Source organism: Pseudomonas sp. RC4D1, from assembly GCF_018390395.1.
Taxonomy (GTDB): Bacteria; Pseudomonadota; Gammaproteobacteria; order Pseudomonadales; family Pseudomonadaceae; genus Aquipseudomonas; species Aquipseudomonas danubii.
This window is the reverse complement of the sequence record NZ_JAHBAW010000001.1, coordinates 2,694,056-2,749,329: the sequence shown is the minus strand read 5'-3', so window position 1 is coordinate 2,749,329 and position 55,274 is coordinate 2,694,056. Positions and strand designations below refer to the sequence as shown.

General features: G+C 61.9%; 56 protein-coding genes (2 of these 56 running past the window's edge). 29 read left to right on the top strand and 27 right to left on the bottom strand.

The window, feature by feature from the left end:
• Together KHO49_RS12690 and KHO49_RS12685 are read right to left on the bottom strand one after the other, a co-directional pair.
• On the bottom strand, positions 1–658 hold the 5' portion of the coding sequence (locus KHO49_RS12690; RefSeq protein WP_213665087.1) for a C13 family peptidase. It extends 1,061 nt beyond the left edge of the window; the window shows 658 of its 1,719 coding nt (coding positions 1–658); it begins with the start codon at positions 656–658; its stop codon lies beyond the left edge, outside the window.
• Positions 659–761: 103 nt separating this feature from the next.
• Entirely contained in the window at positions 762–1,217 is a 456-nt protein-coding gene (locus KHO49_RS12685; protein WP_102865338.1) for a MaoC family dehydratase, read from the bottom strand.
• 178 nt (positions 1,218–1,395) lie between these two features.
• On the opposite strand from KHO49_RS12685, the gene KHO49_RS12680 reads away from it, so the two are divergent.
• Genes KHO49_RS12680 through KHO49_RS12670 form a run of 3 tightly spaced genes read left to right on the top strand, consistent with a single transcriptional unit; the run spans position 1,396 to position 3,072 of the window.
• Positions 1,396–1,758 carry a CidA/LrgA family protein gene (locus KHO49_RS12680; RefSeq protein WP_213665086.1) on the top strand — a complete coding sequence of 121 codons (363 nt, stop codon included), beginning with the start codon at positions 1,396–1,398 and terminating at the stop codon, positions 1,756–1,758.
• Complete coding sequence (locus KHO49_RS12675; protein ID WP_170002120.1) at positions 1,755–2,471, top strand: LrgB family protein; 717 nt, start codon at positions 1,755–1,757, stop codon at positions 2,469–2,471. Before KHO49_RS12680 ends, KHO49_RS12675 begins: the two co-directional genes overlap by 4 nt.
• A 10-nt stretch (positions 2,472–2,481) precedes the next feature.
• A complete protein-coding gene (locus KHO49_RS12670; protein WP_102865341.1) occupies positions 2,482–3,072 on the top strand; it encodes an LON peptidase substrate-binding domain-containing protein in 591 nt (196 codons plus the stop codon).
• A gap of 43 nt (positions 3,073–3,115) precedes the next feature.
• On the opposite strand, the gene KHO49_RS12665 is transcribed toward KHO49_RS12670, so the two are convergent.
• Positions 3,116–4,432: a bifunctional DedA family/phosphatase PAP2 family protein gene (locus KHO49_RS12665; protein WP_213665085.1), complete on the bottom strand. Its 1,317-nt coding sequence runs from the start codon at positions 4,430–4,432 to the stop codon at positions 3,116–3,118.
• 47 nt (positions 4,433–4,479) lie between these two features.
• Positions 4,480–5,166: a DNA-3-methyladenine glycosylase gene (locus tag KHO49_RS12660; RefSeq protein ID WP_110652038.1), complete on the bottom strand. Its 687-nt coding sequence runs from the start codon at positions 5,164–5,166 to the stop codon at positions 4,480–4,482.
• Positions 5,167–5,341: 175 nt separating this feature from the next.
• Here KHO49_RS12660 and KHO49_RS12655 point away from each other — a divergent pair, with 175 nt between their 5' ends.
• From KHO49_RS12655 to KHO49_RS12595, 13 genes are all read left to right on the top strand, one after another.
• Positions 5,342–6,607, top strand: a complete 1,266-nt coding sequence (locus KHO49_RS12655; RefSeq protein WP_213665084.1) for a glutamate-5-semialdehyde dehydrogenase — start codon at positions 5,342–5,344, stop codon at positions 6,605–6,607.
• On the top strand, positions 6,607–7,251 hold the full coding sequence (gene nadD / locus KHO49_RS12650) for a nicotinate-nucleotide adenylyltransferase (RefSeq protein ID WP_102865345.1): 645 nt from the start codon (positions 6,607–6,609) through the stop codon (positions 7,249–7,251). Before KHO49_RS12655 ends, nadD begins: the two co-directional genes overlap by 1 nt.
• 60 nt (positions 7,252–7,311) lie before the next feature.
• Positions 7,312–7,734, top strand: a complete 423-nt coding sequence (rsfS, locus tag KHO49_RS12645; RefSeq protein WP_015637171.1) for a ribosome silencing factor — start codon at positions 7,312–7,314, stop codon at positions 7,732–7,734.
• 9 nt (positions 7,735–7,743) lie between these two features.
• The gene (gene rlmH / locus KHO49_RS12640; RefSeq protein WP_011063671.1) at positions 7,744–8,211 is read left to right on the top strand and encodes a 23S rRNA (pseudouridine(1915)-N(3))-methyltransferase RlmH; all 468 of its coding nucleotides are present in this window, start codon (positions 7,744–7,746) and stop codon (positions 8,209–8,211) included.
• Between the two features lie 12 nt (positions 8,212–8,223).
• Entirely contained in the window at positions 8,224–10,119 is a 1,896-nt protein-coding gene (gene mrdA, locus KHO49_RS12635; RefSeq protein ID WP_102865346.1) for a penicillin-binding protein 2, read from the top strand.
• A gap of 31 nt (positions 10,120–10,150) precedes the next feature.
• Positions 10,151–11,254 (top strand): rod shape-determining protein RodA, encoded by a 1,104-nt coding sequence (rodA, locus tag KHO49_RS12630; protein ID WP_102865347.1) that lies wholly within the window; start codon positions 10,151–10,153, stop codon positions 11,252–11,254.
• Positions 11,255–11,271: 17 nt separating this feature from the next.
• Positions 11,272–12,282 (top strand): lytic murein transglycosylase B, encoded by a 1,011-nt coding sequence (mltB, locus tag KHO49_RS12625; protein WP_102865348.1) that lies wholly within the window; start codon positions 11,272–11,274, stop codon positions 12,280–12,282.
• Complete coding sequence (locus KHO49_RS12620; protein WP_102882333.1) at positions 12,282–13,283, top strand: septal ring lytic transglycosylase RlpA family protein; 1,002 nt, start codon at positions 12,282–12,284, stop codon at positions 13,281–13,283. The genes mltB and KHO49_RS12620 overlap by 1 nt, the downstream gene beginning before the upstream one ends.
• A gap of 177 nt (positions 13,284–13,460) precedes the next feature.
• Positions 13,461–14,618: a D-alanyl-D-alanine carboxypeptidase family protein gene (locus tag KHO49_RS12615; RefSeq protein ID WP_110596247.1), complete on the top strand. Its 1,158-nt coding sequence runs from the start codon at positions 13,461–13,463 to the stop codon at positions 14,616–14,618.
• An 80-nt stretch (positions 14,619–14,698) separates the two neighbouring features.
• Positions 14,699–14,974: a DUF493 domain-containing protein gene (locus KHO49_RS12610; protein ID WP_011063665.1), complete on the top strand. Its 276-nt coding sequence runs from the start codon at positions 14,699–14,701 to the stop codon at positions 14,972–14,974.
• Complete coding sequence (gene lipB / locus KHO49_RS12605; protein WP_102865351.1) at positions 14,974–15,621, top strand: lipoyl(octanoyl) transferase LipB; 648 nt, start codon at positions 14,974–14,976, stop codon at positions 15,619–15,621. The genes KHO49_RS12610 and lipB overlap by 1 nt, the downstream gene beginning before the upstream one ends.
• A gap of 1 nt (position 15,622) precedes the next feature.
• On the top strand, positions 15,623–16,645 hold the full coding sequence (gene lipA / locus KHO49_RS12600) for a lipoyl synthase (RefSeq protein ID WP_102865352.1): 1,023 nt from the start codon (positions 15,623–15,625) through the stop codon (positions 16,643–16,645).
• A gap of 162 nt (positions 16,646–16,807) precedes the next feature.
• The gene (locus KHO49_RS12595) at positions 16,808–17,755 is read left to right on the top strand and encodes a S66 peptidase family protein (protein ID WP_102882331.1); all 948 of its coding nucleotides are present in this window, start codon (positions 16,808–16,810) and stop codon (positions 17,753–17,755) included.
• Between the two features lie 43 nt (positions 17,756–17,798).
• On the opposite strand, the gene KHO49_RS12590 is transcribed toward KHO49_RS12595, so the two are convergent.
• The 5 genes from KHO49_RS12590 to leuS form a co-directional block, all read right to left on the bottom strand.
• Positions 17,799–19,121, bottom strand: coding sequence for a lytic murein transglycosylase (locus tag KHO49_RS12590; protein ID WP_110596246.1), 1,323 nt, complete (start codon positions 19,119–19,121; stop codon positions 17,799–17,801).
• Between the two features lie 63 nt (positions 19,122–19,184).
• Positions 19,185–19,346: an alternative ribosome rescue factor ArfA gene (arfA, locus tag KHO49_RS12585; protein ID WP_007927093.1), complete on the bottom strand. Its 162-nt coding sequence runs from the start codon at positions 19,344–19,346 to the stop codon at positions 19,185–19,187.
• A gap of 156 nt (positions 19,347–19,502) precedes the next feature.
• Positions 19,503–20,540, bottom strand: a complete 1,038-nt coding sequence (holA, locus tag KHO49_RS12580; protein ID WP_102882329.1) for a DNA polymerase III subunit delta — start codon at positions 20,538–20,540, stop codon at positions 19,503–19,505.
• 39 nt (positions 20,541–20,579) lie between these two features.
• Positions 20,580–21,185 (bottom strand): LPS-assembly lipoprotein LptE, encoded by a 606-nt coding sequence (locus KHO49_RS12575; RefSeq protein WP_102865356.1) that lies wholly within the window; start codon positions 21,183–21,185, stop codon positions 20,580–20,582.
• An 89-nt stretch (positions 21,186–21,274) separates the two neighbouring features.
• Positions 21,275–23,881 (bottom strand): leucine--tRNA ligase, encoded by a 2,607-nt coding sequence (gene leuS, locus KHO49_RS12570; protein WP_213665083.1) that lies wholly within the window; start codon positions 23,879–23,881, stop codon positions 21,275–21,277.
• 260 nt (positions 23,882–24,141) lie between these two features.
• Between leuS and KHO49_RS12565 the strand changes: the two genes are divergently transcribed.
• Positions 24,142–24,462 (top strand): hypothetical protein, encoded by a 321-nt coding sequence (locus KHO49_RS12565; protein WP_102865358.1) that lies wholly within the window; start codon positions 24,142–24,144, stop codon positions 24,460–24,462.
• A gap of 123 nt (positions 24,463–24,585) precedes the next feature.
• On the top strand, positions 24,586–25,347 hold the full coding sequence (locus tag KHO49_RS12560) for a YdcF family protein (protein WP_102865359.1): 762 nt from the start codon (positions 24,586–24,588) through the stop codon (positions 25,345–25,347).
• Between the two features lie 45 nt (positions 25,348–25,392).
• Here the strand turns inward: KHO49_RS12560 and lnt are convergent, their stop codons facing one another.
• From lnt to miaB, 5 genes are all read right to left on the bottom strand, one after another.
• Positions 25,393–26,916 (bottom strand): apolipoprotein N-acyltransferase, encoded by a 1,524-nt coding sequence (gene lnt, locus KHO49_RS12555; RefSeq protein ID WP_102882407.1) that lies wholly within the window; start codon positions 26,914–26,916, stop codon positions 25,393–25,395.
• Positions 26,917–27,106: 190 nt separating this feature from the next.
• On the bottom strand, positions 27,107–27,946 hold the full coding sequence (locus KHO49_RS12550) for a CorC family transporter (RefSeq protein ID WP_011063653.1): 840 nt from the start codon (positions 27,944–27,946) through the stop codon (positions 27,107–27,109).
• A gap of 42 nt (positions 27,947–27,988) precedes the next feature.
• Positions 27,989–28,447: an rRNA maturation RNase YbeY gene (gene ybeY / locus KHO49_RS12545; protein WP_102865360.1), complete on the bottom strand. Its 459-nt coding sequence runs from the start codon at positions 28,445–28,447 to the stop codon at positions 27,989–27,991.
• Positions 28,440–29,459 carry a PhoH family protein gene (locus KHO49_RS12540; RefSeq protein ID WP_102865361.1) on the bottom strand — a complete coding sequence of 340 codons (1,020 nt, stop codon included), beginning with the start codon at positions 29,457–29,459 and terminating at the stop codon, positions 28,440–28,442. The genes ybeY and KHO49_RS12540 overlap by 8 nt, the downstream gene beginning before the upstream one ends.
• Before the next feature lie 199 nt (positions 29,460–29,658).
• Positions 29,659–30,987, bottom strand: a complete 1,329-nt coding sequence (gene miaB / locus KHO49_RS12535) for a tRNA (N6-isopentenyl adenosine(37)-C2)-methylthiotransferase MiaB (protein ID WP_162884095.1) — start codon at positions 30,985–30,987, stop codon at positions 29,659–29,661.
• Positions 30,988–31,121: 134 nt separating this feature from the next.
• On the opposite strand from miaB, the gene KHO49_RS12530 reads away from it, so the two are divergent.
• Positions 31,122–31,448: a DUF1820 family protein gene (locus KHO49_RS12530; protein WP_007927079.1), complete on the top strand. Its 327-nt coding sequence runs from the start codon at positions 31,122–31,124 to the stop codon at positions 31,446–31,448.
• A gap of 47 nt (positions 31,449–31,495) precedes the next feature.
• Here the strand turns inward: KHO49_RS12530 and KHO49_RS12525 are convergent, their stop codons facing one another.
• The 4 genes from KHO49_RS12525 to KHO49_RS12510 all read right to left on the bottom strand — a co-directional run bounded on the left by KHO49_RS12525 (position 31,496) and on the right by KHO49_RS12510 (position 35,013).
• The gene (locus KHO49_RS12525) at positions 31,496–32,050 is read right to left on the bottom strand and encodes a tetratricopeptide repeat protein (protein WP_102865363.1); all 555 of its coding nucleotides are present in this window, start codon (positions 32,048–32,050) and stop codon (positions 31,496–31,498) included.
• Between the two features lie 221 nt (positions 32,051–32,271).
• Positions 32,272–33,555 carry a glutamate-1-semialdehyde 2,1-aminomutase gene (hemL, locus tag KHO49_RS12520; protein WP_102865364.1) on the bottom strand — a complete coding sequence of 428 codons (1,284 nt, stop codon included), beginning with the start codon at positions 33,553–33,555 and terminating at the stop codon, positions 32,272–32,274.
• Between the two features lie 18 nt (positions 33,556–33,573).
• Entirely contained in the window at positions 33,574–34,197 is a 624-nt protein-coding gene (gene thiE, locus KHO49_RS12515) for a thiamine phosphate synthase (protein WP_102882323.1), read from the bottom strand.
• An 18-nt stretch (positions 34,198–34,215) separates the two neighbouring features.
• On the bottom strand, positions 34,216–35,013 hold the full coding sequence (locus KHO49_RS12510) for a hydroxymethylpyrimidine/phosphomethylpyrimidine kinase (RefSeq protein ID WP_042941299.1): 798 nt from the start codon (positions 35,011–35,013) through the stop codon (positions 34,216–34,218).
• Between the two features lie 290 nt (positions 35,014–35,303).
• Here KHO49_RS12510 and KHO49_RS12505 point away from each other — a divergent pair, with 290 nt between their 5' ends.
• From KHO49_RS12505 to KHO49_RS12490, 4 genes are all read left to right on the top strand, one after another.
• Complete coding sequence (locus tag KHO49_RS12505; protein WP_213665274.1) at positions 35,304–37,670, top strand: hybrid sensor histidine kinase/response regulator; 2,367 nt, start codon at positions 35,304–35,306, stop codon at positions 37,668–37,670.
• Between the two features lie 74 nt (positions 37,671–37,744).
• Entirely contained in the window at positions 37,745–39,397 is a 1,653-nt protein-coding gene (locus KHO49_RS12500) for an acyl-CoA dehydrogenase family protein (RefSeq protein ID WP_102882321.1), read from the top strand.
• Between the two features lie 137 nt (positions 39,398–39,534).
• The gene (gene amn, locus KHO49_RS12495) at positions 39,535–41,007 is read left to right on the top strand and encodes an AMP nucleosidase (RefSeq protein ID WP_181430847.1); all 1,473 of its coding nucleotides are present in this window, start codon (positions 39,535–39,537) and stop codon (positions 41,005–41,007) included.
• Between the two features lie 146 nt (positions 41,008–41,153).
• Positions 41,154–41,720 (top strand): pseudouridine synthase, encoded by a 567-nt coding sequence (locus tag KHO49_RS12490; protein ID WP_162884158.1) that lies wholly within the window; start codon positions 41,154–41,156, stop codon positions 41,718–41,720.
• Here KHO49_RS12490 and KHO49_RS12485 read toward each other — a convergent pair.
• Positions 41,715–41,924, bottom strand: a complete 210-nt coding sequence (locus tag KHO49_RS12485) for a DUF2788 domain-containing protein (protein ID WP_003228500.1) — start codon at positions 41,922–41,924, stop codon at positions 41,715–41,717. The genes KHO49_RS12490 and KHO49_RS12485 overlap by 6 nt on opposite strands.
• Positions 41,925–42,028: 104 nt before the next feature.
• Positions 42,029–42,508: an Lrp/AsnC family transcriptional regulator gene (locus tag KHO49_RS12480; protein ID WP_102865370.1), complete on the bottom strand. Its 480-nt coding sequence runs from the start codon at positions 42,506–42,508 to the stop codon at positions 42,029–42,031.
• Between the two features lie 413 nt (positions 42,509–42,921).
• On the opposite strand from KHO49_RS12480, the gene KHO49_RS12475 reads away from it, so the two are divergent.
• The gene (locus KHO49_RS12475; protein ID WP_213665082.1) at positions 42,922–44,001 is read left to right on the top strand and encodes a DUF6515 family protein; all 1,080 of its coding nucleotides are present in this window, start codon (positions 42,922–42,924) and stop codon (positions 43,999–44,001) included.
• On the opposite strand, the gene KHO49_RS12470 is transcribed toward KHO49_RS12475, so the two are convergent.
• Together KHO49_RS12470 and pmcY are read right to left on the bottom strand one after the other, a co-directional pair.
• Positions 43,995–44,891, bottom strand: a complete 897-nt coding sequence (locus tag KHO49_RS12470; protein ID WP_213665081.1) for a cation diffusion facilitator family transporter — start codon at positions 44,889–44,891, stop codon at positions 43,995–43,997. The two genes, KHO49_RS12475 and KHO49_RS12470, sit on opposite strands and share 7 nt — an antisense overlap.
• A 26-nt stretch (positions 44,892–44,917) precedes the next feature.
• The gene (pmcY, locus tag KHO49_RS12465; protein ID WP_123390353.1) at positions 44,918–45,337 is read right to left on the bottom strand and encodes a periplasmic Zn2+ metallochaperone PmcY; all 420 of its coding nucleotides are present in this window, start codon (positions 45,335–45,337) and stop codon (positions 44,918–44,920) included.
• 130 nt (positions 45,338–45,467) lie between these two features.
• On the opposite strand from pmcY, the gene hrpB reads away from it, so the two are divergent.
• Positions 45,468–47,987: an ATP-dependent helicase HrpB gene (gene hrpB, locus KHO49_RS12460; protein ID WP_213665080.1), complete on the top strand. Its 2,520-nt coding sequence runs from the start codon at positions 45,468–45,470 to the stop codon at positions 47,985–47,987.
• Between the two features lie 7 nt (positions 47,988–47,994).
• Here the strand turns inward: hrpB and KHO49_RS12455 are convergent, their stop codons facing one another.
• Entirely contained in the window at positions 47,995–49,071 is a 1,077-nt protein-coding gene (locus KHO49_RS12455) for an endonuclease/exonuclease/phosphatase family protein (protein WP_102882316.1), read from the bottom strand.
• Between the two features lie 87 nt (positions 49,072–49,158).
• Positions 49,159–49,821 (bottom strand): DUF7847 domain-containing protein, encoded by a 663-nt coding sequence (locus tag KHO49_RS12450; RefSeq protein WP_110596237.1) that lies wholly within the window; start codon positions 49,819–49,821, stop codon positions 49,159–49,161.
• Between the two features lie 180 nt (positions 49,822–50,001).
• On the opposite strand from KHO49_RS12450, the gene KHO49_RS12445 reads away from it, so the two are divergent.
• The 3 genes from KHO49_RS12445 (at position 50,002) to KHO49_RS12435 (ending at position 52,022) form a co-directional block, all read left to right on the top strand.
• Entirely contained in the window at positions 50,002–50,766 is a 765-nt protein-coding gene (locus KHO49_RS12445) for a DUF2076 domain-containing protein (RefSeq protein ID WP_213665079.1), read from the top strand.
• Positions 50,767–50,903: 137 nt separating this feature from the next.
• Positions 50,904–51,383 (top strand): LabA-like NYN domain-containing protein, encoded by a 480-nt coding sequence (locus tag KHO49_RS12440; RefSeq protein ID WP_102882313.1) that lies wholly within the window; start codon positions 50,904–50,906, stop codon positions 51,381–51,383.
• Positions 51,384–51,410: 27 nt separating this feature from the next.
• Positions 51,411–52,022, top strand: a complete 612-nt coding sequence (locus KHO49_RS12435) for a 3'-5' exonuclease (RefSeq protein ID WP_123390359.1) — start codon at positions 51,411–51,413, stop codon at positions 52,020–52,022.
• A gap of 14 nt (positions 52,023–52,036) precedes the next feature.
• On the opposite strand, the gene KHO49_RS12430 is transcribed toward KHO49_RS12435, so the two are convergent.
• The gene (locus KHO49_RS12430; RefSeq protein WP_016963834.1) at positions 52,037–52,489 is read right to left on the bottom strand and encodes an Lrp/AsnC family transcriptional regulator; all 453 of its coding nucleotides are present in this window, start codon (positions 52,487–52,489) and stop codon (positions 52,037–52,039) included.
• 160 nt (positions 52,490–52,649) lie between these two features.
• Between KHO49_RS12430 and yedA the strand changes: the two genes are divergently transcribed.
• Positions 52,650–53,558: a drug/metabolite exporter YedA gene (gene yedA, locus KHO49_RS12425; RefSeq protein WP_102865379.1), complete on the top strand. Its 909-nt coding sequence runs from the start codon at positions 52,650–52,652 to the stop codon at positions 53,556–53,558.
• On the opposite strand, the gene KHO49_RS12420 is transcribed toward yedA, so the two are convergent.
• Positions 53,559–54,614, bottom strand: a complete 1,056-nt coding sequence (locus KHO49_RS12420) for an alpha/beta hydrolase family protein (protein ID WP_213665078.1) — start codon at positions 54,612–54,614, stop codon at positions 53,559–53,561.
• A 178-nt stretch (positions 54,615–54,792) separates the two neighbouring features.
• Positions 54,793–55,274, bottom strand: the end of a protein-coding gene (locus tag KHO49_RS12415) for a discoidin domain-containing protein (protein WP_213665077.1). 2,728 nt of this gene lie beyond the right edge of the window; only the last 482 of its 3,210 coding nucleotides appear in the window; its start codon lies beyond the right edge, outside the window; its stop codon occupies positions 54,793–54,795.

Below are 55,274 nucleotides of genomic sequence, written 5' to 3'. Positions count from 1 at the left end.
GGCCGATCCAGACGTCGCCGTCGGAGTTTTCGTAGCGGCCCTTGCCATTGAGCTGGTTGTGTTTGAAACCACCGACATAAATGTCGCCTTCGGCGCTGTTGAAGGTGCCGTTGCCTTCCAGTTGGCCGTTGACGAAGTTGCCGCTGAACTGGTTGCCGCTGGCATCGCTGCGCTGGCCTTCGCCATTGGGCTTGCCCTTGGCGAATTGCCCCTGGAACTGGCTGCCGTCCTCCAGTTCCAGGCGGCCCAGGCCCGAGTACAGGTCGGCCTTGAACTCGCCGCGATAGGTCATGCCGTCTTCTTTTAGGGTGCCTTCGCCGTCCCGGCGGCCTAGTTTGAAGCCGCCGCTGTAGCTGCTGTCCTTGGTGGTCAGGGTGCCTTGTCCGTGGAACAGCCCTTGCTGGAACTGGCCGCGATAGACCTCGCCATTGCTGCCATGCCATTCGCCCTGGCCATGCCATTGGCCCTTGTCGAACTGGCCGGCGTACCAGCTGCCGTTGGGGTAGTCGATGCGTCCCTGTCCCTGGAGCAGGCCATTGACCAGGTCGCCGCGATAGCGCCCGCCGTCGGGCAGTCGGGCATCGGGCGGCAACAGCGATTCGCCGTCTCCGCAAGCGCTGAGCAAGAGAGTCAAGACCAGGGGTACAAGTGGGCGCATAACGGGTTCCGGATAATTAGGGGACCGAGTATGCCGCAGCGGTGTGACTTATATATAGAGAGGTTGAGCGAAACAGCATGAGCTGTTTCGCATCAGGGACATTTCAGACGAAGCAGAGCGAAAGAGGCTCAGCGATATAGGCAGGTTTTTCCTCGCCGTCGATTTCCAGGGTGGCCGTGGCCTTGAGCAGCCATTGGCCGGGCTTCTTCTCGGTGACGTCGGTCAGTTCGACCTTGAGACGCACCTTGGAGTCGACTTTCACCGGCTGGATGAAGCGCACGCTGTCCAGACCATAGTTGACCACCATCTTCAGGCCCTCGGGCAGCACGAGTATGTCTTCCATCAGTTTGGGGATCAGCGACAGGGTCAGGAACCCGTGGGCGATGGTGGTGCCGAACGGGGTTTTCGCTGCCTTGACCGGGTCCACGTGAATGAACTGGAAGTCGCCAGTGGCTTCGGCGAACAGGTTGATACGCTCCTGGTCAATGGTGAGCCACGCGGAACGTCCGAGTTCCTTCCCGACATAATCTTTGAGCTCTGCAACAGGAACATAGGGCATTGAGACTCTCCTTGGTTCAACGAATTTTTAGTATTCGACCCAGTGCTTTGTGGTCTGAAGTATCCACTTTAGATCATCATGGCGATCCTTCCCGGTAAACATCCATGCTTTTGGCGAATGCCGGTTCATAGCGCCTGCGTGCTTATAATGCGCCACGGGATCTGGCTGGAGAGGCGGTATGTTGTTACGCGGTTTGACATGGCTGGTGCTGTTCCAATTGCTCGGCACGGCGCTCAATCATCTGCTGTTGCCCGTACTTCCCGGGCCGATCATCGGCCTGTTGTTGCTGCTGGTTTTTCTGGTGGTGCGCGGCGAAGTGGGCGAGCCGTTGAACCTGGCAGCCAGCAGTTTGCTGCGTTACCTGCCGCTGTTACTGGTGCCGCCTGCTGTCGGGGTCATGATCTACGCCCGGGATATCGCCGCGGACTTCTGGGCGATCAGCGGTGCGCTGGTGCTCTCGCTGGTGATCTCCATGGCCTTTGTCGGTGTGCTGATGCAGCGCCTGGTCAAGCGCCAGTCCCGCCGGGAGGACAATCAATGAATGTCGATTGGCAGGGCGCCTGGGCGGCGGTGATTCACCATCCGCTGTTCGGCATCGGCATCACCCTGGGCGCCTACCAACTGGTGTTGGCGGCCTTTGAGAAAACTCGTTGGATGTTCCTGCAACCGGTACTGGTGTCCATGCTGCTGGTGATCGGTGTGCTGCTTGGCTGTGGTTTGAGTTATGCGGAGTACCGCAAGAGCACCGAGATTCTGAGCATTCTGCTGGGCCCGGCCACTGTCGCCCTGGCGGTGCCCCTGTACCTCAACTTGCGGCGCATCCGCCAATTGTTCTGGCCGATATTGACTACGCTGGTGGTGGGTGGAGTGCTGGCCACTAGCCTGGGGGTACTGCTGGGGTGGTGGTTCGGTGCTGAGCACATGATCCTCATGACCATGGCACCCAAGTCGGTGACTTCGCCGATCGCCATGCTGGTGGCCGAGCAGATTGGTGGCGTCGCGGCTCTGGCGGCGGTGTTCGTGCTGATTACCGGGGTGATCGGGGCGATCTTCGGCCCGAGTATCCTCGACCGCCTGGGCGTTCATGGGCCTGAGGCGCGAGGCATGGCCCTGGGCATGACCGCCCATGCGGTGGGCACTTCGGTGGCCTTGCAGGAGAGTGAGGAGTGCGGCGCCTTTGCGGCGCTGGCCATGAGTCTGATGGGCGTGGCCACGGCGGTACTGCTGCCGTTGGCGGTGTCTTTGCTGGTTTAAGGATGGGTGTATGAGCCTGGCGCTGTTTCCTTTGAATACCGTGCTGTTCCCTGACTGCATCCTCGATCTGCAGATTTTCGAGGCGCGCTACCTGGACATGATCGGCCGCTGCATGAAGCAGGGTTGCGGCTTCGGGGTGGTGTGCATCCTGGAGGGCGAGGAGGTCGGTACAGCCGCGCCGGGCTATGCCCTGGTGGGTTGCGAAGCACTGATTACCGATTTTCACCAGCAGGACAATGGACTGCTGGGAATCAGGGTCAAGGGTGGTCGACGCTTCCGCGTGCTGGAGAGCGAAGTGCAGAAAGACCAACTGACGGTGGCCCAGGTCCAGTGGCTGGCGGAGGCTGCGGAGCAACCATTGCAGGATGAGGACGCAGACCTGATCGCGCTGCTCAAGGCTCTGGCCGAGCATCCGATGGTGGAGGCCCTGGACATGGGCAGCGAGGCCCAGGGGCAATTGTCCCTGGCCAATCAACTGGCCTACCTGTTGCCCTTTTCCGAGCAGGACAAGATCGACCTGCTGCAACTGGATGATCCGCAGCAGCGTCTCGATGCCATCCAGCAACTGCTGGATGAACTGCAGGGCGAACTCTTCGCCTGAGTCCTGAACCTCTAGCGGCAGCTACAGGTTGCCGCCTGCACGCTTAATAGGCGTATCGCAGCAGGGCGTAAGGCAGATGCCGTGTCGCCATGAACCCGCACATCAACAGCATGACTGGCAGTAGCAGCCACCAGACCTTGGCCGACATCGGCTTGAGCGATTCTTGCCATTGAATCAGGGTCAGGCTGGCGGCGCAGACACAGGTCGCGAGCATGGCGCCGGCGAGAATGTCGGTTGGCCAATGGGCCCCCAAGTAGACCCGGGACAAGGCAATGGATGCCGCCGGCAGGCAGCCCAGCAGCAGCCAGGTCAGGCGCATTCGTGGTGGTTGGCCACGGCCTGCCAATACCGCCAGGGTCAGGAACAGGGCGAAGGAGCCAGAAGAGTGCCCGCTGGGCATGCTGAAACTGGTGAGGGGCTCGGTCAGGACCTCGGGACGTACCCGCGCAAAGAACCATTTGCTGCCAGTGTTGGCCAGTGCAGTGCACATCAGGGTGGCACCGGCGAACACGGCGTGACGCCATTGGCGCAGGGCCAGAAGTAGCAGGGTCAGTACCGCGCTGATGATGAACATGGCGCGAAACTCGCCGATCTGGGTGACCATCACCATGATCTTGTCCAGGGTCGGGTTCCGGTGTTCCTGCACCAGGGCAATCAGCCCCTGGTCGAACTGCGTGAGATAGGGGTAACCGATGAACAGCCCTGCCAGGATCAACAGGCTCAGGCCGGACATCAGCAGGGTAGCCCGACGATGGCGGCGCAGGCTGCTGGCAACGCTCAAGCCGATCAGTATCGCGAGGCTGCCGGCTACGACACCGGCTTGTGGCCAGAAGCCTTCGGGCAGCGGCAGGCGAATCGCCGCACCCGTGGCCCAGCCTGGCAGCAGGTAAGCCACCGACCAGCCCGCGGCTGCCAGCAGGCTGACGGCGAAAAATCGTACAAATGGCATGTCGAACATGCCGGCAACCATTGGCAACATTGGCCGCAGCGGGCCGATGAAGCGTCCTACCAGCAGACTGGCGATACCGTAACGCTGAAAATAGGCTTCGGCACCGTTGATCCATTCCGGATGATGGCGCAGTCCCGGCAGGCGCCGGATGCTCTGGTGAAAGTGACGCCCCAGCAGGTAGGACACCACGTCCCCGAGCAAACCGCCGAACAACCCCAGAAGCAGGGTTTCTCCCAGTGACAGCGCGCCGTTGCCGGCCAGCACGGCAATCGCGAACAGCAGCACCGTTCCCGGAACGATCAGGCCGGCAATGGCCAGGCACTCCACGCAGGCCACAATAAATACAGCGGCGGCCAGCCACTGCGGGTTGGTGGTCAGCCAGGCGGTCACGCTGTCGAGCCATGGGCCCATAATTTCAACTCCATTGTCAGTGTCTGGCGGGTACGGGGTTGCGCTAATCAGTCGAGGATCAGGTAGTCGCGACCTTCGACTTGGCCACGGCGCAGCGGGTTCCGTGTGCAGTAGGGCGCATAGGCGGCATCGACGAAGCGGTACATCAGGTGTTCGTCACGACCGCGGGGGATACCCAGGCGGGTGGTCTGGATGATGTGCGGCACTGCGCTGCCGACGTCCTCGACGAAAAGGGTTTCGTGATCGAAGCGCTTTGCATCCCAGACTGGGACTTTCAAGCCCATGGCCTTGCACAGCAGGGTCTGGCCGGCGCAGAGCTTTTGCGAGGGGCGCGGGCGGCCACTGGCGTCCGGGTTGTTCAGCAGCATCTGCGCCAGGCTGGCCGGGCCGGAGACGGCGTCGACCCAGGGATAGGCGGACTTGATCAGTACCGCATTGCCGGGCCCCTGGGCGCTGAAGTTCAGCGAGTCGCCACCGCGTGCGTAATACATATAGATGTGGCCGCCATCGAGAAACAAAGCCTTACGTTTTTCTGTGTAGCCGAGGGAGGCGTGGCTGCCTTTTTCCTCGCAGTAATAGGCTTCGGTTTCGATAATGCGCGCGGATAACCACAGCTCGCCGACTTTATGGCGAATGACTTTGCCCAGCAGTTCACGGGCCAAAAGCTCGGCGTCACGGTCGAAAAAGCCGTCAGGCAAGGCTTTGGGCGGGTTCGCAGAGGTCAGGATGGACATGGTGACGAGGGTTATGGCGGAAAAAGTGACGTAATGGTAACAACTCCAGGCTTAATTCAGGCTGAACTGCGGGTATTTACACTCCATTTCGACCATCCGCCTGTGACCGCTGTCCGTGAACGGGCGCGACAGCTATAATCAGCCGCTTTCCTCTTTGCCAAGACCACACCAGACCATGACTGAGTCCGTTCTTGACTACATGACCCGTTTGGGTCGCGCTGCCCGCCAAGCTTCCCGGGTGATCGCCCGTGCCACCACTGCGCAGAAGAACCGTGCGCTGTTGGCGGCTGCCGATGCCTTGGACGCTGCGCGACCGGAGCTGACCGCAGCCAACGAGCAGGACCTGGCCAACGGCCGGGCCAATGGTCTGGAACCGGCTCTGCTGGATCGTCTGGCGCTGACTCCGGCGCGTATCGATGAAATGATCGAAGGCCTGCGTCAGGTGGCCAAGCTGCCTGACCCCATCGGTGAAATTCGCGATATGCGCTACCTGCCTTCGGGCATCCAGGTGGGCAAGATGCGCGTGCCCCTGGGCGTGATCGGCATTATTTACGAGTCCCGTCCGAACGTGACCATCGATGCTGCCAGCCTGTGTCTGAAGTCTGGCAACGCCACCATCCTGCGGGGTGGTTCCGAGGCCATTGATTCCAACCGTGCCATTGCCACCTGTATTCAGCAGGGATTGGCGGCTGCCGATTTGCCGCCTCACGTGGTGCAAGTGGTGGAAACCACCGATCGCGCCGCGGTGGGCGCGCTGATCACCATGCCCGAATTTGTCGACGTAATTGTGCCTCGTGGCGGCAAGAGCCTGATCGAGCGGGTCAGCCGTGATGCCAAGGTGCCGGTGATCAAGCACCTGGACGGCGTCTGTCATGTGTTCATCGACGTGGCGGCGGACCTGGACAAGGCGATTCGTATTGCCGATAACGCCAAGACCCAGCGCTACGCGCCGTGCAACACCATGGAAACCCTGCTGGTTCACGCCGCCATTGCCGAGCGCGTATTGCCGCCATTGGCTGCGATCTATCGCTACAAGGGTGTCGAGTTGCGTGGCTGCGAGCAAACCCGAGGAATTCTTGGCGCCGATGTGCTGCAAGCGACCGAAGAAGACTGGCGTACCGAGTACACCGCGCCGATCCTCTCGATCCGGGTGCTGGACAACCTGGAACAGGCCATCGAGCACATCAACACCTACGGCTCGCACCATACTGACTCCATCGTCACTGAGAACTTCAGTGACGCTCGGCGCTTCCTCAATGAAGTGGACTCCAGTTCGGTCATGGTCAATGCCTCTACGCGCTTTGCCGACGGTTTCGAATATGGCCTGGGCGCTGAGATCGGCATTTCCACCGACAAGCTGCACGCCCGTGGCCCGGTGGGCCTGGAAGGCTTGACCAGCGAGAAGTATGTGGTTTTCGGCGACGGTCACGTGCGCACTTGATGGGCAAACGAATCGGTCTGCTGGGCGGCACCTTCGATCCAGTGCATATCGGCCACTTGCGTGGTGCGCTGGAGGTGGCTGAATCCATGCAACTCGATGAGCTGCGCCTGACACCCAGTGCCAGGCCGCCGCATCGGGATACACCGCAGGTGTCTGCGCTCGATCGTCTGGCGATGGTCGAATATGCGGTGGCGGGCGTTTCACCCCTGGTGGTGGACGACCGTGAGCTGAAACGGGACAAGCCGTCCTACACCATCGACACCCTGGAGCAGATGCGGGCCGAGTTGGCCGCGGATGACCAGTTGTTTCTGTTACTGGGCTGGGACGCGTTTTGCGGCCTGCCCACCTGGCATCGTTGGGAAGAATTACTCCAGCATTGCCACATCCTGGTGCTGCAACGCCCGGATGCCGACAGCGAGCCACCGGATGCCTTGCGCAACCTGTTGGCGGCGCGCTCGGTGAGCGACCCACTGGCCCTGCAAGGGCCGGGGGGACACATTGCATTCGTCTGGCAGACGCCGCTTGCGGTGTCCGCCACCCAGATCCGTCAACTGCTGGCCAGCGGTAAGTCGGTACGTTTCCTGGTGCCTGACGCGGTCCTGGCCTATATCGATGCTCACGGACTTTACCGTGCGCCGAACTGAAGGAACGCTGCCGGCCTGTGCTGAGCGGCGCTCCAAACATACGAGCTGAACGAGTTTTATATGACTAACCAAGTAATGAAAGGCGAAGATCTGGTCAAGGTGGCTGTTGCCGCGCTGGAAGACGTCAAGGCCCAGGATGTCCTGGTGATCGATGTTCGCGACAAGCAAAGCATCACTGACTACATGATCATCGCCACCGGTACCTCCAATCGCCAGATCGGCGCGATGCTGGAAAAGGTCCGCGAAATGGTCAAGGCCCAGGGCGTGCGTCCGCTGGGTGAAGAAGGCAAGGGCGACAGCGACTGGGTGCTGCTGGACCTGGACGATGTGATCGTGCACATGATGACTGCCTCGGCTCGTCAGTTCTATGACCTTGAGCGTCTGTGGCAGGGCGCCGAGCAGAGCCGCGCGGCCGATGGCAAGCACCACAGCCCGGAGCATGGCCACGAGCACTTCACCAAGCTCAACAAAGACCAGCAATAAGGGACAGCTGTGCGCCTGCGTCTGATCGCTGTTGGTTCACGCATGCCCAAGTGGGTGGAAGAGGGTTGGCACGAGTATGCCAAGCGTCTGCCCTCCGAGCTGGCGCTGGAACTGGTGGAAATTCCGCTCAATACCCGGGGCAAGAACGCCGACGTGGCTCGCTTTATCCGTCAGGAAGGCGAAGCCATGCTGGCCAAGGTCGGGCATAACGAGCGCATCGTCACCCTCGAGGTGCACGGAAAACCCTGGAGCACCGAGCAGTTGGCGGTGGAACTGGATCGTTGGCGTCTCGATTCGCGCACCGTGAATTTCATGGTCGGCGGCCCGGAAGGGCTGGCGCCGGAAGTCTGTGCGCGAGCGGATCAGCGCTGGTCGCTGTCGCCGCTGACCTTGCCGCACCCGCTGGTGCGGATTCTCATCGGTGAACAGCTGTATCGCGCCTGGACCGTGTTGTCCGGGCACCCTTACCACAAGTAGCCCGCGCCCCTAATGTCCCAGCCGATCCGCATCAAGGACCACGAAAAAGACGCCCGTCTGGTGCGTAGCCGGGTCGTGTTCGGCGCCATTATGGTGGTCTGCCTGATTGGCGTGCTGATTGCCCGGCTGTATTACCTGCAGGTGATTCAGTACGACTATCACTCCACGCTGTCGGAGAACAATCGGGTGCATGTGCAGCCGATTCCTCCGACTCGCGGACTGATTTTCGACCGCAATGGCGTGGTAGTTGCTGATAACCGGCCCAGTTTCAGCCTGAGCATGACCCGCGAACGTTCCGGCAACTGGCAGCAGGTCCTCGATGTGATTGTCGAGGTGCTGGAACTGACCCCGGAAGACCGGGTGCTGTTCGAAAAGCGCATGAAACAGGGGCGGCGCCCTTTCGAACCGGTGCCGATCCTGTTCGAGTTGACGGAAGAGCAGATAGCCCGCATTGCGGTGAACCAGTTCCGTCTGCCCGGGGTGGAAGTGGTTGCGCAACTGGTCCGGCACTACCCGCAGGGCGCGCACTTTGCGCACTCCGTGGGCTATATGGGACGGATCAACGAGAAAGAGCTGAAGTCCCTGGACCCGGTGAACTACAGCGGCACCCACCATATCGGCAAGACTGGCATCGAACGCTTCTACGAGCCGGAATTGCATGGCCAGGTGGGTTACGAGGAAGTTGAAACCAACGCCCGTGGCCGAGTGCTGCGGGTGCTCAAGCGCACCGATCCGATTCCCGGCAAGGACATTGTCCTGAGCCTGGATATCAAGTTGCAGGAGGCCGCGGAGCTGGCTCTGGGCGGCCGCCGCGGTGCGGTGGTGGCGCTGGACCCGAGCACCGGTGAAGTTCTGGCGATGGTCAGCCAGCCAAGTTTCGATCCGAACCTGTTCGTCACCGGTATCAGCTTCAAGGCTTATGCCGAATTGCGTGATTCCATTGATCGGCCGCTGTTCAACCGGGTGCTGCGCGGTCTGTATCCACCGGGTTCGACCATCAAGCCGGCGGTGGCGATTGCCGGGCTGGATGCCGGGGTGGTGACGGCCTCGTCCCGCGTCTACGACCCGGGCTACTACCAACTGCCCAACTACGATCACAAGTACCGCAACTGGAACCGAAGCGGTGACGGTTATGTCGACCTGGACACCGCGATCATGCGGTCCAACGACACCTATTTCTATGACCTGGCCCACAAGCTGGGGATCGATCGGCTCTCGGCCTACATGACCAAGTTCGGCATCGGCCAGAAGGTCTCCCTGGACATGTTCGAGGAATCCCCCGGGCTGATGCCGACCCGCGAGTGGAAGCGCGCCACCCGGCGTCAGGCCTGGTTCCCGGGAGAAACCCTGATTCTCGGGATCGGCCAGGGCTACATGCAGTCGACGCCGTTGCAACTGGCCCAGGCGACCGCTCTGGTTGCCAGCAAGGGCAAGTGGAACCGACCACACCTGGCCAAGAGCATCGAAGGCGAGAAGCCGGTGGATCACAACCCGATGCCGGACATCGTCCTGCGCGACCCGTCGGATTGGATGAGGGTCAATCACGGCATGCAGCAGGTGATGCACGGCGCCCGCGGCACTGCGCGCAAGGCTGCGGTTGGTTCGCAGTACCGGATTGCCGGCAAGAGTGGTACCGCCCAGGTGGTGGCGATCAAGCAGGGCGAGAAATACGACCGCTCCAAGGTTCAGGAGCGCCATCGCGACCACGCCCTGTTTGTCGGCTTCGCTCCGGCGGAAAACCCCAAGATCGTGGTTTCGGTCATGGTCGAGAACGGCGAGTCGGGCTCCGGCGTCGCGGCTCCCGTGGTGCGCCAGGTGATGGATGCCTGGCTTCTCGGCCAGGACGGCCAGCTCAAGCCTGAGTTCGCCAGCCCTATCAGCGCGGAGGCTACGGCCCGTGAAGAGTAATTTTGACCGCATCCTCTCCAGTGAGGATGTGATGCGCCGTCGTGCGACGCTGTTGCAGCGCCTGCATATCGATGGTCCCTTGCTGGTGTTGCTGTTGACGCTGGCCGCCGGCAGCCTGTTCGTGCTGTATTCCGCCAGTGGCAAGAGTTGGGATCTGCTGGCCAAGCAGGCCACGTCCTTCGGTATCGGCTTGGTGTCGATGATTGTCATCGCCCAGTTCGAGCCACGTTTCATGGCGCGCTGGGTGCCTCTGGGCTATGTGTTCGGCGTGGTGTTGCTGGTGGTGGTGGACGTCATGGGTCACAACGCCATGGGCGCGACCCGCTGGATCAACATTCCCGGGGTGATTCGCTTCCAGCCGTCGGAGTTCATGAAGATCATCATGCCGGCGACCATCGCCTGGTACCTGTCCAAGCGCACCTTGCCGCCCCATCTCAAGCATGTGGGGATCAGCCTGATACTGATCGGCATTCCGTTCATCCTGATCGTGCGTCAGCCGGACCTGGGCACCGCCCTGCTGATCCTGGCCGGTGGCGCCTTCGTGCTGTTCATGGGTGGCCTGCGCTGGCGCTGGATTCTGAGTGTGCTGGCGGCCGCGGTGCCGGTGGCCATCGCCATGTGGTTCTTCATCATGCATGACTACCAGAAACAGCGAATCCTGACTTTTCTCGACCCCGAGAGCGACCCCCTGGGCACGGGCTGGAACATTATCCAGTCCAAGGCGGCCATCGGTTCCGGCGGGGTTTTCGGCAAGGGTTGGCTGTTGGGTACGCAGTCGCACCTGGACTTTTTGCCGGAGAGCCACACCGACTTCATTATTGCGGTCATGGGCGAGGAGTTCGGCCTGGTGGGCATTTGTGCGCTGCTGCTGATCTACCTGCTGTTGATCGGGCGCGGGTTGGTGATCACCGCTCAGGCGCAGACGCTGTTCGGCAAGTTGCTCGCAGGCAGCCTGACCATGACGTTTTTTGTTTACGTTTTCGTCAACATCGGTATGGTCAGTGGCTTGTTGCCGGTAGTGGGGGTTCCGTTGCCGTTCATTAGCTACGGAGGAACTTCGCTGGTGACGCTACTGTCAGCGTTTGGGGTTTTGATGTCGATCCATACCCATCGCAAGTGGATCGCGCAGGTTTGATTAAGGTGAAGAAATCAATGCAAGTAATGCGTGGCTGGGCTGCTCGGCATGCGCCGTGGGTCGGCCTGGTAAGCATCCTTGGTGCAGCGCAACCCGCGTTCGCCGGTGATTACGAAGGTTCGCCGCAAGTGGCCGAATTCGTTGGCGAAATGACCCGGGACTATGGTTTTGCCGGGGAACAGCTGATGGGGGTGTTCCGCGAGGCCGAGCGCAAGCAATCGATTCTTGACGCCATTTCCCGGCCTGCCGAGCGGGTCAAGCAGTGGAAAGAATACCGGCCGATGTTCATCACCGACGCGCGCATTGCCCGCGGTGTGGATTTCTGGCGTCAGCATGAGGCGGTTCTGGCTCGCGCCGAGCAGGAATATGGCGTACCGGCCCAGGTCATAGTGTCGATTATCGGTGTTGAGACCTTTTTTGGGCGTAATACCGGCAATTACCGGGTGATCGATGCGTTATCTACCCTGGGCTTCGATTATCCGCCCCGTGCCGAATTCTTCCGTAAGGAACTGCGCGAGTTCCTGCTGCTGGTCCGTGAAGAGCAACTTGATCCCTTGAGCCTCAAGGGCTCCTACGCGGGAGCCATGGGGCTGCCGCAGTTCATGCCGAGCAGTTTTCGCGCCTATGCGGTGGACTTCGACGGTGATGGCCACATCAATATCTGGACCAACCCGGACGATGCCATCGGCAGCGTTGCCAGCTACTTCAAGCGTCATGGCTGGGTGGCCGGCGAGCCGGTGGTGAGTCGCGCCGACGTGCGTGGCGATCGCGTGGACGAAGGCTTGACCACAGGGATAGAGCCGACCAAGACGGTCGGGGAGTTGCGGGCCCTGGGCTGGTCGAGTCATGATGCGCTGCGCGATGATCTGCCGGTCACCGCTTTCCGTCTGGAAGGTGACAGTGGCCCGGAATACTGGATGGGCCTGAAGAACTTTTACGCGATCACTCGCTATAACCGCAGCGTGATGTATGCCATGGCCGTACATCAGTTGTCTGAACAACTGGTCCAAGCACGGGGCGTCAAGTAATGCTGGCAATGCCAATCCGCAAACCCCTGAAGCTGGTGGCTTTTGCCGCGTTGTCCTTGTTGTTGGTCAGTTGCTCGACGAGCCGCTCGCCGCAGCAGAAGTCCACGAGTGGCGTGCGCTCCATGCCGGGCCTGGACGTCAACCGTGCGCACAAGGATGGCGCGCCCTGGTGGGACGTCGACGTCTCGCGCATTCCCGATGCGACCCCGACCCTGCACACCGGCCCGTACAAGGCCAACCCCTATACGGTACTGGGCAAAACCTATTTCCCCATCCAGGAGTCCAAGAACTACGTGGCCTCCGGTACGGCGTCCTGGTACGGCACCAAGTTCCATGGTCAGAACACCGCCAATGGCGAGGTCTATGACCTGTACGGTATGAGTGCCGCACACAAGACCCTGCCCTTGCCCAGTTACGTGAAGGTCACCAACCTGGACAACAATCGCAGCGTGATCCTGCGGGTCAACGATCGTGGTCCGTTCTACTCTGACCGCATCATCGACCTGTCCTACGCGGCTGCAAAGAAGCTCGGTTATGCCGAGACCGGCACCGCTCGGGTCAAGGTCGAAGGCATCGATCCGCAGCAGTGGTGGGCCCAGCGTGGCCGTCCGGCGCCGTTGATGCTCAATGAGCCGCAAGTGGCGCAAAATAGCGCGCCGGTGATCACGGCTTCGGCCGGTACTGTCGAGCAATGGACGCCGCCGCCCCAGCAACACGCTGCCGCAGTGGTTCCCGTACAAGTTAAAAACACTCCTGCAGCCGCCTCAGGCCAGTATCTGCAGGTGGGGGCCTTCGCCAACCCGGACGCTGCGGAGCTGTTGAGGTCTAAATTGAGCAGCATGGTGAGCGCCCCGGTGTTCATCAGCTCGATCGTACGTAATCAGCAGACGCTGCATCGGGTACGCCTGGGGCCATTCGGCACGCCGGGTGAGGCTCAGCAAGCGCAGAACAGTGTGCGCTTGGCTAACCTTGGCCAGCCCAGCGTGGTCACTGCCGAGTAAGAAGATTGAAGGTCCGCTTGCGGTATTGGGGGGCGGACCCTGGTTGTTGGCTCGTCGAACAACAAAAGCCCGGCAAGGGTCAGTGAGTGAACAACTGAACACGCGACAGCCCTTTAGAAGGCTGTCTGAAATAGTTTTGCCCTCGGGCAAGTTTCCATTAGCAACTTCGAGAGACGGATGAACATCACCACCTTTGCCAAACGCCTGTGCCTGCTTGTCCCGCTGATCATCACGCCCGCCGCCTGGGCGGTCGAAGCGATGCCGTCGCCACCGCAACTGGCCGCCAAATCCTATGTGCTCATGGACGCCAGCAGCGGTAACGTGCTGGTGGAGAACAATGGTGACCAGCGCCTGCCACCGGCCAGTCTGACCAAGCTGATGACTGCCTACATCGCGACCCTGGAAATCCGTCGCGGCCAGATCGGCGAGAACGATCCGGTAACCGTCAGCGAGAACGCCTGGCGTACCGGCGGGTCGCGGATGTTCATCAAGGTGGGTTCGCAAGTCACCGTCAGCGACTTGCTGCACGGCATCATCATTCAGTCGGGCAACGACGCCAGCGTTGCGGTTTCCGAGCACATTGCCGGCAGCGAAGACGCTTTTGCCGACATGATGAACAAGACGGCTGCCGATCTGGGCATGAGCAACAGCCACTTCATGAACCCGACCGGTCTGCCGAACCCTGAGCACTACTCGTCGGCCCACGATATGGCGGTGCTGGCTCGCGCGATCATCCATGAAGACCCTGCCCACTATGCGATCTACTCGCAGAAGGAGTTCTTCTGGAACGGCATCAAGCAACCTAACCGTAACCTGCTGCTGTGGCGCGACAAGACCGTCGATGGTCTGAAAACCGGCCACACCGATGAAGCCGGCTACTGCATGGTGTCTTCGGCAGTACGTGATGGCATGCGTCTGATCGCCGTGGTGTTCGGCACCAACAGCGAGCAGGCCCGCGCCGCCGAAACCCAGAAGCTGCTGACCTACGGTTTCCGCTTCTTCGAAACCCAGACCTTCTACCAGAAAGGCACCGAGCTGGCTCAGGCGCCGGTGTGGAAGGGCACCACTCATCAGGTCAAGGCCGGTCTGGCTGAAGATCTGACCATGACCATGCCTAAAGGCCAGTTGAAAAAGCTCGCCGCCAGCATGACCATGAACCCGCAACTGGTTGCGCCGATCGCCAAGGGCGACGTGATTGGTAAAGTCGAAGTGAAACTGGACGACAAGGTGGTGCACAGCGCCGACCTGATCGCCCTGGAAGCGGTCGACGAAGGTGGTATCTTCCGCCGCATGTGGGATAGCATCCGTCTATTCTTCTACGGCTTGTTCAACTGATATTGTCGACCTGCATGGCCCTCGCTCCGAAGTGGAGCGGGGGCCATGTCCGTCGTCCGGCTTACGAGGCCGTTACTGCCATGACAGACACTGACGTTAAGTCGCACAAGATTGAATTCCCCGTCGATGACTACCCGATCAAGGTGATCGGTGACACGGTTGTCGGCTTCAAGGACACCGTGATCGAGATCCTCGCCAAGTACGCCAAGCTGGACATCAAGTCCCTGGCCGAGCGTCAGAGCAGCAACGGCAAGTACACCACGGTACAACTGCACATCACCGCCACCGGTGAAGACCAACTGCGTGATATCAATAGTGCCCTGCGTGCTACCGGTGTCGTCCACATGGTGCTGTGATGCCACAGACGCTGGGCTTTCGTGAGCTTGGCCTGATGGCTTACGAGCCGGTCTGGCAGGCCATGCAGCGCTTTACCAATGAACGTGGCACCAGCGCCCCAGACGAAATCTGGCTGGTGCAGCATCCGCCGGTGTTTACCCAGGGCCAGGCGGGCAAGGCCGAGCATCTGCTGCTGCCGGGAGATATACCGGTGGTGCAGGCCGATCGCGGCGGACAGGTGACTTATCACGGTCCCGGCCAGTTGGTGGCTTACTTGCTGCTGGATGTACGCAGGCTGGGATTCGGCGTGCGTGACCTGGTCAGTCGCATGGAGCAATGCCTGGTGGAGTTGTTGGCCAGCTACGGCGTGCCGGCGGCGGCCAAGCCCGATGCACCGGGTGTCTACGTCGAAGGGGCGAAAATCGCCTCCCTGGGCCTGCGTATCCGCCATGGATGTTCCTTTCATGGCCTGGCCTTGAACGTGGACATGGATTTGCAGCCGTTTCGACGGATTAACCCCTGTGGTTATGCCGGGTTGGCGATGACCCAGCTGAGCGACCATGCAGGGCCGATTGAATTTGCCGAGGTAAGTGCCCGGCTGCGTGCGCAGCTCGTCAAACACCTCGACTATGCTGAGCAGACGACCCTAACGGGCGGAATCGACTGATATGACTACTGCGCAAGACGCTGTTCAAACCCTGATCCCGACGGTGGATGTCTCCGAGCGGGCGCCACGTCCGAAAGTTGAAGCCGGCGTCAAATTGCGCGGTGCGGAAAAGGTTGCGCGCATTCCGGTGAAGATCATTCCGACCACCGAACTGCCGAAGAAACCGGACTGGATCCGGGTACGTATTCCGGTATCCCCGGAAGTCGACCGGATCAAGCAACTGCTGCGCAAGCACAAGTTGCACAGCGTCTGCGAAGAAGCATCCTGCCCGAACCTGGGCGAATGCTTCTCCGGCGGTACCGCAACCTTCATGATCATGGGCGACATCTGCACCCGTCGCTGCCCATTCTGTGACGTTGGCCATGGCCGTCCAAAACCTCTGGATGTCGACGAGCCGATGAACCTGGCGGTGGCCATTGCCGACCTGCGCCTGAAGTATGTGGTGATCACTTCGGTGGACCGCGACGACCTGCGTGACGGCGGTGCCCAGCACTTTGCCGACTGCATTCGCGAGATCCGCAAGCTGTCGCCGAACGTACAGTTGGAAACCCTGGTGCCCGACTACCGCGGTCGCATGGATGTAGCCCTGGAAATCACCGCTGCCACGCCACCGGATGTGTTCAACCACAACCTGGAAACCGTGCCGCGCCTGTACAAGGCTGCGCGTCCGGGCTCGGATTACCAGTGGTCGCTGACCTTGCTGCAGAAGTTCAAGCAACTGGTGCCCCATGTACCGACCAAGTCCGGCTTGATGCTGGGCCTGGGCGAAACCGACGACGAAGTCATCGAAGTCATGAAGCGCATGCGTGAGCACGACATCGATATGCTGACCCTTGGCCAGTACCTGCAGCCGTCCCGCAACCACTTGCCGGTTCAGCGTTTCGTGCATCCGGATACCTTCGCCTGGTTCGCCGAGGAAGGTTACAAGATGGGCTTCAAGAATGTCGCTTCGGGCCCGCTGGTACGTTCCTCGTATCACGCCGACGAACAAGCGAAACTGGCCAGAGAAGGCCTGGTTTCCTGATTTGCCTGCCCGCAAGGCTTGGGTCTTGCGGGCAGTTTCCCGGCTCTTTCGAGCACCTCTGCAGTCTCGGTTGTTTTTCGCCCCTCCGGTCGCGTCCTCCTCTTCTGTTTAACGAGATTCATGGCTACTGTGCTTGAGTGAATTCACACAGGGAGAATCTGCATGCCCATCCAACCGACTGCTGCCCTTCATGCTCATCTGCCGGTGCCGGCACTGGCTGCGGAAGGCGTCATCGGCCTTATTGCCCCCGCCGGTCCCGCAGTGCTGGATACCGAAAAAGCCTTTCAATGGATGCGTTCCCGTGGCTATACGCTGCGGATCTTTCCCGGCGTCGGGCAGCAGGAGGGATATCTGGCTGGCAGCGACGAGGTGCGCCTCGATGACTTGCACAGCGCCTTTGCCGATAGCCAAGTCGACGCCATTGTGTGCCTGCGCGGGGGCTATGGCAGCCCGCGTTTGCTGGACAAGATCGACTTTGAGTTGCTGCGGCGCAACCCCAAGCCCTTTGTCGGCTACAGCGATATCACCGCCCTGCACCTGGCGATCAACCGCTATGCCGGGTTTGTGAGTTTTCACGGTCCCATGCTCAATGCCGACCTGCTGGGTGACAAGCAACCGCCAACCGAGGCGTCCTTTTTCAACCTGCTCCGGGGCCAGGTAAAGGCGGGCAGTCTGCTGTCTCATCCCGTGGCTTTCCCATTGACCACTGTGGAGCCGGGCATTGCGTTGGGTGCGCTGTTGGGGGGGAATCTGTCGATGATTGCCTGCACGCTGGGCACGCCTTACGAAATCAATACCGACGGCGTCATCCTGTTTATCGAGGACGTCAACGAGCCGTTGTACCGTATTGACCGCTTGCTCAATCACCTGCGGCTGGCCGGCAAACTGGACAACCTGCGGGGCGTCTTGGTGGGGGATGTGGCCGGTGTGGACTTCAGCGCATTGTGCCGCCTGCTCAAGCAGACCTTCGAGCCGCTGCGGATTCCAGTGCTGGCAGGATGGCGCAGTGGCCATTGTGACCCGAACCTGACTTTGCCCATGGGCGCTCTGGTCAGGCTGGACGCAGGGGCGAGGGAGTTGACCCTGGCACAGGACGTGGTGTTCAAGTAGGAGTGGCCCTGGCGAAGGGGGAACCCCTTCGCCAGCTCCGGGCTTAGCGGTTGCGCAGGCTGTCCAGCAACTTGTGAGTAGGGTAGCCGTCTGCGGGCCAACCCAATGCTTGCTGGGCGCTACGAATGGCTTTGCGGGTGTTGGCTCCGATGATGCCGTCGGGGTTGCCGGCGTCATACTGGTTGGCGTTGAGCAGGGTCTGCAATTCGATGCGCTCGGACCGGCTCAGGGGCAGGTCGTCCTTGGGCCAGTCGCCACTGATCAGGCCGGCGCCGCCGAAGCGTTCGGACAGCAGGTTGACTGCCAGGGCGTAGGACGATGAGTTGTTGTACCTGAGCACCGCTCTGAAGTTATCCAGGATCAGGAACGCCGGCCCCCGATAACCCGCAGGCAGCAGCAAGGAGGCAGACAATTGCTCTGATCCGTAAGGCAGCGCCTTGCCATTGGCGGTTGTCATCCCCAGGCGCATCCATTCGGCCACGGTCTTGCGGGTGGAAGCATCGGCCAGGGCATAGTCGAAGCCGCTGTTGAGCTGGACTTCAACACCCCAGGGCTGGCCCTTTTGCCATCCTGAGCTTTGCAGATAGTGGGCGGTGGAGGCCAGGGCGTCGGCCGGGCTGTTCCAGATATCGCGACGACCATCGCCGTCGAAGTCCACAGCGTGGGTGTTGTAGGTGGTTGGAATGAATTGGGTCTGGCCCATGGCCCCGGCCCAGGAACCCAGCATCTTCTCTGGCTGGATATCGCCGTGTTGAATGATCTGCAAGGCGGCAATCAGCTGGCTGTTGGCAAAGGCCGGGCGCCGTCCTTCATACGCCAGGGTTGCCAGGGAGCGAATCACCGACTTGTTGCCCTGGAAGTCACCGAAATTGCTCTCCATGCCCCAAACGGCCACCAAGGTCTGGCGATCAACGCCATAGCGCTGTTCGATCCGTTGCAGGATGTCGCTGTACTGGACCAGCAGTGCCTTGCCCTTGCGTACCCGTACCGGGGACAGCGCGCCATCCAGGTATTCCCAGACGGGGCGGGTGAATTCCGGTTGGCTGCGGTCGGCCTTGATCACGCTCATATCCGGGGTGACCCCGGCGAAGGCGCGGTCGAATACATCGGCGCGAATCCCGGCACCCAAGGCTTCGGCGCGGAACGCGTTCATCCATTCATCGAAGGTCTGAGTGGGCTGGATGTCCAGATTGTCGACGGCCAGTGGTGCGACGGTGGCAGGTGCGGCAAGGGGGGCTGTCTGGAGGTTGGGTAGCGGCTGGGCGTCGGCGGCAGTGGGTTTCTCCGCGCAGGCGACGAGTAGAACAAGGCTGGAGGCAGCGATCAGTTGGCGCATGTGCCAACGACGAGAAAGACAAAAGGGCATGCACGGGTCCAGAGAGAATAACAATCAGGTGCAGACCTTATCATGCCAACGGGGTTCAGGGCTTTAGGCGGCCAGAAAGTAAGAAGCCTCCCAGCTTTTAGACTGGAAGGCTTCGCGGCGGTAGCTGCCTTTGCCCTTGGCCGGGCGTTCCTGACGGCTGCGGAACAGTGGCTGGGCGATGATGGATTTGGCCTTGTTGGGGCCATGCTTGGATGGCTTGCTCATGGTGAGTGCTCGCTGTTTCAGGATGAGAAGTGTTGCGGTGCGAATCATCGGCCAGAGTGGCGTTGCTGTCTAGGGGCTGTTCCCGTTTGGTGACGAGCCGCGTTGCTGGGTCAAACGAGAACAGACCCTAGTGCAAGCAAAAGATAAGTAGCGCGATTATTCGGCAGGCAGGGCCAGGCGTTGGCCGGCCATCAGCAGCGATAGGCGGCTCAGGCTGCTCCAGGGCGAACCACTGGCTTGGCCCTTGATCTGGGCATCGATGCGCTGGGCATCCAGTAGCAATTGACCCCAACGTTGCGCCGAATAGCGCTGCAAGGCTTTGCTCATCAGGGGTTTGCGCTTGTCCCAGACGGGAGGGCGAGCCTGACTGAACACCTTGTCCAGAGGCACACCCTGGCTGAATTGCAGTGCCAGGTTGGCCAGCAGTCGCAGTTCCCGGGACAGGGCCCAGAGAATGACCGGCGGTTCGACGCCTTCGCCTCTCAGTCCTTCAAGCATGCGCAAGGCATGGGCGGCCTCGCCGTTGAGAATCGCATCCACCAGCCCAAACACGTCGAAGCGAGCACTATCGGCCACGGCGGCCTGTACCGTTTCGACGGTGATCTGCCCACCTTCGGCCATCAGCTTGAGCTTTTCGATTTCCTGTGCGGCCGCCAGCAGGTTGCCTTCTACCCGGGCGGCGATCAGCTCGACGGCGTCCTGGCTGGCGGACAGGCCGGCCTGTGACAGGCGCTGGCGAATCCACTGTGGAAGCTGGTTGGCGTCCACCGGCCAGATCTGCACGAACTGAGTCTGGGCACCTTCGACCAGGGCCTTGCCCCACTTGGTCTTCTGTGCGCTGCCGTCGAGCTTGGGCAGGCTGATCAACAGCACCGTGTCTTCGGCCGGACGCGAACAGTATTCGATCAGTGCTGCTGCACCCTTGTCCCCAGGCTTGCCCGAAGGCAGGCGCAACTCCAGCAGGCGCTTTTCTGCGAACAGCGACATGCTGGCCCCTGCTTGCAGCAGGGTGCCCCAGTCGAAGTTGGCATCGGCGCTGAAGACCTGGCGCTCGTCGAATCCCTGCTGGCGCACGGCAGAGCGAATGGCGTCGGCGGCTTCCTGGCACAGCAGGGGATCGTCGCCGCTGATCACGTAGACCGGCGCTAGTGTGCCTTGCAGGTGTTTGCCGAGTTGGGCGGGGGCGAGTTTCATAGGCGGGGGCCAGAGGGGCGCCTGAGCGCCCCGCAAGGCTTACTGGTTCGGCAGTTCCAAGGGAGACTGTTGCGGAGTTTCCGCCTCAGCCTTGCGTGCGGCTTCCAGGGCCTCGGCTTCTGCCTTGGCTTTGGCCTCGGCGGTCGCCTGCAACTGAGCAAGCTGTTCCGGGGTCAGCAGTTGCAGACGGATCAGCATGCGCTGGATCAGGTCGCGACGCATTTCCTTGCGGGTTTCCGACGATTCCTGATCCGAACCGGTGATGTTGTTGCCGTCGTGCAGGAAGACTTTCTGCACTTCCAGCTTGTCGTTGAGCAGGTGCAGGTTGTCGTGAGTCAGGATCTCGTACCTGAGGGTTGTGCTGATCTCGTATTCGGCCGAGCTGCCACCGCCGGTGTAGCTGAGCGTGCGCTGGGAGTTTTCCTCATTCAGCAGCACCAGCTTGTAGGGCGCGCCGGCATGGACCCGCACGCCACTGTTTTCCAGTTGCTGCTGGAGCATTTTCACTGTGGTGCCGTAGGCGTCCCGAGCACTCAGGTCGAGCTCCTTGATGGTCAGCTCCTGGGTTCCCGTGCCGCGCAACTGGAAGCCACAGGCGCTCAGCAGAACAGCCAGGCCCATCACCAGCAGGTTACGTTTGATCATGTATTGCTCCCCTTGAAACCATATGGGCCAACCTTGTGGCCCTGAAGGTTTTGTTCGGCACCCGGTCCCGGACCGGGCGCCTGATCCAATTAGCTGGCGACGATGTTGACCAGTTTGCCAGGCACCACGATGACCTTGCGGATGGTCAGGCCTTCGGTGAAGCGCAGCACGTTCTCGTTGCTGCGCGCCGCGGCTTCGACTTCTTCACGGCTGGCGCTGGCCGGCATTTCGATCTGGCCGCGCAGCTTGCCGTTGACCTGGATGACCAGTTGCAGGCTGTCCTGAACCAGGGCGCTTTCGTCCAATACCGGCCAGCCTGCGTCGATCACCGGGTCGGCGTGACCCAGGCGATTCCACAGTTCGTGGCTGATGTGCGGGGTGATCGGCGCCAGCAGCAAGGTTACGGTTTCCAGACCTTCCTGAACCAGTGCGCGATCCTGCTCGGTACCTTGCGGGGCTTTTTCCAACACGTTCATCAGCGTCATCACCTGGGCGATGGCGGTGTTGAATTTGTGGTTCTGGCCCACGTCGTGGCTGGCCTGCTTGATGGCTTGGTGGATCGAGCGGCGAATGGCTTTCTGCTCGTCGTTCAGGCTGGCGATATCCAGTGTGCCCGGCAGGCCCTGGGTGACATGTGCTTGAGCCAGACGCCAGACGCGCTTGAGGAAACGGTGCGAGCCTTCAACGCCGGAGTCCGACCATTCGGCACTCATGTCAGGTGGCGAGGCGAACATCATGAACAGGCGGCAGGTGTCTGCGCCGAACTGGTCAATCATCGACTGTGGGTCGACGCCGTTGTTCTTCGACTTGGCCATCTTCTCGGTGCCGCCGATTTCCACCGGCAGGCCGTCCGCGATCAGCTTGGCGCTGATGACCTTGGCCTTGCTGTCGCGTTCGAGCTCGACGTCCGCCGGGTTGAACCAGGTGTAGGCACCGTTGGCTTCACGACGGTAGTAGGTCTCGGCGATCACCATGCCTTGGGTCAGCAGGTTCTTGAATGGCTCGTTGGAGCTCACCAGGCCTTCGTCACGCATCAGCTTGTGGAAGAAGCGCGCGTAGAGCAGGTGCAGGATGGCGTGTTCGATACCGCCGATGTACTGGTCCACCGGCAGCCAATGGTCGGCTGCCGATTTTTCCACCAGGCCGCCTTCATAGTGCGGCGAGGCGTAGCGGGCGTAGTACCACGACGATTCGACGAAGGTGTCCATGGTGTCGGTTTCACGCTTGGCCGGTGCGCCGCATTTCGGGCAACTGCACTCGTAGAACTCGGGCATGCGTGCCAGGGGCGAACCGGCGCCGTCCGGCACCACATCTTCCGGCAACACGACCGGCAATTGGTCTTCCGGCACCGGCACATCGCCGCAGCTGTCGCAGTGGATGATCGGGATCGGGCAGCCCCAGTAGCGCTGGCGGCTGATGCCCCAATCCCGCAGGCGGAACTGGGTGCGCGATTGGCCGAGGTTCTTCTTCAGCAGGGCCACTTCGATTGCGTCGAACGCGCCAGGGAAGTCCAGGCCGTTGAATTCGCCGGAGTTGATCAGTTCGCCGTGCTCGCCGTAAGCGTCCTGCCATGGGGCAGGCGTCTCATCGCCGGCGCTGGTGCGCACCACGGCCTTGATCGGCAGGCCGTACTTGCTGGCGAATTCGAAGTCGCGCTCATCGTGGGCCGGCACTGCCATTACTGCGCCATCGCCATAGTGCATCAGCACGTAGTTGGCGACCCAGACCGGAAGCTTCTCGCCAGTCAGTGGGTGCTCGACGAACAGCGAGGTCGGCAGGCCCTTTTTCTCCTGGGTCGCCATGTCGGCTTCGGCAACGCTGCCGCCTTTGCATTCGGCAATGAACGCCTGCAGCTCGGGGTTGTTCTGTGCGGCCAGGGTGGCCAGCGGGTGTTCGGCCGCGACGGCGACGTAAGTCGCGCCCATCAGGGTGTCGGGACGGGTGGTAAAGACTTTCAGGGTGCCGGTTTCGCCGATCGACGCCTGATCGTAAGGGAACTGCACTTCCATGCCACGGGACTTGCCGATCCAGTTGCGTTGCATGGTCTTGACCTGCTCGGGCCAGCCCGGCAGCTCGTCGAGACTCTCCAGCAGCTCATCCGCGTAGGCGGTGATCTTGAAGTAGTACATCGGGATTTCGCGCTTTTCGATCAGCGCGCCGGAGCGCCAGCCGCGGCCATCGATCACCTGTTCGTTGGCCAGGACGGTCTGGTCGACCGGGTCCCAGTTCACGGTGCCGTTCTTACGGTAGATCACGCCTTTTTCGAACAGGCGGGTGAACAGCCACTGTTCCCAGCGGTAGTAGTCCGGCTTGCAGGTGGTGACCTCACGAGACCAGTCCACCGCCAGGCCCAGGCTGCGCAGTTGGGTCTTCATGTAGGCGATGTTTTCGTAGGTCCACTTGGCCGGTGCGACGTTATTCTTCATCGCGGCGTTTTCCGCCGGCATGCCGAAGGCGTCCCAACCCATGGGTTGCAGGACGTTTTTGCCTTGCATGCGCTGGTAGCGGGAAATCACGTCGCCGATGGTGTAGTTGCGCACGTGCCCCATGTGTAGCTTGCCGCTGGGGTAAGGGAACATCGATAGGCAGTAGTAAGTTTCCTTGCCTGGCTGTTCTCTGACTTCAAAGGACTTTTGCTCATCCCAGAACGACTGGGCGGCGGCTTCGATTTCACGGGGCTGATAGTGTTCGTGCATGGCTACTTTTGTACTGAATAGGGGTGGCCTAATCCTCTTCAACGCAACCTCGGGTAGTGATGGCGCCAAATACGGCGTTTTTCAGGGCCCGGTGGAGCTGGAAGTGGAGTTACAGGAAGCGCCGTAGCATACATGACCGCACTCTGCCGAGGGAAACCCTGATTGCTCGCGCGGGCCGTTGGTCGCGGCGGCGCGTCGCTTCCAGCTGTCCGACTAAGCTCAAAAAGGGGAGTGATTCTTATCTTCGATGAGGTGAACGGATGCTTGAGTCGCAGCGAAAAGTAACAGAACCGGAGGTGTATGAAAGGCTGCTGAATCGACTGGCTCTGGCCCTGGATGCGGCAAGAACTGCGGATCGACTGCGCAATGAACGGCCGGTCGAGTTGGAGCTGCGGGGGTTGAGCCCTGCTGAGTTCGAGTTGATCAGGGCCTACCTGGCCCGCAGTCAGCATGAAATGCAGGTCAATGTATCGGGCAGTCCGCAACACCAGGAAAGGCCCCGTTCGGCCAAGGTCATCTGGTTGAAGGATCAGGCGCCCCTCAGGGATTCGGTAAGCGTCCGGTCCCAGCAGTTCAAGTAGGTCCCGAGCCCTTCATTGGGTTGAGAGGTCGTTGCCGAGGACCTCGAAAGCGAAAGTGTCTGGCAGCGGTTGTTGCCGCATGGGTATCCCCTTTAGGCTTCGAGCATCTTTTGGAGATGCTCGATGCCTTTTCGTTATTTCATCAAACAGTTACTGCTGCCGCCCGGCATTCTCTTGCTGTTGCTTCTACTGGCCTGGAGTCTGCGTCGGTCCAGGCCTCGGCTGGCGCGATGGTGCTTTGTCCTGGGGTTGGGCGGCTTCTGGTTGATGAGCCTGCCGGTAATGGTGGAGTGGGGTGCCCGTGGGCTTGAACGTTTGCCGCCCTTGCCACAGAGCCAATGGGCCAGCCTGGCAGAGCAGGCGGACGCGATCGTGGTCCTGGGTTCCGGCCGTGAGCGGGGTGATCCGGCTTGGGGTTCTGATCAGCCCACGGGCGTGGGGTTGGAGCGCGAGCGTTATGCCGCGCGGCTGGCCAAGGCTTCCGGGCTGCCCCTATTGACCAGCGGCGGCCTGCATTACGGTACGCCGCCCACCGAAGCTGCGCTGATGGCCGAATCGCTGCTCAATGACTTTGGCGTGAGCGTGCGCTGGCAGGAAGGTCGTAGCCGCACCACCTGGGAAAACGCCCAGTTCAGCGCCGAAGTCTTGCAGCCACTGGGTATCAAGCGCGTGGTGGTCGTGACCCAGGCCTGGCACATGCCACGTTCGGTCTGGAGTTTTGAGCGCGCAGGGTTTGTTGTGGTGCCAGCACCGGTAGGTTTTCTGGGCGTGGACAACGCCCGGCCGTTGGGAGGCTGGATGCCGGAGTTCAAGTCAATCTGGCAGAGCGGCCAGTTGCTGAACGAGGCGGTGGGCCAGTTAGGTTATCGCCTCTTTTATCGCTGATCACAGGGCCGACTCCAGTCGGAGCCGGCTTGCGGGCGAAGGTTTCTAAACGGTCTTGGCGATGCGGCTGGCCAACAAGGCCCAGCCAAACAGCAGGGCGCAGAGCACTGCCAGTGGCCATGAGCGCCACTGCAAGTACGGTGTCAGGTTATGCATGGGCACCACTTCGCCATAGAGAATGCCCCGTTCGAACTGTGGAATCTGCACGGTGATCTTGCCGAACGGATCAATCAGCCCGGTGACTCCGTTGTTGGTGGCGCGGATCATCCAGCGTCCGGCTTCCAGAGCGCGCATCTGCGCCATCTGCAAATGCTGAAGAGGGCCGATGGAGGTGCCGAACCAGGTGTCGTTGCTGATGGTCAGCAGCAGGTCGCTGCGGGCCGAAAGACCGGCGGCGAACTCAGGGTAGACCACTTCGTAACAGATGAACGGCGCAATCTGATACCCCTTGGCTTGCAGTAACGGCTGGTCGGCCGGACCGCGGGCAAAATCCGACATTGGCAGGTTGAAGAAGTCGATCAGGCCACGCAGCAGCTCCTGCAGGGGCACATACTCGCCAAAGGGCACCAGTTTTTGTTTCAGGTAGGTGCCATCGCCTTCGCCGGTCACGGTGATGCCGTTGAAGTAGCGTTTTTCATGGTGCACCAGTTGGCGCACCGGAACGCCGGTAATCAGTGCGGAATGACGGTCGGCGGCAAAGTTGCCCATCATCGTCAGGTAGCCCTCGGCGGACTCCTTGAGCACCGGAACCGCGGTTTCCGGCCAGACCAGCAGGTCTACCCGCTTGCTGCTGAAACTCATGTCGCGGTACAGAGCCAGTTGGGCATTGAGCTCGGCCGGGTCCCATTTCATGCTTTGTTCGATATTGCCCTGAATGGCGGCGACCGAAAGCGGATCACCCGAAGGGCTGGTCCAGGCGTGACCTTTGAGTGCCAGGCCAACTGCCCAGGGCGCAGCCAGCAGCAACAGGCCGGCGGCGATAAACCCCTTGCGTCCGGCCTTGATCAGGCGCGGCAGGTTGTAGAGCAATGCAGCGGTCAACGCCAGGGAGAAGGAAATCAGCCAGATGCCGCCCACAGGCGCGAGTCCGGCCAGGGGACCGTCGAGCTGGCTGTAGCCGGAGTAGAGCCAGGGGAAGCCGGTAAGGAACCAGCCGCGAAACGCTTCCTGCCCCAGCCACAGGGCAGCGAAAGCCAGAGCATCCGCCAGCGGTGCTTCGTTGCGCCGCAGCCAGCGGGCCCAGAGCCAGGCGGGCAGGGCAAAGAACCAGGCAATGGCGGCGATGAAGGCCAGCATCAGCACACCGGCGAGCAAAGCCGACGCGCCGCCGTAGGTGTGGATGCTGACGTAGATCCAACTGGTACCGGCGCCGAACAGGCCGAAGCCGAAGCACCAGCCACGGCCCAGGGCCTGGCGGGGCGTGAGCTCCCGCAGACCGGCATAGAACAGTCCTACCGCCAGCAGCGCCAGCGGCCAGATGTCATAGGGCGCCAAGGCCAGGGTGGTAATGGCGCCGGCTGCAACGGCCAGCAGGTTGCCGGGCCAGCCGGGTCGGGTTGAGCGCTGCAAGAGGCGTTTCATCAGCTCTTTCCTGTTTCGCGCCGGGCGGGGCGCGAGGAGATGGGGTGGGTGGATTCAGATGAGCGGCGAATCCTGCAGCGCTGTTTGACAGTCCGCCCCCGAGATCTGTCGTCCCCAGGCCAGGTCGTTGGCCTGGGGACGATGATTCTGTGCGGGGGAGGGCTGATGCCCCTTGTCCCTAGCGGGAGATAGGGGTCAGGCGCAGCAGATGAATCCGCCGGCTGTCGGCGTTGAGCACGCGGAAGCGATAGGCGCCGATTTCAGTGATTTCGTTGCGTTTTGGCAAGTGGCCGAAAGCACTCATCACCAGGCCGCCCACGGTATCGAACTCGTCATCGGAGAAGTCGCTGTCGAAAAACTCGTTGAAGTTCTCGATCGGCGTCAGCGCCTTGATCAGGAAGTCGCCGCTGGGAAGCGGTTTGATGTAGCTGTCTTCCTCGACGTCATGCTCGTCCTCAATGTCGCCGACGATCTGTTCCAGCACGTCTTCGATGGTCACCAGGCCCGCCACACCGCCGTATTCGTCGATGACGATGGCCATGTGGTTGTGGTTGGCGCGGAACTCGCGCAGCAGCACATTCAGGCGCTTGGACTCGGGGACGAAGGTCGCCGGGCGCAGCAGGTCCTTGATGTTGAAGCTGTCGCCATTCTCCTTGAGGATCAGCGGCAGCAGGTCCTTGGCCAGCAGGACGCCCATCACGTCGTCATGGCTTTCGCCGATCACCGGGTAGCGCGAGTGCGCCGAATCGATGACTGCAGGCAGGAACTCCCGGGGTGTCTGGGTCGCCTTGATGCTGATCATCTGCGAGCGCGGAACCATGATGTCCCGGACTTGCAGGTCAGCTACCTGAATGGCGCCTTCAACGATGGCCAGCGCTTCGCTGTCCAGCAATTTGTTCTGATGGGCTTCGCGCAGCAGCTCCAGCAGCTCCTGGCGGTTTTTCGGCTCATGGGCAAAAGCCTGGGTCAGTTTGCCCAGCCATGACTTTTGCCCGTTGCTCGATCGATCTTCGCTCATAGCGATTGCTCTGAATCCTTGGTTGTTACAGGTGGTTGTTGATCAGCTTTCGTCGTCTGCATACGGGTCGGGGTGACCCAGCTCAGCAAGCAACGTTCGTTCCAGTGCTTCCATTTCTTCGGCTTCGTCATCATCTATATGGTCGTAACCCAACAGATGCAAGCAGCCGTGAATGACCAGATGGGCCCAGTGGGCCTTAAGTTCCTTGCCTTGTTCGGCGGCCTCGCGTTCGACCACCGCAATGCAGATCACCAGGTCCCCCAGCAAGGGGATATCCAGCAGTTCATCCGGCACGTCGGCAGGAAATGACAGCACATTGGTTGCGTAATCTTTGTGACGCCAGGTGTGATTCAGCTCACGGCCTTCGTCTTCGTCCACCAGGCGGATGGTCAGTTCCGAATCGGCGGTGCGCTGGCGCAGAGCCAGCTCGCACCACTGGCGGAACTCTTCATCGCTGGGGGCCGGCTGCTGGCTGGCGCGTTGCAGGTCAAGCTCAAGCATCGCGGCGGTTGCCTCTGTCGGCTGAAGCCTTGGCGGCCTCGTCCTCGGCTCGCAGCTCGAAGCGTTCATAGGCTTCGACAATGCGTTGCACCAGTGGATGGCGCACCACGTCCTTGGGCATGAAGTGAGTGAAGCTGATGCCGGGTACATCCTTGAGCACGTTGATCACTTGGGCCAGGCCCGACTTGGTGCCCTTGGGCAGGTCGACCTGGGTGATGTCGCCGGTGATCACTGCGGTGGAGCCGAAACCGATTCGGGTGAGGAACATTTTCATCTGTTCCACGGTGGTGTTCTGGCTTTCGTCGAGGATGATGAAGCTGTTGTTCAGGGTCCGGCCGCGCATGTAGGCCAGAGGCGCGATCTCGATGACCTGACGCTCGATCAGCTTGGCCACCTGTTCGAAACCGAGCATTTCATACAGCGCGTCATACAGCGGGCGCAGGTACGGGTCGATTTTTTGTGCCAGATCGCCGGGCAGGAAACCGAGCTTCTCGCCCGCTTCCACGGCTGGCCGCACCAACAGGATGCGCCGCACTTGCTCGCGCTCCAGGGCATCTACGGCGCAAGCCACCGCGAGGTAGGTCTTGCCGGTACCGGCCGGGCCAATACCGAAGTTGATGTCATTGCCGAGGATTTCTTTGACATAGCGCTGCTGATTCAGGCCGCGAGGGCGAATCATGCCTTTCTTGGTGCGCAGGGCTATGGCGGCATCGGCCACCGATGGGTTGTCCAACTCTTCCACGGCGGATTCCTGGAGGAACAGGTGTACCAGGTCCGGCGATAGCTCGGTGCCCTTGGTTTCCCGGTAGAGACGGCGCAGAAGATTTTCCGCGGAGGTGGTGTGCTTGGGTTCGCCAATCAGCTCGAACTGATTGCCGCGGTTGCGGATCTCGATCATCAGGCGCTGTTCGATCAAGCGCAAATGCTCGTCGAATTGCCCGCACAGATTGGCGAAGCGGCGAGCCTCGAAGGGCTCGAGGATGAAACGATGAGGTTCTATGGGTGCGTTCAAGGTCGTTTTTTAGCCGCCCAACGGCAATTAAGATGAATTCAAGGATAACGCCAGCGGCCTGGGTGCGAAAGCTCTTATGCGGTGCAATGGCCGGTGATGCTTTCTTTGTAGGAGTCGGCTCGCCGGCGAAGGTGCTCTTGAAGGTTTCTTCGCCGGCAAGCCCGCTCCTGCACAAGCCCGCTCCTACACAAGTCAGTGCTTACGATAACAGCGAGCCGCGTAGCGAATGGGGCTGAGCCGAATCGATGTGCACGTCGGCGAACTGGCCGATCAGTGTGGGATTGTCGCAACGGAAGTTGACGATTCGGTTGTTCTCGGTACGGCCCTGCAATTCGCCAGGGTCTTTCTTGGAGTAATCGGTGACCAGAATGCGTTGGGTCGAGCCGACCATTTGTCGGCTGATCTCGAATCCTTGCTGGTTCAGGCGATGCTGCAGTGCGTTCAGGCGCTCCTTCTTCAGCGCTTCGGGTGTGTCGTCGGCGAGGTCTGCAGCCGGGGTACCTGGGCGCTGGCTGTAGATAAAGGAGTAGGAGAAGTCGAAGCCTACGTCCTCGATCAGCTTCATGGTCTGCTGGAAGTCTTTCTCCGTCTCGCCGGGGAAACCGACGATAAAGTCCGAACTGATGCAGATTCCCGGGACTGCCGCCCGTAGCTTGCGCAGCTTGGACTTGTATTCCAAAGCTGTGTGGTTGCGTTTCATCGCCGCCAGAATGCGGTCCGAGCCCGATTGCACCGGCAGGTGCAGGTGTTTCACCAGCTCTGGTACTTCGGCATGAGCCTGGATCAGGCTGTCGGAGAACTCCAGAGGGTGCGAGGTGGTGTAGCGAATTCGTTCGATACCATCGACAGCGGCCACTACGCGGATCAACTCGGCCAGGTCCGCCATGCGTCCGTCGTGGGTCTGACCCCGGTAGCCGTTGACGTTCTGGCCCAGCAAGGTGACTTCACGCACACCGTTTTCCGCCAGGTGGATGATCTCGGCGATCACGTCGTCAAATGGCCGGCTGACTTCTTCGCCGCGAGTGTAAGGCACTACGCAGAACGTGCAGTACTTGCTGCAGCCTTCCATCACCGACACATAGGCGCTGGGGCCGTCGATGCGCGGCTCGGGCAGATGGTCGAACTTTTCGATTTCCGGGAATGAGACATCCACTTGCGGCAGTTTGGTGGCGCGAGCGACGTCGATCATTTCCGGCAGGCGGTGCAGCGTCTGCGGGCCGAAGACCACGTCCACGTAGGGCGCACGATCACGGATGGCCGCGCCTTCCTGACTGGCCACGCAGCCACCGACGGCGATCACCATGTCCGGGTTGGCCAGCTTCAGCTCGCGCCAGCGACCCAGTTGCGAGTAAACCCGGTCCTGGGCGCGCTCGCGAATGGAGCAGGTGTTGAGCAGGATGACGTCAGCGTCTTCGGCGCGGGCGGTGACTTCCAGGGCCTGATGTTCACCCAGCAGGTCCACCATGCGCGAGCTGTCGTACTCGTTCATCTGGCAACCGTGGGTTTCGATGTAAAGCTTCTTGGCCATGGACCTCGGTCTCACGTGATTCAAAGAACCGCGCATTATAGGGGCCATACCTACAGGTTCCTAGCGTTGTGCATCGGGTAGCTATGCTATAGTTCGCGCCCTATTTTTATCCCCCGATGTGTTGCCCGCCCACCATGACCAAACGTGAAGCCCCAATCTATAAGGTGATTTTTCTCAACCAGGGCCAGGTGTTCGAAATGTACGCCAAGCAGATCTATCAAAGTGATCTGTGGGGTTTTCTGGAAGTGGAAGAGTTCGTCTTTGGCGAGCGCACGCAAGTGGTCGTCGATCCGAGCGAAGAAAAACTCAAGGCTCAATTCGAGGGCGTTGTGCGCAGTTTTGTGCCGATGCATTCGATTGTGCGCATCGACGAAGTGGAGCGCCTGGGCACACCTAAGATCAGCGAGGCCCGCGGCGTAAGCAACGTCATGCCGTTCCCGATGCCAATGCCCGAAAAGTAAGCCTGGTTTGCGTAGGCGCCAGTTTGCCGGTGAGTGACGCGAAGGTGTTACGGCAGGGGCGAGAAAGGCGAACGCCCATCGGCGCTTTGCAGTTCCATCAGGTATTTACGGAAGATCTGCCCCAGCACCTGGGTCGCAACTTCCAGTTCGTCACGCTGCATGTGCTCGGCGACTTCGTCGGCGGTGTCCAGGGCGTCTTCGGCACCGTTGACCGCAGCCATCTTCAGCACGATGTAGGCTTGAACGTTGTTGGCCGGCACGCCTTCACCGTGGAAGAACATGGTGCCGAGCTTGAACTGCGCCTGGGCATGGCCTTGCAACGAGGCCTTTTCGAAATAGCTCAGGGCTTGATTGAGGTCCTGCGGCGCGCCTTTACCCTCGTAGTAGAACTCACCCAACTCGTATTGCGCCTGTGCGTCCCCTTCATCGGCGGCTTTCTGGCACGCGGCTAGCGCCTCGGCCTGTTCCTGTGCCTGGGGATCGAGGGTGCAGCGACCCATCGCTGGGATCAACAACGAGTTGCCGCCTGCTTGTGCGTGCGCGAGCAGGGGCTGAAGGAGCAACAGGCAGCCCAATGTCAGGGCGCGGCCGGTGCGGTTCATGGGAATCGACTTACCTCTGAGGGGCGCGCGGACCCGGCGAGGGGGTCCAATAAGCGCGCATTATGAAATAAGCAGGGCCAACCTTACAAAGTCTTTACTCGTTTTTCTGCTGCGTGGCCGCGATATCCGCTGGTTTGCCGCGTATTTCCCCCTTTGCCAAGGGAAAGTTCGAGTAAAGCACGAAGCTGGCATGGTTGATCACCATGCCAGCCATGTAGCGCTTATTTCAGGGCGGCAAATGCGCGCTCTGCGGCATCCAGGGTCAGTTGCAGCTCAGTCTCGCCGTGGGCGATCGAGGTGAAACCGGCCTCAAAGGCACTTGGCGCCAGGTACACGCCGCCTTCCAGCATCAGGTGGAAGAAGCGCTTGAACAGGTTGGCATCGCTGGCCATCACATCGTCAAAGGTGACGATATCGTCGGCGCCACTGAAGTACAGGCCGAACATGCCGCCCGCCTGAGTGGTGACGAACGGAATGCCCGCGGCATCGGCGCGTTGCTGCAAGCCTTCGAGCAGGCGGCTGGTGTAGTCGCTCAGTTCGGCGTGGAAGCCCGGGCGGCTGATCAGGCGCAGGGTGGTCAGGCCGGCAGCCATGGCCAGCGGGTTACCGGACAGGGTGCCGGCCTGGTAGACCGGACCCAGGGGCGCAATGTGTTCCATGATCTTGCGTTTGCCGCCGAAGCAGCCCACTGGCATGCCGCCGCCGATGATCTTGCCGAAGGTGGACAGGTCTGGAGTCACGCCGTAATGGGCCTGGGCGCCGCCTAAAGCGACACGAAAGCCGGTCATCACTTCGTCGAAGATCAGCACTACGCCGTGTTGGTCGCAAAGAGTGCGCAGCCCCTCGAGGAAGCCCGGCGCCGGCGGCACACAGTTCATGTTGCCGGCCACAGGCTCGACGATGATGCAGGCCACTTCTTGGCCCACTTCCGCCAGCATTTTTTCCACTGCAGCGATGTCGTTGAAGGGCAGGGTCAGCGTGTGTTTGGCGAAAGCTGCAGGTACACCGGCAGAGCTGGGTACGCCTTGAGTCAGGGCGCCGGAACCGGCCTTGACCAGCAGACTGTCGGAATGCCCGTGGTAGCAGCCTTCGAACTTGATGATGCTGTCGCGGCCGGTAAAGCCACGGGCCAGGCGAATCGCGCTCATGGTGGCTTCAGTGCCGGAGCTGACCATGCGCACCATTTCCATGGAGGGAACGATGGAGCACACCAGATCGGCCATTTCGGTTTCCATGGCAGTCGGGGCGCCGTAGGACAGGCCATGCTCCAGCTGCTTGCGTACCGCGTCCAGCACGTCCGGGTGACTGTGGCCGAGAATCATCGGGCCCCAGGACCCGACATAGTCGACATAGCGCTTGTCGTCTTCGTCAGTGACGTAGGCACCTTCGGCGTGCTTGAAGAACAGCGGGGTGCCGCCCACGCTCTTGAAGGCGCGGACCGGCGAGTTGACGCCACCAGGGATGTGTTTCTGGGCGTCGGCAAACAGGGTTTCGGAACGGGACATGATCGGGCTCTCAAAAAATCAGCTGTTGAATAGGGCGTTGAAGGCGCGGGCGCGACGGGTCACTTCGTCGGCGCTATCGGCGCCGAACAGGCCGTGAACCACCGCCAGCAGGTCGGCGCCGTGGTTCACCAGGGGGGCGGCATTTTCCAGGGTGATGCCGCCAATCACGCAGATCGGCAGATGCAGGCTGGCCCGGGCCTGATCCAGCAACTCCAGGCTGGCCGTGGGCGCGCCGGGTTTGGTGGTGGAATTGAAAAAGCGGCCGAAGGCGACATAGCTGGCGCCTTCCTTCGCGGCTTGCTCGGCCAGTGGCAATTGGTCGTGGCAGGTCGAACCGATAATGGCCTGGCGCCCCAGCAGGGCCCGGGCCGGCGTCAGGGGACCGTCGCTCTGGCCCAGATGCACGCCGGCACCGATGCGTGCCGCCAGCTCGGCGTCATCGTTGATGATCAGGCGGGTCTTGTAGCGTTCGCACAGGGTCAGCAGGGTTTCGGCTTCCCGCAGGCGGCGGGCCTGGTCGTCGCTCTTATCGCGGTACTGCAACAGGGTGACGCCGCCTTCCAGCGCCGCCTCCACGTACTTCAGGAACTTGCCGGCCAACAGCTGGCTGTCGGTGATGGCGTACAGACCACGTAGTTTCATTGAGCGGGCCTCATGACATTACGAGCAGAAATCCAACGGCAAGCGGCGCGGGACAAACTGGCCGCGGCCCAGTTGCTCGGCGTCGCGCAGGGTGCGCCAGGTGTAGTCCAGGGCCGACTTTACGGCGCTGGCCAGATGTTCGCCTTGGGCCAGACGTCCGGCCAGGGCACTGGCCAGGGTGCAGCCGGAGCCGTGGTAGCTGCCCGGCAGACGCTGGCAGGTGTAGGTCTCGCGCAGGCCGTCACGGCTGTACAGGCGATTGTGCACTTCGTGTTCATCGCCATGGCCGCCGGTGATCAGCAGGTGCTTGACGAACGGCAGGAGTTTTTCAGCGCATTGGTCGGCGCTGCCTTCTGGCAGTTCCGCAAGAATTCGGGCTTCGGGAAGGTTGGGAGTGGCAATGGTGGCCAGGGGCAGCAGGCGTTCGCGCATGGCGTAGCCCACTTCATCCTTGCCCAGACGGCCACCGCCGCCGGCGCGCAGCACCGGGTCGCACACCAGGGGCAGGTGTGGGTGCGCCTGGAGCAGTTCGACCACGGTGTCGACCATCTCCAGGGAGCCCAGCATGCCCAGCTTGACCGCGGCGACAGTGGAGTCGTTGAGCACGGCATTGGCCTGGGCCAATACCCACTCGCGATCCAGAACGCGGAAATCGCTGACGTTGACCGTGTCTTGCACGGTCAGGGCGGTGACAGCCGGAGCTGCGTGACAACCCTGAGCCAGCAGGGCTTCGATATCTGCCTGCAAGCCGGCGCCACCACTGGGGTCGTGGCCGGAGAGACAGAGGACAACGGGGCGAGAGCTGTAGATATTCATGGGCGGCGAGCTTACCACCAAACGCTTTTTTTCGCGGCGCCTGGTGCGCAATGGAAGTTGTCGCTTTGCCGTGTTCGATCTTCTTGACCGATGCAACAGCTCTAGCTCGCTGGATTGCGCTGAAAGGCCCGTTCTAGAGCCTTTAGACTAAAATTTTCAATGGTGTTCATTGGCCATCAACGGCTATGCTAGAGTGCATTCAAACCAATAACAGGTCATGCCGGTCTTGCGTCTGCTCAAGGGAAATGGGGGACTTCCTGACACCACCGGACAAGCCACGCTGGGGCTTTATGCGCTATTTGCTGATGTTGCTGTTGAGCTTGCCGATGCTGGCTGGCGCCGTCGAGTTCGACGAGTTCACTCAACGCCTGCCCTTGGGCCGAGTGATGCAAGTACTCGAAGACGTGGGTGGCGAAGCGACAATTGCCGAGGTCAGTTCGGGGCCGATGGCTGAGCACTTCAAACCCCACGATAAAGATACCCTCAATGCCGGTTACTCTCGTTCGGCCTTCTGGCTGAAGATCGACCTTCAATACCGCCCCGGCAATCCCACGGCACAGCGCAGCTGGTTGCTGGAACTGGCCTATCCGCCCCTGGATCACCTGGATCTGTACGTCCCCGATGAAGCCGGTGGCTTTCGTCTGGCGGAGCGCACCGGCGATGCCTTGCCATTCGACAGCCGACAGATTCGCCAGAACAATTACCTGTTCAACCTGAATTTCTCCCCCCATGAGCACAAGACTGTCTATTTGCGCCTGGCCAGTGAAGGTTCGATCCAGGCGCCGCTGAGCCTCTGGTCCAACACGGCCTACCTCGAGGCGCAGCCAGTGCGGCTCTACGTGCTGGGGCTGATCTACGGGGTGTTGCTGGGCATGCTGGTGTACAACCTGTTCATCTATCTCAGCGTGCGTGATACCAGCTACCTCTACTACATCGTCTACATCGCTTCGTTCGGTCTTTATCAACTGTCGGTCAACGGTGCCGCAGTGGAGTACTTCTGGCCCAACAGTCCTTGGTGGGCCAATGCGGCGACGCCATTCTTCATCGGCGCCGCGGGGCTGTTCGGCAGTCAGTTCGCCCGCAGTTTCCTGCAGACCTCCCGGCACAGTCCCTGGGTTGACCGGGTGCTGCTGGCGCTGATGGCGTTCGGCGCAGTGGTCATGGCCTTGTCACTGATGACCAGCTACGCCCTGGCCTTGCGCCTGGCAACCACCTTGGCGCTGCTGTTTACCGTGGTGATTTATGTGGCGGGGATCGTCGCCTGGTGTCGCGGGTTGCGGGTGGCGCGTTACTTCATCATTGCCTGGTCGGCCTTTTTGTTTGGAGGGGTGATCAACACCTTGATGGTGCTGGGTTACCTGCCGAACGTATTCCTGACCATGTACGCCAGCCAGATCGGCTCGGCGATCGAGGTGGCGCTTCTGTCCCTGGCTCTGGCCGACCGGATCAATTCGATGCGCGAGCAACAAGCCCAGACTCTGCTTGAGGCCGGGCAGAAGCTTGAAGTGCTGAACCAGCAACTGGCTCACAGTAACCGTCTCAAGGATGAGTTCCTGGCTACCCTGACCCACGAGTTGCGTACGCCGATGAACGGTGTCATCGGCTCGCTTGAGCTGATGCAGACCCTGGAACTGGACCCGGAGATGGAGCAGTACCAGCAGACCGCCGCCGGCTCGGCACGGGACATGATGCGCATGGTCAACGGCATCCTCACGTTGACCGAACTGCAAGCCGGCAAGCTCAGCGCCCAGCGCCAGCCGTTCAGCCTGCGTTCGATGCTCAGCGCACTGCAAACCCAGTTCGGCGCCAGCGCGGCGGCCAAGTCCCTGTCCTTTCAGGTCGACCTCAGCGCCGGGCTGCCCGACCGCTTGCAGGGAGATCGCTGCAAGCTCAGCCATTGCCTGGAGTGCCTGCTGGAGAATGCCGTCAAGTTCACCCATTCCGGTGGCGTGGTGTTGCGGGTGGTCACCCGGTCTGTTTCGGCCGAGCGGGTGAGCCTGAGCTTTGAGGTGATCGACAGCGGGATAGGTTTTGTCAATCTGGACGAGGCGACGCTGTACCAGCGTTTCTTCCAGCTCGACGGTTCCATGACGCGTGAATACGGCGGATTGGGCATCGGCCTGGCGATCTGCCGGCAATTAGTGGACTTGCTGGGCGGGCAGTTGACCCATGAGTCCACGCCTGGACAGGGCAGTTGTTTCCGCTTGCTGGTGGAGTTCGATGTCCAGGAACCCACTCCTCGGGCGCCGACAGCCCTTCATCGGCGTGCGCCCCAGGACTGTACCGTGCTGCTGATGGACGATAACGACGTCGATCAACTGGTGGTGCGGGGCATGTTGCTCAAGCTGGGGTACCGAGTTCGCACCGTCGGCAGTCCCACCGATGCGCTGCAACTGCTGGGGCGTGAACTTGTCAGCGCGGTGCTGATCGATGGCCAGATCACTGCAGCGCAACTGGGGGCATTTCGTCTTCAGGCCCAGGCAATGCCCGGATACGCCCACCTGCCCATCTTGCTGGCTTGCGCTCCTGGTACTGAAGGTTGTGCAGCGACAGCAGGGGCCGACTGCCTGGGCAAACCGGTGAAATTCGAGGCACTGCAAGCGGTGCTGTTGAAGCGGGTACTTTGTGTTGAGCAAGGCGAAAGTGCCGATATTTAGGCTGATATGCCACTTTGTTCGGGGTAGAGCGGGTGCTTAACTGGGGTCTTGGCACACCCTGAAGGAGTCCCGCAATGAACCTCCACCAGTTCGCTGAAACTCACGAAGTCACCAACCAGCCGCCCGCCCTGGACGGCGCCAACCTCTATCGGATCGACCTGCCGTTGCAGCAGTGGATGCGGCGTTTCGATGCCGGCTGGGCCGAATCCCGGGTCGATGCCTATGGCGCCCTGGCGGGTGGTCCGCTGATGGAGGCGGGGTTCCTGGCTAATCAGAACAAACCGGTTTTTTCCAGTCACGACCGCTTTGGTCACCGGATCGACCTGGTGGAGTTTCATCCGGCGTATCACCAGTTGATGCAGGCGGCCATCGAGGGCGGGCTGACCTCACTGCCCTGGACCGACCCACAAGCGGGGGCTCATGTAGCCCGCGCCGCCATGACCTATCTGCACAGTCAGGCCGAGGCGGGCAGCGGTTGCCCGTTGACCATGACGTTTGCCTGCGTGCCGGCGCTGAAACTGCAGCCGGACATCGCCGAGCAGTGGCTGCCGAAGATCCTCGCCACTCAATACGACCCGCGTAATGTTGGCATGCAGCACAAGACCGGGCTGACGATTGGCATGGCCATGACCGAGAAGCAGGGCGGGACCGACGTTCGTGCCAATACCACCCGAGCCTATCCGGTGGGAGCCCCGGGACCGGGGCAGGCTTATGAATTGGTGGGGCACAAGTGGTTCTGCTCGGCGCCGATGTGCGATGCCTTTCTGACCCTGGCCCAGACCGACAAGGGCCTGACTTGTTTCCTCCTGCCCCGTCATCGTCCGGATGACAGCCGCAACCAGTTCTATATCCAGCGCTTGAAGAACAAGCTGGGCAACCTCTCCAATGCTTCCAGCGAAGTGGAGTTCCGCGGCGCTCTGGCCTGGATGATCGGTGACGAGGGGCGCGGCGTACCCACCATTATCGAAATGGTCGCCATGACTCGCTTTGACTGCATGGTCGGCTCCAGCTCGCTGATGCGCCAGGCCTTGACCCAGGCCAGCCATCATTGTGCCCATCGCCGCGTCGGCGGGCGGGTGCTCAGTGAGCAACCGCTGATGCAGAACGTGCTGGCCGACCTGGCCTTGGAAAGTGAAGCGGCCCTGGCCTTGAGCATGCGCATGGGACGAGCCCTGGATCATCAGGACGATGCCCAGGAAGCGAAGTTCTCTCGGCTAGTGACGGCAGTGGGCAAGTATTGGATCTGCAAGCGCGCCCCGGCCATGATCAACGAGGCCGCCGAATGCATGGGAGGCGCCGGATATGTCGAAGACAGCATCCTGCCGCGGCTGTACCGCGAGGCGCCGGTGAACTCCACCTGGGAAGGCTCAGGCAACGTGCAATGCCTGGATGTGCTGCGGGCCTTGTCGAAAGAGCCCGGGGTACTCGATGTATTGTTTGCCGAGCTGGGAGACGGGCATGGCGAGCAGCGTCTGGCGGCGCATATTGCGGCGCTCAAGGACAGCTTCAGGGACACCGACGACATCCAGTACCGCGCCCGCCAACTGACCGAGGACATTGCCTTGGGCCTGCAGGCCAAGCTCCTGCTTGAGGCCGGTAACGAGGTGGTCAGCGATGCCTTTATCGCCAGTCGTCTTGGAGGGCAGAGCGGTCGGGTCTACGGTACCTTGCCCCGCGGGCTGGACGTAGCCGCCATTGTTGCCCGCTCCACGCCTCAAGGCTTCTGACCTTTCGTAGCAGCCGGCTTGTCGGCGAAGAGGCGTTGTCGCCATGGCCAGCGCCGACACGCCGGCTCCTATAACTCCGCTGTTCCCGTGGGGCGGTGTTGCAGGCAAGATGAACGCCTGCAAGATCAGAACACAGGATGCTTACCGTGACCGAAGCTTTTATTGTCGTTCAAACCGCCGAGCAAGCCGTGGATCGGCTTGCTGCTTTGCATGAGCGGGCCACCACGGCGCTGAGCCAGGCGCTCAAGCGTTACCTCAAGGACCGGGTCGAGCCGGATGCTGAGCAAAGAGCGCTGTTTCGCTATCCCGAATTGCGCCTGACCTACCTCTGCCATGGCGAAGTTCCGCAGACCACCCGGGCTTATGCCAAGGTGCAACTGCCGGGCACCTACAGCGTCACCGTCACTCATCCCGCGGCCTTCCGTAATTACCTGCTCGAGCAACTGGTGCCTTTGATGCATGACTTCACCGTCACGGTGGAAGTGGGTGTCAGCGAGCAGAACATTCCTTATCCCTATGTGGTGGAACAGGGCGACGAACTGGCCGGTTCCGGCGTAACCGCGGCGGCCCTGGCCCGGGTATTCCCCAGCACCGACCTGTCGGCTGCCACCGACGGTATCGCCGACGGTCTCTACGACTGGGAAAACACTCACCCGCTGCCTTTGGCGCTGTTTGATGCGGCGCGGGTCGATTTCTCTTTGCGGCGCCTGGTGCATTACACCGGCAGCGACTGGCGTCATGTGCAGCCGTGGATCCTGCTGACCAACTATCACCGTTACGTCGACCAGTTCATCGTCCATGGTCTGGAGCAACTGCGCAGTGATCCGCGTTTTGTGCGCATGGTCCTGCCGGGCAACGTGATCATTGAAAAAAGCATGGATCACGGCGAGGCTTCGGCAATCGCCGCCGGTGTTGTCTGGCATCGCTACCAGATGCCGGCCTATCACCTGCAGGCCAGCGATGGCCACGGTGTGACCCTGGTGAATATCGGCGTCGGCCCCTCCAATGCCAAGAACATCACCGACCACTTGGCGGTGCTGCGCCCTCATTGCTGGTTGATGATTGGCCACTGCGGTGGACTGCGGCAGTCCCAGACCATCGGCGATTACGTCCTGGCTCACGCCTACATGCGGCGTGACGGCATTCTTGATCGCGTGGTGCCGCCGAACATTCCGATTCCGGCCTTGGCCGAGGTCCAGCTGGCGTTGCAGCAAGCGGCGGCCAATGTCACTGGAGAGAAGGGCGAGCAACTGAAGAAGCGCCTACGCACCGGCACCGTCCTGACTTACGACGACCGCAACTGGGAGCTGCGCTGGGCCGAGGAACGTCCGTTCATCAACCTGTCTCGGGCCGTGGCGGTGGACATGGAAAGCGGCACTATCGCGGCCCAGGGCTATCGCCTGCGGGTGCCTTACGGCACCTTGCTGTGTGTCTCGGACAAACCCCTGCACAGTGAGATCAAGTTGCCGGGGGCGGCCAATGCCTTCTACGAGCGGGCGGTCAGCCAGCATTTGAAGATCGGTATCGAAGCCGTGGACCTGATGCGCAGTGAGCTCAACTCCCTGCACTCGCGCAAACTGCGCAGCTTCGACGAGCCGCCTTTCCGCTAAGCGTTTAATCCATGGTCATTTGGCGATCAGGCCACTAGCATTGTCGGTCCTGATCGCTGAATGTTCCTGATCCCATGTCCCGTCCGTCCCGTCCTGCTTCCCGTCGCCCTGGCGCGAAGCCGTTTTCCGTTTCTCCCTCCAAGCGCGTGGCCAAGGCGCCACCGGCCGAGCCGAAGCTGATCCTGTTCAACAAGCCTTTCGACGTGCTGACCCAGTTCAGCGATGGCGAGGGACGGGCGACGCTCAAGGATTTCATCGCCATTCCCGGGGTCTACCCGGCCGGGCGCCTGGACCGCGACAGCGAAGGGTTGCTGCTGTTGACCAATGACGGGCAGTTGCAGGCGCGGATCGCCGATCCCAAGCACAAGTTGGCCAAGACCTATTGGGTGCAGGTCGAAGGCGAACCCAGCGCTGAGCAGTTACAGCGCTTGCGTGACGGTGTGGAGTTGAACGACGGCATGACCTTGCCGGCCGAGGCGCGACGGCTGGAAGAGCCAGAGCTGTGGCCGCGCAATCCGCCAGTGCGTTTTCGCAAGAGCGTGCCTACTCATTGGCTGGAATTGGTGATTCGTGAGGGGCGCAATCGCCAGGTACGGCGCATGACCGCTGCCGTCGGCTTGCCGACCTTGCGGCTGGTGCGGGTCAGGATTGGCGACTGGACCCTGGATGGCCTGGATCAGGGCCAGTGGAAGGAAGTGCCGGCGCGCTTATAGAGCGCCGGATTCGATCAGGCCGATCACCACGCTCTTGATGATGAAGGCGGCCACGCCCAGGCCCAGCACGAAGAACAGGATAAAGGAGCCGAAGCGTCCGGCCTTGGACTTCTTGGCCAGGTCCCAGACGATGAAACCCATGAATATGATCAGGATGCTGACCAGACCGGTCATCATCCACTCTTCGAATACTGCTGGGTCCATCGATCATCTCCATTGCAGGCAGGGCAAAAAATGCCGGGCGAGTATACGCCAAGGGACACTTGCCGAGCATTGATCTGCCTGCGTTACGTCGCCACAGCCGCTATTCAACTGCGCAGGTGGGTCAGGGGCAGTTCGGTGCTGTTGAGTACCTGATTGAGCACGAAACTGGAGCGCACACTGGTCACGCCGTCGATACGGGTCAGGTGGCCGAGCAGCAACTTCTGATAGTGATCCATGTCCGGCACCACCACCTTGAGCTGGTAGTCGGCGTCCACACCGGTCACCAGGCTGCATTCCAGTACCTGGGGCAGGCTGCGGATGGCCGCTTCGAAGTTCTCGAAGCGTTCCGGCGTGTGCCGGTCCATGCCGATCAATACGTAGGCGGTCAGGCTCAGGCCGAGCATCTTGCGGTCCAGCAGGGCGACCTGGCGGGAAATATAACCGTCGTCTTCCAGTTGCTTGACCCGGCGCGAGCAGGGCGAGGGCGACAGACCGATGCGCTCGGCCAGTTCCTGGTTGGAGATGCGGGCATCGCGTTGCAATTCCGCCAAAATACTCAGGTCATAGCGGTCGAGTTTGCTCATCAATCAGGCCTTTGTCATAAGTATTGCGTTGAATTATCTATCTTGGGTTAAAAATTGCGCAAGAGGTGTTTTTGCAAGCAATCTTCGCAATCCGCTGTCGCCGGCCCAGGCCTATTCTTATCACCAGAATCACTGCCCGGACATAGAGTCCACTGCGGCCCGCCGAATCAGGCCTGCCGCGGCCGCCAACCCCATAGGGTTGATCCGGCCCCCGGGCTACACCCTGTCCAGAAGACGGAGTGAGGTGAGCCGGCGCCACAAGCGTCGAGCACGGACAAAATCTCAAAGGGTGGCCGACGGGCCGCCCTTTTTTATTGCCTGCGAAATAAGTCTCGTGACTGATAATCTGCTGCAGAACCGCCCCAGGCTTTTTCAGTCTTAGGTACAGGCCCCAATCCGCAGTGAGGAATAGCATGAAGTCGCGCATCTGGCGTTTGGCAGGTGTTGGTGTGTTGTGCGTGAGCGTCAGCGCGCAAGTGCTCGCCGATGAGCGGGACGAGAGACTGCAGGGAACGCCTTCCGACGGGCAGCGTGAGCATGCCCCCGAAGGGCGTGGCGAGGGCCATCAGGGCCGTCCGGCGAACTCGCCTGAACGTGCGCAACCTGCCCCGCAGCAGCCGCGTCCGCAGAATGAGATCATTCGTGGCGATAACAGCCGGCAGTTCGAACACAACGGCCAGAATCCGGGTGGGCAGTGGCAGAACCGTCCCCAGCATGATCCCAATCAGCAGGGGCGACCGGCTCCTCAGCAGCCGCAGCCGGCGCCAGGGCTGCCCATCCAGAGCCGGCCCGATACCGTGCGCCAGACCCAGGAGCCCCTACGCGGCTACTACCAGGACATTCCCCGGCGCAACGATTACAACCCGCATTGGCAGGCCGGTGGTCCAGGCTCGCGTCCCGACCATGGTCGCCCCAACGACTATCGCTGGCCGGGCCGTCCCGACGGGCATGGCAACGGCTGGGGGCCAGGTCCGCAGTACCGCCCGGGCTACGTGATTGACCGTTTCCCCGAGCGCAATTACCGGGTGCCTTACCGTGGCCAGGATTACTTTTTCTCGGGGGGCTACTGGTATCGTCCACAAGGTCCACGGTATGTGGTGGTGCGCCCGCCTTATGGGATTCGAGTGGCCTACCTGCCTGACTACGCACGGGAAGTGTGGATCGGCAGCGCGCTGTTTTTCCTCGCCGCCGGAGCCTATTACACCTATGAAGCCAACACCCAGCAGTATGTCGTGGTCGAACCGCCCGTGGGTGTGCCGCCGCCGGACCAGCAGCCGGCTGGCAATGGCTATGACGTGCTGGCGTACCCGGTCAACGGCCAATCGCCACAGCAGATCGATCAGGATCGCTACGACTGCTATCGCTGGGCGGTGCAGCAGAGTGGCTTCGATCCGGCCAGCGCAACCTACCAGCCGGCCCCGCAAGTGGTGCAGGCCTACCGTCAGGCCCAGGGCAACTGCCTGAGCTCGCGGGGTTACCAAGTCACTTACTGAGCCCTGGCGGCCTCGACCACTTCCTGCGGATCGGCGTGTACCAGCACCTCGGCCCGTGGATAGGCCTGGTGGATCGCGTCGGCGGCCTGATCGCTGATGGCGTGGGCCACCGACAGGCTCAGGTCGCCGGGCAGTTCCAGGTGCAGTTGGACGAACCAATGGCTGCCGGAAATCCGCGTGCGCAAGTCATGGGCGCCCAGCACGCCGGGCACACTGCAGGCCAGTTCCAGCATGTGTTGGCTGACATCGGCGGGCAGTTCCTCGTCCATCAGCACCGAGAAACTTTCCCGGGCGATCTGGATCGCGCTCCAGAGAATGTAGACAGCGATCCCCAGGCCGAACCAGGCATCCACCTGATGCCAGCCGAAGGCCGCCAGTACCAGGGCCAGGAGGATGCTGCCATTGAGCAGCAGGTCGGAGCGGTAGTGCAGGGAGTCGGCCCGTACCGCGTTGGAGCCGGTTTCGCGGATCACCCGATGTTGCAGGATCAATAGCGCCACGGTCAGCACCAACGACAGCCCGATCACCCCGATGCTCAGCCAGGGCGCGCCTACCGGTTCCGGGTGCTGCAGGCGTTCGAACGCCTGAAAGCCAATCAGCACCGCACTGCCGGCGATGAACAGCGCCTGGGCCATGCCCGCCAGGGACTCCGCCTTGCCGTGGCCGTAGCGGTGATCATCATCGGCCGGGCGCAGGGCGTAATGCACCGCCAACAGATTGAGCAGCGAGGTGAAGCCGTCGAGCACCGAGTCGGTCAGCCCCGCCAGCATGCTCACCGAGCCACTGAGCCACCAGGCGATGGCCTTGGTCACAATCAGGATGCCTGCCACCGTAACCGAGGCGCGGGTGGCCAGGCGCAGGAGGCGAGCGTGTTCCGGGTTGCCAATCATCGGCGGCGGGTTCCTTGAAGGTGGGGTCAGGCTGCAGGCTGCAGACCGTACAAGGCCAATTGCTGCACGCTGCCCTTGTGCTGGATCAGGCGCGGATCATCCAGAGGGAAGCTGCCCCCCAGTTCGCTTTCCAGAATGGCCTGCAGTTTGCGGTTGTCGACTTTACCGTCGGTGCCAATGGCCTGCTGGAGTTTTTCCGGCGCGATTTGCGCGGTCTTGCCCGGCTCCAGGTAGATCGCCCCGGTGGCGAAGTCGACGCCAAAGGCGATCAGCCCCGGAATGACATAGAACAGCAGGCCCACGGCATCGAGCACCACCACCACTGGATCGATCTTGCCGTCGATCTGGCCGCGGCGGTCGGGAAAGAAGATCGAGCCACAGGCTGTGAGTTGGGTCAGCAGGGTGGTCACCAGAACGCCGCCAATGACACGGTGGGGAATACGCATGGATATCTCCTGGTAAATATGCAGACAAAGCGAAATGGAGCGGGGCATTGAGTCTTGTCGATCAGCACTCAGACCATGATTAACCCCAGGCAGTTCGCCGTTATACTCGCGCCTCTGTTTTGGAGCCAGCATGAATTCTTTGCCAATTGATGAAGTTTTGCCTGCATTGCGCGAGGCCCTGGCGGCGCGCCATGAAGCGGTGCTCGAAGCCCCGCCCGGTGCCGGCAAGACCACCCGTGTGCCCCTGGCGCTTCTGGATCAGGACTGGCTGGCCGGACAGACCATCCTCATGCTCGAACCCCGGCGCCTGGCGGCCCGGGCTGCGGCGGAGCGCCTGGCCAGCGAACTGGGGGAGAAAGTCGGTGAAACCGTGGGCTACCGCATCCGCCTGGAGAGCAAGGTCGGCCCGCGGACCCGTATCGAAGTGGTCACCGAAGGCATCCTCACCCGACGCCTGCAGGACGACCCGGCCCTGGAAGGGGTTGGCCTGCTGATCTTCGATGAGTTTCACGAGCGCAGCCTGGATGCCGACCTGGCCCTGGCCTTGAGCCTCAATGGCCGGGAGCTGTTTCGTGACGAGCAGCCCCTGAAGATTCTGTTGATGTCGGCGACCCTGGAGGGCGAACGTCTTTCCACGCTGCTGGGCGATGCGCCGATCCTGCGCAGTGAGGGGCGCATGTTCCCGGTGACCCAGCGCTGGGGGCGGCCGTTCCAGCCCGGCGAGTTCATCGAACCGCGGGTGGTGCAGACCGTGCTTGAAGCCATCAACGATGAAAGCGGCAGCCTGCTGGTGTTTCTCCCAGGCCAGGCCGAGATTCGTCGAGTGCATCAGCAGTTGGCCGAGTCCTTGGGACAACGCAGTGAGATTCTGCTCTGTCCACTGCACGGCGAGCTGGACCTGGCCGCCCAGCGCGCGGCCATCGATCCGGCCCCGGCGGGGCGGCGCAAAGTGGTATTGGCCACCAACATCGCCGAAACCAGCCTGACCATTAACGGCGTGCGGGTGGTGGTGGACGCCGGGCTGGCCCGAGTGCCGCGCTTCGATCCCGGCAGCGGCATGACCCGCCTCGACACCCAGCGCATCTCCCGGGCCAGCGCCACCCAGCGCGCCGGCCGGGCCGGGCGCCTGGAGCCTGGCGTGTGCTATCGCTTGTGGTCGGCGGATCAACAGGAACAACTGGCGGCCTATGCCGGCGCGGAGATCCTTCAGGCCGACCTGGCCGGTCTGGCCCTGCAACTGGCGCGCTGGGGCGTGACCCCGAATCAGCTGGCCTGGCTGGACCCGCCTCCCAGCGCCGCTTATGCACAGGCTCAAGACCTGTTGCAGCGCCTGGGAGCGCTCAACGATGACGGCACATTGACCCGCCACGGTCAGGCCATGGCCGAGTTGCCGGCCCATCCGCGCATTGCCCACTTGCTGTTGCGCGGCCAGTCCCTGGGGCTGGCGCAGATGGCCTGCGACGTCGCGGCCCTGCTGGGGGAACGGGACATTTTGCGCGGTGCCGGCGCCGACCTGCACAGTCGCCTGGTGCTGCTTTCCGGGGAGGAGCGCGCGGCCCGTGGTGCACAGGGTGGTGTCCAGCGTGCGCGGCAACTGGCGCGGCAGTACCGTGGCTACCTGCGAGGGCAGCCCGAGGCCGCCGTCGCCGATCCCGAGCATCCGCGCTGGCTTGGTGCCTTGCTGGCCCTGGCCTATCCCGACCGGGTGGCCCAGCAGCGCCGTCCCGGTGGTGCCGAGTATCGACTGGCCAACGGTCGCGCGGCGCTGTTCAGCGAAACCGACAACCTGATGAAGCAGCCCTGGCTGGTGATCGCCGACCTGGGCAGCCGCCAGGGCCAGCGTGAGGAGCGCATCTACCTGGCCGCGGATTTTGATCCGACCCTGTTCGATACCGTGCTGGCAGAGCAGGTGCGCAACGTCGACCAGCTCGATTGGGACGAGCGTGAAGGCGTGCTGCGGGCCGAGCGTCAACGCAAGGTTGGTGAGCTGGTACTCAGCCGTGAACCGCTCACCGGCCTGGACGAGTCAGCCCGTAGTCAGGCTCTGGTCAATCTGGTGCGGCGCAAGGGCCTGGAGCTGCTGCCCTGGACCCCGGAGCTGCGCCAGTGGCAGGCTCGGGTGACCTTGCTGCGGCAGCTGGATCTGGCGGACAAGGGCGAGAGCCAATGGCCGGATGTCAGCGATGGCGCCTTGCTCGCAGGGCTGGAGCAGTGGTTACAGCCCTACCTGGGCAAGGTGTCGCGACTCAGCCACTTTGCCAACCTGGAGCTGGCCGGCATCGTCCACAACCTGTTGCCCTGGCCGCTGCCCCAGCGCCTGGACGAGCTGGCTCCGCATCATCTGACAGTGCCCTCGGGCTCCTCGATCCGACTGGACTACAGCGAGCAGCCGCCGATTCTGGCGGTGCGCCTGCAGGAGCTGTTTGGGCTGTCGGACACGCCGCGGATTGCCGGTGGCCGCCAAGTGGTCAAGTTGCACTTGCTGTCGCCGGCGCGGCGTCCGGTGCAGGTCACCCAGGATCTGGCGAACTTCTGGCGCAGCACTTACGCCGAGGTGAAGAAGGATCTCAAGGGCCGTTATCCCAAGCATTACTGGCCGGACGATCCACTGATTGCCGAGGCTACGGCGCGGATCAAACCCCGCAAGTAGAGCGGGGTTACAACGCCGGCAACAGGAACCGGGCAAGCACCGGCAGGTGGTCGGAGATGCGCTGGGTGTCGTCCTGGCGTACTCGGGATTCAACCCGCTTCAGTCGTGGGCTGTAGAACAGGTAGTCCACCGTACGATCCGGGCCGTCGAGGCTCGGGTCGTTGGGGTAGTGGGTCAGCCAACGAGCACGGTCGACGCCACTGGCCTGAGTGTTGCTGGGGATCATCGGGTACTTGTCCCACAGCAGGTGCAGCGGGCTGTCAGCGTTGTAGGGCGCGCGCTGTTCTTCGCTCAGGCGTTGGTACTGGCTCAGGGGCAGCAGGTTGAAATCGCCGCCAATCAGCCAGGGGGTGCCGCGGCTCTCCAGTTTGTCCAGAACCTTGGCAATGGCCGTCACCTGCTTGTGCTGAGTGTCGTCGGCGCGCTGCGCACGCTCCAGATGGGTGTTCAGCACCACCAGTTGGCCGCCATCGCTCAGGGGCAGGTAGCTCAGCAGCAGGGCGTCCTTGGGCTGGAATTGCCGGCTGATGAGCGAGTGCGGGGCAACCGGCAGTTGCAAGCGTTCGGCGTGATCGATGCGGTAGCGGCTGAGGGTCGCCAGTTGTCGGCCGACGCTGCCGAAAATGTGCGGCGAGGGCACGAAGTCCGCCTTCCAGTCGTAAGCCTGGGTGCTGCAGGGGTAGAGGTCGGCGAGCCGCTCCTGCAGGAGTTTGAGTTGATCCTGGTAGGCGCTGGCCTTGGCGCCGTTGTCCACTTCCTGCAGCAGCACCAAGTCCGGCTGTTCGTCACGAATGACCCGGGCCACTTCGTCGAGGCTGAAGGCCATGTCTTCCAGGGTCGGACGTTCGTCCTCGCCCCGGGCCTGGTCGTTCCAGAACACGTAGCGCTTGCCCGCCAGGTACTGCAGGTTCCAGGTCATCACCTTGAGTGCCTGGCCCGGCACCAGCGGCGTGGCCTGGGCGCTGCAGCTGACCGTCAGGGTTTCCTTGGGCAGAGGGCGCCAGGTCAGGCTGTAGATCAGGCCGGTCAGTACCAGGCCGATCAGGAGCAGGCTCAACAGGGTGATGCGCAGTAGACGGGTCATCGGCTCGGCTTATGGCGTTGCAGGATGGGCCGGAGCATAACCGAGTGCGCGGCCGTCACCCAAGGGGTAGAGCGGCCGCAAGGTGAATCAGCGGTTGTCCGCTGGCTCGTTGATGAGCATGAACAGGCGGAACAGCACCACGCTGGTGAACAGCTGCAGGAAGCTGTAAGCGCTGTCGATGGCCAGTGACAGGATCGGGTTGTGCGGATCGGGATAGGCGGCTTCGCTCGCCCCCTTGAGCAGCCACAACGGGGCCATGACCGCCAGGATGCACAACAGGATGCGCAGGAAGTGCCCGCGGCTCAGGCGCAGGCTTTCCTTGATGGCCGCCAGGGGCGCCAGGCCCTTGAGCACCAGCAGGTACTCGGCGAAGGCCAGCACCACCATCAGCCACAGCCCCGGCAGCAAATACAGCGACAGCCCGAGCAGAATCAGCAGCGTGCTGACCGCCGTCAGCACGGCGAAGCGCGGCCACAGGCTCAGGGCCATGGCCCAAAGATCACGGTTGCGGGGCAATTCCCCCCGGGTGCGGGCGTCGAGAAACAGGATCAGCGCGCCGGTGTACAGCGGATAGAGCAAGAGCCCCACCACCACGCTGGAGCCGGGAAAGGCATTCTCGCCCAGGGCGCTGCTGACGCCTTGTTGCAGCAGCGCTTCGAGAATCACCAGGGGCAGGCACAGTTGGGCGATGCGGCCGAAGTTGCGTTGGAAAAAATAGAAAGAGTCGCGCAGAACATCTAACGGAGTCATTGATGGGGATCGCAGTTGACCAAGCGGTTGAACACTTTAACCGAAGCTGGCCCCTCGGGAGCAAACGTAAACCTTGAGTAAAGACCATTGAAAGTCGTCGCCCCAACCCCATAACTGGTGCGTACCGCGGCCCTGTGGGGGCACGGACCAGATTTTTACCGGCAATCTAAAGAGGTCGCCATGAACAGCGAAGAGCAAACCCTGATCGATGGACTGTTTTCACGGTTGCAACAAGCCGAGACGGACTCAGCTCCACGTGACGCCCAGGCCGAAGCGCGGATCAAGGAACACCTGATCCGCCAGCCTGCGGCCGGGTATTTCATGACCCAGGCGATCCTGGTGCAGGAGGCTGCCCTGAAAAGCCTCGATGAGCAGAACAAACAATTGAGCCAGCAAGTGCAGCAGTTGCAGGCCGAACTGCAACAGGCTCGCTCCCAGGCCCGCGCTGCGGCTCCGGCGGCCAGTGGCGGCTTTCTGTCGAGCATCTTCGGCGGTTCCCGCGAGCCGCAACCGGCTCCCGCGCAGGCCCCGAGTGTGGCGCCATCCTCCGGCGGTGGCTGGCGTGAGCCGTCCCGTTCTTCCTTTGGCGCGCCTGCGCAGCAGAGTTTCGGCGCCCCGCAGCAGAACTATGCGCCGCAACCGGCACCGGCCGCCGGTAGCAGCTTCCTCGGCGGGGCTTTGAAAACCGCTGCCGGCGTGGCCGGCGGGGTGATGCTGGCCCAGGGCATCAGCAGCCTGTTCCACAGCAACCAGCAACCTCAGGAAGTTGTTGAAGTCATCAAGGAAGAACCGGCACCGGCCAGCGACAACAGTGGCTGGGGCAATGACGATCAGCGGCTGGCCAACAACGACTCCTGGGGCAACAGCGACCAGGGCGGCTTCAGCAACGCCGATTACGGCAACGACGACAGTTCGTTCTTCTCCGACGACGATTCCTTCGTCTGAGGCTCCGTCGGTCCGGGGCAGGCGCCTGCCCCGGACCGATTATTCGCGGAACATTCCTTGTGACTGGCATACTGGGCGACTTTTCGGGTCTTGAGCCCCGTTCCAGCCCTTGCGCTGCTGCGCCATGAGGATTAGCGGTGAAGAAAATCGCGGTGTTCGCCGACGTCCAGAACCTCTATTACACCGTCCGCCAGGCCTATGGTTGTCACTTCAACTACGCGGCGCTGTGGGCGGATATCAGTAAGGAGGGGCAGATCGTCGAAGCCTATGCCTATGCCATCGATCGCGGTGACAGCAAGCAGCAGCAGTTTCAGCAGATCCTGCGCAACCTGGGCTTCACGGTAAAACTCAAACCCTATATTCAGCGCAGCGATGGCTCGGCCAAGGGCGACTGGGACGTGGGCATCACCATCGACATCATGGACGCTGCTGCCCAGGTCGACGAAGTGGTGCTGGCCTCCGGCGACGGCGACTTCGACCTGCTGCTCGAGCGCATCATCCACAAGCATGGGGTCAGCGCGGTGGCTTATGGCGTGCCGGGTCTGACTGCCAATTCGCTGATTCGCGCCGCCACCCGCTATGTGCCGATCGAAGGCGCCTTGCTGCTGAAAAGCTGATCATTTTTTATACGGAGCTGCACAGGTTTGGAACGTATTGCCGTCATCGACTTTGAAACCACCGGGATCTCCCCGAGCAGCAGTTGCCGGGCCACGGAAATCGCCGTGGTGATTCTTGAGCAGGGGCGCATCGTCGAGCGTTACCAGAGCCTGATGAATGCCGGCGTGCGGGTGCCGGGCTTTATCGAACAACTGACCGGCATCAGCAACGCCATGCTGCGCAGCGCCCCGCCAGCGGAGCAGGTGATGAACGAGGTCAACGAGTTTGTCGGCACCACGCCGTTGCTGGCCCACAACGCGGCCTTCGACCAGAAGTTCTGGGATTTCGAGCTGGGGCGGATCAAGCGCACCCGCTTGCAGAATTTCGCCTGTTCCCTGCTGCTGGCCCGGCGCCTGATGCCGGCGGCGCCGAACCACAAGCTGGGCACCCTGACCTCATTCGCCGGCTTGCCCCACACCGGTCAGGCGCACCGGGCCATGGCCGACGCGGAAATGGCCGCCAACCTGGTGGCGCACCTGGCCGGCGAGCTACGCCACAAGCATGGCTTGCGTGAACTGTCCCACGACTTCCTCTGCAAGTTGCAGAAGGTCCCGGCTGCCAAGATCCCCGAGCACCTCAGGCGCCAGCGCGGTTTCTGAGGCAGAGCTGCGGCTCACTTGCCGTTGTTTTCCAGTTGCCCCAGGGGGACACGCCGTTCGATGGCGCTGGAAAGCACGATGGAAGTCTTGCTGAAACCGAACTGGGCCACGCGGTTGATCAGTTCCTCCAGCTCCGGCATCGAGCCCACGGCGGCCTGCATGATCACGCAAGGATCTCCCGTCACCCGATGACACTCGGTGAGCTGGGGGATCTTGATCAGTTCGTCATAGTTCTTCTGGTTGCCATGCTGGGCCAGGCGCAGTTCGATCACGCACTGGATCGGTAACCCCACCTTGGCCATGTCGACCTTGGCCTGATAACCGGTGATCACGCCGCTGGCCTCCAGCTTGGCCACGCGCTCGGCCACTGCCGGCGCCGAGAGGTTGACCTTGCGCGCCAGCTCGGCATAACTCGCCCGGCCGTTTTCCAGCAGGCTGGCCAGGAGCAAGCGATCGTATTTGTCCATGGAAGGCCTCTGATAGGTACGACTTTCGAAAGCACGGCATATAGCCCTGAACTCCATGCTTTGGAAAGTGTACTGCCGTTATAAACAGGTTTTGTAACTTAAGTTCCCCGGGTCGCCTTTCTAGAATAGTTCTCCCCCTGCCTGCTCCGAGCTGCCTCCCATGCCTGGCCAAAGCCGTTTTCCCTTGCCGTTGATCGCCGCCTTTTTTGCCCTGTACGTGATCTGGGGGTCGACCTATCTGGTGATCCGCATCGGCGTCGAGTACTGGCCACCGTTGATGCTCGGCGGCGTGCGTTTCATCATCGCCGGCAGCTTGATGTACGCCTTCCTGCGCTGGCGCGGGGTTCCGGCACCGACCTGGGCGCAATGGAAGGCCGCGGGGATCATCGGCGTGTTGCTGCTCAGTTGCGGCAACGGTGCGGTGACGCTGGCCGAACACTCCGGGGTGACCTCTGGAGTGGCGGCCCTGGCGGTGGCCACGGTGCCTTTGTTCACCTTGCTCTGCGGCTATTTCTGGGGGGCACGCAACACGCGTCTGGAGTGGGCCGGGATCATCCTTGGGATGATCGGTATCGGCATGCTCAACCTGGGTTCCAACCTGCAATCGAGTCCGCTGGGTGCGGCCTTGTTGCTGTTCGCGGCGGCGGCCTGGGCCTTCGGTTCAGTGTGGAGCAGGCACCTGCCGCTGCCCCAGGGGGCCATGGCCAGCGCTGCGGAAATGCTCGTCGGTGGCGTGGTGCTGATGATCGGCAGCGTCTTGAGCGGCGAGCATCTGGACGCCATGCCGCCCCTGGAAGGCTGGTTGGCCCTGGCCTATCTGGCCGGCTTCGGGTCGATCATCGCCTTCAACGCCTACATGTACCTGCTCAAGCACGTACGGCCGGCCGCGGCCACCAGCTATGCCTACGTCAATCCGGCGGTGGCGGTGCTGCTGGGGATCGTCTTTGTCGGTGAAACCATCGGCATCGAGGAGGGCCTGGCCATGCTGGTGATCATCAGCGCGGTGGTGCTGATCGGCCTGCCCCAGTGGCGCAAGCCGAAAGCCGCTCCTCAGCAAGAGGTTGTCTGATCAGCCTGCCGGTGGTTGGCCGGCAAGCTTCTGATCCAGAAAATCGCCGATCAGCTTTGCCACCTGCCGGTGGATGCCCTGGCGATCACCGGCATCGCCATCGCGGCAGATAATCTCGTCCCCAGGTGCCTCTTCCTTGAGCAGGGCCACGGCGCCTGGCTTGCAGACTTGCATGAAACTGAAGTGGCTGGCATTGGCCAGGACCTCATAGCGCGAAGGCGGGGACGCCAGATGGGCGTTCAGATAGCCCGACTCTTCTTCCACGGGCATGTCCGCGATGTTCACTCCGGCCCCCAGGACCAGGACCGGTGTGTGCAGCGTCGACAAACTCTCGGGGGTAAAGCCGCGGGCGAACCCCAGGTCCAGCGCAACGACGGCCTTGACTCGCGGGTCCCGCAGATCGGCGCTCAGCGGGCCTTGATTGTGCGCGGTGATCCCCAGTTCGGGAGCTATTTGGCAAAGGCGTGGATTGGGATGCAGCCGGCATTCCTCCAGGTAACGTTGCGGGCTGTAGCGGGCGCCGGCCAGCGCGGTGACCGTCCAGCCACCCAGGGAGTGGCCGATGGCGGCGATGCGTTGCGGGTCGACCGGGCCGGCCAGGGTGTTATCGAGGGTGAGCTTGTCGATGACCCGGCTCAGGTCGCGCGGGCGTTCCCAGAGCTTGGCGGCTTCTGCAGGGCGTTGGTCGAATGTGGTGGTGCCCGGATGGTCGGGGGCCGCGACTATATAGCCTTGGTCCACCAGGCTCGATACCAGCCAGCTGAGATTGCGCCAGTTGCCGCGATAGCCATGGGACAGCACCACCAGCGGATGGGCAGAACCGCTAGGGGCGGCATCCTTGATGGTCGCTACACCCTGGAAAATCGGGTTTTCAGCCGATGGCAGGAGGGGGGCGGTGGTCGTGGTGGGGTACCAGAGGGCGACATGCAGGGGGCGCTGCTGACTGGCGTCCGCCAGCGTCACTTCACGAAAGCCGATGAGTTCGGCGGCATGCACCAGGGGCAGGTGCAGGCAAAGGCCCGCTAGCATCCATGCGGACAGGGCAAATTTGCGCATTCAGATCTCCATTGGCAAAGCATCGGTGTTCTGCCAGTGGGGGCGCGCTTTGGAGGAATCGACGGCGTTCAGCGGCAGAGGGTGGACGACGACTGATGGCAGTCGCCGTCCATCCTTTTACCTGAAGTGGCCGGGAAAGGGTGACCGGATTGCGGAGCAAGCGGTCACGCCTCTGGCATCAGTTACAGGCGCCGGCGTCGCGCCAGACCTTGCCACTGCCTTCACCGCCGACGGTGGCAGCAGACGGCTCGTTGCCTTTGGTCCACCAGCGGGCGATGTAGTAGCGGCCGTTGTGGCTGACCTTGTCATTGGCCAGGTAGGTGCCTTGACGGCTCCAGGCGCCCAGGCAACCGGCCGGCGTTTCCACGATGTCGGCCAGCACGGTCACACTATGGTCACGGCTGACCGTATGGCTGCCGTTGCCCAGGTTCAGGGTGAAGCGGTAGCTGATGTCCTTGTCGCTCTTGGGCGCGACAAAGGTCAGTTTCGAACCCGAGACCTGGAAGGCGACGCTGGGCGTCACTGTCCATTGGTAGCTCAGCGCCAGACCGGCCGGGTCGCTGGAACCGGCGGCGTCCAGGGTCACTGTTTCACCGCCCTTGGCCTGACTGGCCCCGGCGATGCTCGCCAGCGGCGGCTTGACCGGTGCCGGCTTCTCGG

Bases quoted from the DNA above. Each gene is read 5' to 3' on its own strand.
- KHO49_RS12480 (WP_102865370.1), bottom strand. From the start codon at position 42,508: ATGAGCAAACTCGACCGCTATGACCTGAGTATTTTGGCGGAATTGCAA.
- KHO49_RS12485 (WP_003228500.1), bottom strand. From the start codon at position 41,924: ATGGACCCAGCAGTATTCGAAGAGTGGATGATGACCGGTCTGGTCAGC.
- KHO49_RS12575 (WP_102865356.1), bottom strand. From the start codon at position 21,185: ATGATCAAACGTAACCTGCTGGTGATGGGCCTGGCTGTTCTGCTGAGC.
- KHO49_RS12510 (WP_042941299.1), bottom strand. From the start codon at position 35,013: ATGAATATCTACAGCTCTCGCCCCGTTGTCCTCTGTCTCTCCGGCCAC.
- KHO49_RS12685 (WP_102865338.1), bottom strand. From the start codon at position 1,217: ATGCCCTATGTTCCTGTTGCAGAGCTCAAAGATTATGTCGGGAAGGAA.
- KHO49_RS12670 (WP_102865341.1), top strand. From the start codon at position 2,482: ATGAGCCTGGCGCTGTTTCCTTTGAATACCGTGCTGTTCCCTGACTGC.
- KHO49_RS12500 (WP_102882321.1), top strand. From the start codon at position 37,745: ATGAACCTCCACCAGTTCGCTGAAACTCACGAAGTCACCAACCAGCCG.
- KHO49_RS12655 (WP_213665084.1), top strand. From the start codon at position 5,342: ATGACTGAGTCCGTTCTTGACTACATGACCCGTTTGGGTCGCGCTGCC.
- nadD (WP_102865345.1), top strand. From the start codon at position 6,607: ATGGGCAAACGAATCGGTCTGCTGGGCGGCACCTTCGATCCAGTGCAT.
- mrdA (WP_102865346.1), top strand. From the start codon at position 8,224: ATGTCCCAGCCGATCCGCATCAAGGACCACGAAAAAGACGCCCGTCTG.
- leuS (WP_213665083.1), bottom strand. From the start codon at position 23,881: ATGCACGAACACTATCAGCCCCGTGAAATCGAAGCCGCCGCCCAGTCG.
- thiE (WP_102882323.1), bottom strand. From the start codon at position 34,197: ATGAAACTACGTGGTCTGTACGCCATCACCGACAGCCAGCTGTTGGCC.
- KHO49_RS12530 (WP_007927079.1), top strand. From the start codon at position 31,122: ATGACCAAACGTGAAGCCCCAATCTATAAGGTGATTTTTCTCAACCAG.
- KHO49_RS12675 (WP_170002120.1), top strand. From the start codon at position 1,755: ATGAATGTCGATTGGCAGGGCGCCTGGGCGGCGGTGATTCACCATCCG.
- KHO49_RS12455 (WP_102882316.1), bottom strand. From the start codon at position 49,071: ATGACCCGTCTACTGCGCATCACCCTGTTGAGCCTGCTCCTGATCGGC.
- amn (WP_181430847.1), top strand. From the start codon at position 39,535: ATGCTTACCGTGACCGAAGCTTTTATTGTCGTTCAAACCGCCGAGCAA.
- KHO49_RS12505 (WP_213665274.1), top strand. From the start codon at position 35,304: ATGCGCTATTTGCTGATGTTGCTGTTGAGCTTGCCGATGCTGGCTGGC.
- rsfS (WP_015637171.1), top strand. From the start codon at position 7,312: ATGACTAACCAAGTAATGAAAGGCGAAGATCTGGTCAAGGTGGCTGTT.
- KHO49_RS12660 (WP_110652038.1), bottom strand. From the start codon at position 5,166: ATGTCCATCCTGACCTCTGCGAACCCGCCCAAAGCCTTGCCTGACGGC.
- KHO49_RS12450 (WP_110596237.1), bottom strand. From the start codon at position 49,821: ATGACTCCGTTAGATGTTCTGCGCGACTCTTTCTATTTTTTCCAACGC.
- miaB (WP_162884095.1), bottom strand. From the start codon at position 30,987: ATGGCCAAGAAGCTTTACATCGAAACCCACGGTTGCCAGATGAACGAG.
- KHO49_RS12430 (WP_016963834.1), bottom strand. From the start codon at position 52,489: ATGGACAAATACGATCGCTTGCTCCTGGCCAGCCTGCTGGAAAACGGC.
- arfA (WP_007927093.1), bottom strand. From the start codon at position 19,346: ATGAGCAAGCCATCCAAGCATGGCCCCAACAAGGCCAAATCCATCATC.
- KHO49_RS12590 (WP_110596246.1), bottom strand. From the start codon at position 19,121: ATGCCCTTTTGTCTTTCTCGTCGTTGGCACATGCGCCAACTGATCGCT.
- KHO49_RS12615 (WP_110596247.1), top strand. From the start codon at position 13,461: ATGAACATCACCACCTTTGCCAAACGCCTGTGCCTGCTTGTCCCGCTG.
- ybeY (WP_102865360.1), bottom strand. From the start codon at position 28,447: ATGCTTGAGCTTGACCTGCAACGCGCCAGCCAGCAGCCGGCCCCCAGC.
- yedA (WP_102865379.1), top strand. From the start codon at position 52,650: ATGCCTGGCCAAAGCCGTTTTCCCTTGCCGTTGATCGCCGCCTTTTTT.
- KHO49_RS12680 (WP_213665086.1), top strand. From the start codon at position 1,396: ATGTTGTTACGCGGTTTGACATGGCTGGTGCTGTTCCAATTGCTCGGC.
- KHO49_RS12565 (WP_102865358.1), top strand. From the start codon at position 24,142: ATGCTTGAGTCGCAGCGAAAAGTAACAGAACCGGAGGTGTATGAAAGG.
- lipB (WP_102865351.1), top strand. From the start codon at position 14,974: ATGCCACAGACGCTGGGCTTTCGTGAGCTTGGCCTGATGGCTTACGAG.
- KHO49_RS12560 (WP_102865359.1), top strand. From the start codon at position 24,586: ATGCCTTTTCGTTATTTCATCAAACAGTTACTGCTGCCGCCCGGCATT.
- KHO49_RS12445 (WP_213665079.1), top strand. From the start codon at position 50,002: ATGAACAGCGAAGAGCAAACCCTGATCGATGGACTGTTTTCACGGTTG.
- KHO49_RS12420 (WP_213665078.1), bottom strand. From the start codon at position 54,614: ATGCGCAAATTTGCCCTGTCCGCATGGATGCTAGCGGGCCTTTGCCTG.
- KHO49_RS12525 (WP_102865363.1), bottom strand. From the start codon at position 32,050: ATGAACCGCACCGGCCGCGCCCTGACATTGGGCTGCCTGTTGCTCCTT.
- KHO49_RS12665 (WP_213665085.1), bottom strand. From the start codon at position 4,432: ATGGGCCCATGGCTCGACAGCGTGACCGCCTGGCTGACCACCAACCCG.
- pmcY (WP_123390353.1), bottom strand. From the start codon at position 45,337: ATGCGTATTCCCCACCGTGTCATTGGCGGCGTTCTGGTGACCACCCTG.
- lipA (WP_102865352.1), top strand. From the start codon at position 15,623: ATGACTACTGCGCAAGACGCTGTTCAAACCCTGATCCCGACGGTGGAT.
- KHO49_RS12595 (WP_102882331.1), top strand. From the start codon at position 16,808: ATGCCCATCCAACCGACTGCTGCCCTTCATGCTCATCTGCCGGTGCCG.
- holA (WP_102882329.1), bottom strand. From the start codon at position 20,540: ATGAAACTCGCCCCCGCCCAACTCGGCAAACACCTGCAAGGCACACTA.
- hrpB (WP_213665080.1), top strand. From the start codon at position 45,468: ATGAATTCTTTGCCAATTGATGAAGTTTTGCCTGCATTGCGCGAGGCC.
- KHO49_RS12475 (WP_213665082.1), top strand. From the start codon at position 42,922: ATGAAGTCGCGCATCTGGCGTTTGGCAGGTGTTGGTGTGTTGTGCGTG.
- hemL (WP_102865364.1), bottom strand. From the start codon at position 33,555: ATGTCCCGTTCCGAAACCCTGTTTGCCGACGCCCAGAAACACATCCCT.
- KHO49_RS12620 (WP_102882333.1), top strand. From the start codon at position 12,282: ATGCTGGCAATGCCAATCCGCAAACCCCTGAAGCTGGTGGCTTTTGCC.
- KHO49_RS12550 (WP_011063653.1), bottom strand. From the start codon at position 27,946: ATGAGCGAAGATCGATCGAGCAACGGGCAAAAGTCATGGCTGGGCAAA.
- KHO49_RS12610 (WP_011063665.1), top strand. From the start codon at position 14,699: ATGACAGACACTGACGTTAAGTCGCACAAGATTGAATTCCCCGTCGAT.
- KHO49_RS12470 (WP_213665081.1), bottom strand. From the start codon at position 44,891: ATGATTGGCAACCCGGAACACGCTCGCCTCCTGCGCCTGGCCACCCGC.
- rodA (WP_102865347.1), top strand. From the start codon at position 10,151: ATGCGCCGTCGTGCGACGCTGTTGCAGCGCCTGCATATCGATGGTCCC.
- mltB (WP_102865348.1), top strand. From the start codon at position 11,272: ATGCAAGTAATGCGTGGCTGGGCTGCTCGGCATGCGCCGTGGGTCGGC.